At 38.2% G+C, this 57,671-nt stretch carries 56 protein-coding genes and 4 tRNA genes (2 of these 60 running past the window's edge); 34 read left to right on the forward strand and 26 right to left on the reverse strand.

What is annotated here, in order from left to right; genetic code table 11:
* Positions 1-668: the 3' portion of an LpxL/LpxP family acyltransferase gene (locus tag ACG9ZL_RS02255; RefSeq protein ID WP_336952188.1), read on the forward strand. It extends 268 nt beyond the left edge of the window; 668 of the gene's 936 nt are visible here — the last part of the coding sequence; its start codon lies beyond the left edge, outside the window; the stop codon is at positions 666-668.
* A gap of 196 nt (positions 669-864) precedes the next feature.
* The gene (locus tag ACG9ZL_RS02260) at positions 865-1,428 is read left to right on the forward strand and encodes a PM1805 family lipoprotein (RefSeq protein WP_336952189.1); all 564 of its coding nucleotides are present in this window, start codon (positions 865-867) and stop codon (positions 1,426-1,428) included.
* 37 nt (positions 1,429-1,465) lie between these two features.
* Here the strand turns inward: ACG9ZL_RS02260 and ACG9ZL_RS02265 are convergent, their stop codons facing one another.
* Together ACG9ZL_RS02265 and ACG9ZL_RS02270 are read right to left on the reverse strand one after the other, a co-directional pair.
* The gene (locus ACG9ZL_RS02265) at positions 1,466-1,783 is read right to left on the reverse strand and encodes a hypothetical protein (RefSeq protein ID WP_419327055.1); all 318 of its coding nucleotides are present in this window, start codon (positions 1,781-1,783) and stop codon (positions 1,466-1,468) included.
* Positions 1,784-2,114: 331 nt separating this feature from the next.
* Positions 2,115-3,233 (reverse strand): endonuclease/exonuclease/phosphatase family protein, encoded by a 1,119-nt coding sequence (locus ACG9ZL_RS02270; RefSeq protein ID WP_419358921.1) that lies wholly within the window; start codon positions 3,231-3,233, stop codon positions 2,115-2,117.
* A gap of 185 nt (positions 3,234-3,418) precedes the next feature.
* Here ACG9ZL_RS02270 and asd point away from each other — a divergent pair, with 185 nt between their 5' ends.
* The 5 genes from asd to truA all read left to right on the forward strand — a co-directional run bounded on the left by asd (position 3,419) and on the right by truA (position 9,374).
* Complete coding sequence (gene asd, locus ACG9ZL_RS02275; protein ID WP_056516877.1) at positions 3,419-4,537, forward strand: aspartate-semialdehyde dehydrogenase; 1,119 nt, start codon at positions 3,419-3,421, stop codon at positions 4,535-4,537.
* A gap of 162 nt (positions 4,538-4,699) precedes the next feature.
* Complete coding sequence (locus tag ACG9ZL_RS02280; RefSeq protein ID WP_419358922.1) at positions 4,700-6,205, forward strand: FimV/HubP-related protein; 1,506 nt, start codon at positions 4,700-4,702, stop codon at positions 6,203-6,205.
* A gap of 47 nt (positions 6,206-6,252) precedes the next feature.
* On the forward strand, positions 6,253-7,545 hold the full coding sequence (fimV, locus tag ACG9ZL_RS02285; RefSeq protein ID WP_419358923.1) for a T4P machinery localization factor FimV: 1,293 nt from the start codon (positions 6,253-6,255) through the stop codon (positions 7,543-7,545).
* A gap of 48 nt (positions 7,546-7,593) precedes the next feature.
* Positions 7,594-8,568, forward strand: coding sequence for an asparaginase domain-containing protein (locus tag ACG9ZL_RS02290; protein WP_419358925.1), 975 nt, complete (start codon positions 7,594-7,596; stop codon positions 8,566-8,568).
* Positions 8,569-8,576: 8 nt separating this feature from the next.
* The gene (gene truA, locus ACG9ZL_RS02295; RefSeq protein WP_105713977.1) at positions 8,577-9,374 is read left to right on the forward strand and encodes a tRNA pseudouridine(38-40) synthase TruA; all 798 of its coding nucleotides are present in this window, start codon (positions 8,577-8,579) and stop codon (positions 9,372-9,374) included.
* A gap of 88 nt (positions 9,375-9,462) precedes the next feature.
* Here the strand turns inward: truA and ACG9ZL_RS02300 are convergent, their stop codons facing one another.
* Entirely contained in the window at positions 9,463-10,473 is a 1,011-nt protein-coding gene (locus ACG9ZL_RS02300; protein WP_004718084.1) for an AraC family transcriptional regulator, read from the reverse strand.
* A 228-nt stretch (positions 10,474-10,701) separates the two neighbouring features.
* Between ACG9ZL_RS02300 and infA the strand changes: the two genes are divergently transcribed.
* Both infA and ACG9ZL_RS02310 read left to right on the forward strand, forming a co-directional pair.
* Positions 10,702-10,923 carry a translation initiation factor IF-1 gene (gene infA / locus ACG9ZL_RS02305; protein ID WP_004718087.1) on the forward strand — a complete coding sequence of 74 codons (222 nt, stop codon included), beginning with the start codon at positions 10,702-10,704 and terminating at the stop codon, positions 10,921-10,923.
* 360 nt (positions 10,924-11,283) lie between these two features.
* A complete protein-coding gene (locus ACG9ZL_RS02310; protein WP_419327050.1) occupies positions 11,284-11,685 on the forward strand; it encodes a hypothetical protein in 402 nt (133 codons plus the stop codon).
* A gap of 144 nt (positions 11,686-11,829) precedes the next feature.
* Here the strand turns inward: ACG9ZL_RS02310 and leuB are convergent, their stop codons facing one another.
* The 5 genes from leuB to ACG9ZL_RS02335 form a co-directional block, all read right to left on the reverse strand.
* Positions 11,830-12,909 carry a 3-isopropylmalate dehydrogenase gene (leuB, locus tag ACG9ZL_RS02315; protein WP_419358927.1) on the reverse strand — a complete coding sequence of 360 codons (1,080 nt, stop codon included), beginning with the start codon at positions 12,907-12,909 and terminating at the stop codon, positions 11,830-11,832.
* Positions 12,910-12,951: 42 nt separating this feature from the next.
* Complete coding sequence (locus ACG9ZL_RS02320; RefSeq protein ID WP_336952200.1) at positions 12,952-13,521, reverse strand: hypothetical protein; 570 nt, start codon at positions 13,519-13,521, stop codon at positions 12,952-12,954.
* Positions 13,522-13,626: 105 nt separating this feature from the next.
* Positions 13,627-14,277, reverse strand: coding sequence for a 3-isopropylmalate dehydratase small subunit (gene leuD / locus ACG9ZL_RS02325; protein ID WP_419358929.1), 651 nt, complete (start codon positions 14,275-14,277; stop codon positions 13,627-13,629).
* Between the two features lie 21 nt (positions 14,278-14,298).
* A complete protein-coding gene (gene leuC, locus ACG9ZL_RS02330) occupies positions 14,299-15,747 on the reverse strand; it encodes a 3-isopropylmalate dehydratase large subunit (RefSeq protein WP_419359055.1) in 1,449 nt (482 codons plus the stop codon).
* 258 nt (positions 15,748-16,005) lie between these two features.
* Positions 16,006-16,644, reverse strand: a complete 639-nt coding sequence (locus ACG9ZL_RS02335; protein ID WP_419358930.1) for a hypothetical protein — start codon at positions 16,642-16,644, stop codon at positions 16,006-16,008.
* 148 nt (positions 16,645-16,792) lie between these two features.
* Between ACG9ZL_RS02335 and ACG9ZL_RS02340 the strand changes: the two genes are divergently transcribed.
* Positions 16,793-17,041 carry a DUF2061 domain-containing protein gene (locus ACG9ZL_RS02340; protein WP_171066891.1) on the forward strand — a complete coding sequence of 83 codons (249 nt, stop codon included), beginning with the start codon at positions 16,793-16,795 and terminating at the stop codon, positions 17,039-17,041.
* Between the two features lie 28 nt (positions 17,042-17,069).
* On the opposite strand, the gene ACG9ZL_RS02345 is transcribed toward ACG9ZL_RS02340, so the two are convergent.
* On the reverse strand, positions 17,070-17,690 hold the full coding sequence (locus ACG9ZL_RS02345; RefSeq protein WP_419358932.1) for a UCP032817 domain-containing protein: 621 nt from the start codon (positions 17,688-17,690) through the stop codon (positions 17,070-17,072).
* A gap of 433 nt (positions 17,691-18,123) precedes the next feature.
* On the opposite strand from ACG9ZL_RS02345, the gene ACG9ZL_RS02350 reads away from it, so the two are divergent.
* On the forward strand, positions 18,124-18,981 hold the full coding sequence (locus ACG9ZL_RS02350) for a LysR family transcriptional regulator (protein ID WP_419358933.1): 858 nt from the start codon (positions 18,124-18,126) through the stop codon (positions 18,979-18,981).
* Between the two features lie 109 nt (positions 18,982-19,090).
* Here ACG9ZL_RS02350 and ACG9ZL_RS02355 read toward each other — a convergent pair whose 3' ends face one another.
* Complete coding sequence (locus ACG9ZL_RS02355; protein WP_336952204.1) at positions 19,091-19,333, reverse strand: DUF2789 domain-containing protein; 243 nt, start codon at positions 19,331-19,333, stop codon at positions 19,091-19,093.
* 177 nt (positions 19,334-19,510) lie between these two features.
* Positions 19,511-20,161 (reverse strand): HAD family hydrolase, encoded by a 651-nt coding sequence (locus tag ACG9ZL_RS02360; protein WP_419327047.1) that lies wholly within the window; start codon positions 20,159-20,161, stop codon positions 19,511-19,513.
* Between the two features lie 184 nt (positions 20,162-20,345).
* On the opposite strand from ACG9ZL_RS02360, the gene ACG9ZL_RS02365 reads away from it, so the two are divergent.
* The gene (locus ACG9ZL_RS02365; protein ID WP_336952205.1) at positions 20,346-20,849 is read left to right on the forward strand and encodes an RNA pyrophosphohydrolase; all 504 of its coding nucleotides are present in this window, start codon (positions 20,346-20,348) and stop codon (positions 20,847-20,849) included.
* A gap of 77 nt (positions 20,850-20,926) precedes the next feature.
* The gene (gene ptsP, locus ACG9ZL_RS02370) at positions 20,927-23,221 is read left to right on the forward strand and encodes a phosphoenolpyruvate--protein phosphotransferase (RefSeq protein WP_336952206.1); all 2,295 of its coding nucleotides are present in this window, start codon (positions 20,927-20,929) and stop codon (positions 23,219-23,221) included.
* Positions 23,222-23,252: 31 nt separating this feature from the next.
* On the opposite strand, the gene ACG9ZL_RS02375 is transcribed toward ptsP, so the two are convergent.
* Complete coding sequence (locus ACG9ZL_RS02375; RefSeq protein ID WP_004718115.1) at positions 23,253-23,441, reverse strand: DUF7230 family protein; 189 nt, start codon at positions 23,439-23,441, stop codon at positions 23,253-23,255.
* Between the two features lie 327 nt (positions 23,442-23,768).
* On the opposite strand from ACG9ZL_RS02375, the gene ACG9ZL_RS02380 reads away from it, so the two are divergent.
* On the forward strand, positions 23,769-24,794 hold the full coding sequence (locus tag ACG9ZL_RS02380) for an OmpA family protein (protein ID WP_336952208.1): 1,026 nt from the start codon (positions 23,769-23,771) through the stop codon (positions 24,792-24,794).
* A gap of 430 nt (positions 24,795-25,224) precedes the next feature.
* Positions 25,225-25,419: a hypothetical protein gene (locus ACG9ZL_RS02385; RefSeq protein WP_004718119.1), complete on the forward strand. Its 195-nt coding sequence runs from the start codon at positions 25,225-25,227 to the stop codon at positions 25,417-25,419.
* A 213-nt stretch (positions 25,420-25,632) separates the two neighbouring features.
* Here ACG9ZL_RS02385 and ACG9ZL_RS02390 read toward each other — a convergent pair whose 3' ends face one another.
* On the reverse strand, positions 25,633-27,291 hold the full coding sequence (locus tag ACG9ZL_RS02390; protein WP_419358935.1) for an acyl-CoA dehydrogenase family protein: 1,659 nt from the start codon (positions 27,289-27,291) through the stop codon (positions 25,633-25,635).
* 80 nt (positions 27,292-27,371) lie between these two features.
* On the opposite strand from ACG9ZL_RS02390, the gene ACG9ZL_RS02395 reads away from it, so the two are divergent.
* From ACG9ZL_RS02395 to ACG9ZL_RS02410, 4 genes are all read left to right on the forward strand, one after another.
* Positions 27,372-28,007 (forward strand): TetR/AcrR family transcriptional regulator, encoded by a 636-nt coding sequence (locus ACG9ZL_RS02395; RefSeq protein WP_336952211.1) that lies wholly within the window; start codon positions 27,372-27,374, stop codon positions 28,005-28,007.
* Positions 28,008-28,514: 507 nt separating this feature from the next.
* Complete coding sequence (locus ACG9ZL_RS02400; protein ID WP_004718136.1) at positions 28,515-30,035, forward strand: catalase; 1,521 nt, start codon at positions 28,515-28,517, stop codon at positions 30,033-30,035.
* Between the two features lie 102 nt (positions 30,036-30,137).
* Positions 30,138-30,584 carry a thiol-disulfide oxidoreductase DCC family protein gene (locus ACG9ZL_RS02405; RefSeq protein WP_336952213.1) on the forward strand — a complete coding sequence of 149 codons (447 nt, stop codon included), beginning with the start codon at positions 30,138-30,140 and terminating at the stop codon, positions 30,582-30,584.
* On the forward strand, positions 30,571-30,969 hold the full coding sequence (locus ACG9ZL_RS02410; protein WP_336952214.1) for a DoxX-like family protein: 399 nt from the start codon (positions 30,571-30,573) through the stop codon (positions 30,967-30,969). Before ACG9ZL_RS02405 ends, ACG9ZL_RS02410 begins: the two co-directional genes overlap by 14 nt.
* A gap of 2 nt (positions 30,970-30,971) precedes the next feature.
* Here the strand turns inward: ACG9ZL_RS02410 and ACG9ZL_RS02415 are convergent, their stop codons facing one another.
* From ACG9ZL_RS02415 to ACG9ZL_RS02430, 4 genes are all read right to left on the reverse strand, one after another.
* Complete coding sequence (locus ACG9ZL_RS02415) at positions 30,972-31,622, reverse strand: hypothetical protein (RefSeq protein ID WP_419358937.1); 651 nt, start codon at positions 31,620-31,622, stop codon at positions 30,972-30,974.
* Between the two features lie 64 nt (positions 31,623-31,686).
* Positions 31,687-32,214 (reverse strand): hypothetical protein, encoded by a 528-nt coding sequence (locus ACG9ZL_RS02420; RefSeq protein ID WP_419327043.1) that lies wholly within the window; start codon positions 32,212-32,214, stop codon positions 31,687-31,689.
* Positions 32,215-32,269: 55 nt separating this feature from the next.
* On the reverse strand, positions 32,270-33,400 hold the full coding sequence (locus ACG9ZL_RS02425) for an MBL fold metallo-hydrolase (RefSeq protein ID WP_336952217.1): 1,131 nt from the start codon (positions 33,398-33,400) through the stop codon (positions 32,270-32,272).
* A gap of 2 nt (positions 33,401-33,402) precedes the next feature.
* Positions 33,403-34,341, reverse strand: a complete 939-nt coding sequence (locus ACG9ZL_RS02430; protein ID WP_336952218.1) for a cation diffusion facilitator family transporter — start codon at positions 34,339-34,341, stop codon at positions 33,403-33,405.
* Positions 34,342-34,468: 127 nt separating this feature from the next.
* On the opposite strand from ACG9ZL_RS02430, the gene ACG9ZL_RS02435 reads away from it, so the two are divergent.
* The 3 genes from ACG9ZL_RS02435 to ACG9ZL_RS02445 all read left to right on the forward strand — a co-directional run bounded on the left by ACG9ZL_RS02435 (position 34,469) and on the right by ACG9ZL_RS02445 (position 37,187).
* Positions 34,469-34,927, forward strand: coding sequence for a GNAT family N-acetyltransferase (locus ACG9ZL_RS02435; protein ID WP_419358939.1), 459 nt, complete (start codon positions 34,469-34,471; stop codon positions 34,925-34,927).
* A gap of 558 nt (positions 34,928-35,485) precedes the next feature.
* Positions 35,486-36,394, forward strand: a complete 909-nt coding sequence (hcaR, locus tag ACG9ZL_RS02440; RefSeq protein ID WP_336952220.1) for a DNA-binding transcriptional regulator HcaR — start codon at positions 35,486-35,488, stop codon at positions 36,392-36,394.
* A 121-nt stretch (positions 36,395-36,515) separates the two neighbouring features.
* Positions 36,516-37,187 carry a DUF1345 domain-containing protein gene (locus tag ACG9ZL_RS02445; protein ID WP_336952221.1) on the forward strand — a complete coding sequence of 224 codons (672 nt, stop codon included), beginning with the start codon at positions 36,516-36,518 and terminating at the stop codon, positions 37,185-37,187.
* 137 nt (positions 37,188-37,324) lie between these two features.
* Here ACG9ZL_RS02445 and ACG9ZL_RS02450 read toward each other — a convergent pair whose 3' ends face one another.
* The 4 genes from ACG9ZL_RS02450 to ACG9ZL_RS02465 form a co-directional block, all read right to left on the reverse strand.
* Entirely contained in the window at positions 37,325-37,930 is a 606-nt protein-coding gene (locus tag ACG9ZL_RS02450) for a glutathione S-transferase family protein (RefSeq protein ID WP_419358941.1), read from the reverse strand.
* A 57-nt stretch (positions 37,931-37,987) separates the two neighbouring features.
* Positions 37,988-38,689: a helix-turn-helix transcriptional regulator gene (locus ACG9ZL_RS02455; protein ID WP_336952223.1), complete on the reverse strand. Its 702-nt coding sequence runs from the start codon at positions 38,687-38,689 to the stop codon at positions 37,988-37,990.
* A gap of 77 nt (positions 38,690-38,766) precedes the next feature.
* Positions 38,767-39,435, reverse strand: coding sequence for an HAD-IA family hydrolase (locus tag ACG9ZL_RS02460; RefSeq protein ID WP_336952224.1), 669 nt, complete (start codon positions 39,433-39,435; stop codon positions 38,767-38,769).
* 153 nt (positions 39,436-39,588) lie between these two features.
* The gene (locus ACG9ZL_RS02465) at positions 39,589-40,527 is read right to left on the reverse strand and encodes an RluA family pseudouridine synthase (protein ID WP_336952225.1); all 939 of its coding nucleotides are present in this window, start codon (positions 40,525-40,527) and stop codon (positions 39,589-39,591) included.
* Positions 40,528-41,295: 768 nt separating this feature from the next.
* Between ACG9ZL_RS02465 and ACG9ZL_RS02470 the strand changes: the two genes are divergently transcribed.
* From ACG9ZL_RS02470 to ACG9ZL_RS02500, 7 genes are all read left to right on the forward strand, one after another.
* Positions 41,296-44,715: an Rne/Rng family ribonuclease gene (locus ACG9ZL_RS02470; protein ID WP_419358943.1), complete on the forward strand. Its 3,420-nt coding sequence runs from the start codon at positions 41,296-41,298 to the stop codon at positions 44,713-44,715.
* 207 nt (positions 44,716-44,922) lie between these two features.
* On the forward strand, positions 44,923-46,764 hold the full coding sequence (locus ACG9ZL_RS02475; RefSeq protein WP_336952227.1) for a long-chain-acyl-CoA synthetase: 1,842 nt from the start codon (positions 44,923-44,925) through the stop codon (positions 46,762-46,764).
* A 194-nt stretch (positions 46,765-46,958) separates the two neighbouring features.
* Positions 46,959-47,034 (forward strand) — tRNA-Lys (locus ACG9ZL_RS02480).
* Between the two features lie 92 nt (positions 47,035-47,126).
* A tRNA-Lys gene (locus tag ACG9ZL_RS02485) sits at positions 47,127-47,202 on the forward strand.
* 93 nt (positions 47,203-47,295) lie between these two features.
* Positions 47,296-47,371: transfer RNA gene (locus ACG9ZL_RS02490), tRNA-Lys, on the forward strand.
* Positions 47,372-47,532: 161 nt separating this feature from the next.
* Positions 47,533-47,608: transfer RNA gene (locus ACG9ZL_RS02495), tRNA-Lys, on the forward strand.
* A gap of 788 nt (positions 47,609-48,396) precedes the next feature.
* Positions 48,397-48,591, forward strand: coding sequence for a hypothetical protein (locus tag ACG9ZL_RS02500; RefSeq protein ID WP_419358945.1), 195 nt, complete (start codon positions 48,397-48,399; stop codon positions 48,589-48,591).
* 341 nt (positions 48,592-48,932) lie between these two features.
* Here ACG9ZL_RS02500 and ACG9ZL_RS02505 read toward each other — a convergent pair whose 3' ends face one another.
* Complete coding sequence (locus ACG9ZL_RS02505; protein WP_336952229.1) at positions 48,933-49,604, reverse strand: hypothetical protein; 672 nt, start codon at positions 49,602-49,604, stop codon at positions 48,933-48,935.
* Between the two features lie 325 nt (positions 49,605-49,929).
* On the opposite strand from ACG9ZL_RS02505, the gene ACG9ZL_RS02510 reads away from it, so the two are divergent.
* Positions 49,930-50,190: a PspC domain-containing protein gene (locus ACG9ZL_RS02510; protein WP_004718168.1), complete on the forward strand. Its 261-nt coding sequence runs from the start codon at positions 49,930-49,932 to the stop codon at positions 50,188-50,190.
* 90 nt (positions 50,191-50,280) lie between these two features.
* Here the strand turns inward: ACG9ZL_RS02510 and ACG9ZL_RS02515 are convergent, their stop codons facing one another.
* Both ACG9ZL_RS02515 and ACG9ZL_RS02520 read right to left on the reverse strand, forming a co-directional pair.
* Positions 50,281-51,381: an HPP family protein gene (locus tag ACG9ZL_RS02515; protein ID WP_336952230.1), complete on the reverse strand. Its 1,101-nt coding sequence runs from the start codon at positions 51,379-51,381 to the stop codon at positions 50,281-50,283.
* Between the two features lie 122 nt (positions 51,382-51,503).
* On the reverse strand, positions 51,504-51,920 hold the full coding sequence (locus tag ACG9ZL_RS02520) for a lysozyme inhibitor LprI family protein (protein ID WP_419327036.1): 417 nt from the start codon (positions 51,918-51,920) through the stop codon (positions 51,504-51,506).
* Between the two features lie 24 nt (positions 51,921-51,944).
* On the opposite strand from ACG9ZL_RS02520, the gene ACG9ZL_RS02525 reads away from it, so the two are divergent.
* A complete protein-coding gene (locus ACG9ZL_RS02525; RefSeq protein ID WP_419327035.1) occupies positions 51,945-52,397 on the forward strand; it encodes a hypothetical protein in 453 nt (150 codons plus the stop codon).
* Here ACG9ZL_RS02525 and ACG9ZL_RS02530 read toward each other — a convergent pair.
* Positions 52,360-53,844: an FAD-binding oxidoreductase gene (locus tag ACG9ZL_RS02530; protein WP_419358947.1), complete on the reverse strand. Its 1,485-nt coding sequence runs from the start codon at positions 53,842-53,844 to the stop codon at positions 52,360-52,362. The two genes, ACG9ZL_RS02525 and ACG9ZL_RS02530, sit on opposite strands and share 38 nt — an antisense overlap.
* A gap of 154 nt (positions 53,845-53,998) precedes the next feature.
* On the opposite strand from ACG9ZL_RS02530, the gene ACG9ZL_RS02535 reads away from it, so the two are divergent.
* Positions 53,999-54,517, forward strand: a complete 519-nt coding sequence (locus tag ACG9ZL_RS02535; RefSeq protein WP_419358948.1) for an exonuclease — start codon at positions 53,999-54,001, stop codon at positions 54,515-54,517.
* Positions 54,518-54,573: 56 nt separating this feature from the next.
* On the opposite strand, the gene ACG9ZL_RS02540 is transcribed toward ACG9ZL_RS02535, so the two are convergent.
* Complete coding sequence (locus ACG9ZL_RS02540) at positions 54,574-55,884, reverse strand: tetratricopeptide repeat protein (protein WP_419358950.1); 1,311 nt, start codon at positions 55,882-55,884, stop codon at positions 54,574-54,576.
* Between the two features lie 415 nt (positions 55,885-56,299).
* Between ACG9ZL_RS02540 and ACG9ZL_RS02545 the strand changes: the two genes are divergently transcribed.
* On the forward strand, positions 56,300-56,692 hold the full coding sequence (locus ACG9ZL_RS02545) for a hypothetical protein (protein ID WP_166783054.1): 393 nt from the start codon (positions 56,300-56,302) through the stop codon (positions 56,690-56,692).
* 106 nt (positions 56,693-56,798) lie between these two features.
* Positions 56,799-57,671, forward strand: the 5' portion of a protein-coding gene (gene glyQ / locus ACG9ZL_RS02550; protein ID WP_004718182.1) for a glycine--tRNA ligase subunit alpha. 105 nt of this gene lie beyond the right edge of the window; 873 of the gene's 978 nt are visible here — the first part of the coding sequence; it begins with the start codon at positions 56,799-56,801; the stop codon falls past the right edge of the window.

The raw sequence follows: 57,671 nt of genomic DNA on the forward strand, positions 1-57,671 counted from the left end.
ATCAAATGGTCGGGGTCTTTGAAACCTTAAATGCATGGTACTCACCACAATGGTTTAAAAACCGTGTCAGTATTCAAGGTCTAGAGCATATCCGACAAGCCAAACAAAATGGTCAAGGCATACTGTTACTCGGCACTCATAGTACCATGCTTGATGCTGGTGGTTATTTATGTGCACAATTTTTTGAACCCGATGTCGTGTATCGCCCACAGAATAATCCTTTACTCGATATGCTGATTTATCGTTGTCGTGCAACGATTTATAAAGCGCAGATTGATCATGATGATATGCGTGGATTGATTCGCCATCTGAAAGAAGGTGATGCGATTTGGTATAGTCCAGATCAGGATTTTGGATTAAAACAAGGGGTGATGGCACCATTTTTTGGTACGCCCGCTGCAACGGTAACAGCACATCGACGTTTATTGAAAATATCAAAAGCTGTCGCGATCCCACTGTATTTCTATCGTGATGGTGATATAAAAGATCCAAAATACCATGTACTTATTGAACCTGCTGTTGATCCATTACCCAGTGAAGATGAAATGGATGATGCGATTCGTGTCAATAAAATCATTGAAAATCAACTACGGATCGCGCCGACACAATATATGTGGTTTCATCGTCGCTTTAAAACACGTCCCAAAGGCTATGAGAAAATTTATTAATTTTGAAAGCTTTCGTTTTTAACAATCAGGAGATATAAAAATATCTCCTTTTTTATTTTGGTCATCTAGCGTTTAAATACCATCGTTCATGGCGAACTGCGTCTAGTTACATATGCCCACTTTCTTGATTAAACAATGCGAATTAAGATTTATCAATAATAAGCTAAATACATTCAAATTTAAGGAAAATAAAACCATGAATATCATCAATAAAGTTCTTTTTTCATGTTTGATCAGTTCCAGTTTGATATTTACTGCATGCTCAGAGCAAAAAGCAGATATTGCCCAAAACAAAACCTCAGAAACTACGTCTAGGGTAACAACTCAAGGCAATTGGAAAAGCAAAGCGACTGAACTGAGTACAGCCAACGCAACAGAGATTACAACAGACTTGGCTCAACTTAATCAGATCATCAATCATGCAAATACTCAAGCACTTCAATTAAGAGCGGAGCTTCAATCAGCTGCTTCCCAACCTGAAAAGCGCCAGCAGATTTTACTCAAAGCCAATGATATACAAGCGAAAACTCAACAACAAATTATGGCATTAAATTTAAAAAGTAGTGAAGTACAAAGTCTACGCACACAGATGATTGATAATTTAATCACCAGCCAGAAAATGTATACGCTTTCAACAGCCTCAGATTTTAATCCAAATGCACCCAGTGATGAATTTAAGCAACTTGGTAAACGTTCAATAGCGCTTCAACAAAAAATTTCTGCTGAAATAGACGCCTTAAATCAACACTATGGAAAATAAAAACAATCTGGATCATAAGCGGGTTAAGTAGAAAGACCTAACCTTTCCATGCTCGAAAACGTGCCATCGCCCAAATCACATAAGGCCAAAAAATCATATTGACTATACTATGGATACTTTCCCAAATACGCCAATAGCCTCTACCAAAAATATCTGCGCGTGCATTAAAGATTTCAATTACAAATGCAAGCACAACTGTGGCGATAATCGCAAAATTTGATTTAAGTTGTCTTTTATGAATTGCAGCAACAATAAAATAAATGATTAAACCTGCATAGATAAATAAAGCATCACTACTTAAACCTGTAAAATGTTTAAGACTTGAAGCGAATTCTTGAACTTTTGCGAAAAACATAGCCACTCTTTTTTATTTTCAATCTTATCTGTTCTAAATTATATACCACAAATAAAGCATAACCCGAGTTCTGCATCCTGCAAAACTCGGGTTCATGAGGTTGTGCTTTCACATCTTATTCTTATTTTCTTGGTTATCCATTCCAACATCAAATCCTTGATGATTACTCCATCGACTTCGTCTTCCTTAGTGAGATTTTCCGTTCTCATTCCCTGTGTCGATAAGTAAAGATTAAAACGAATATGCTTTTCATGCTATCCGCTTAGGGCCTAAATCCATGTAAGTAATTGCTTACAAAAAATAGCCATTTTTTAATTTTTTTGTCAGACAATCAGGTTCCAACTTTATAACTTTGCGCAATTTCATCGGTTACCCGCTTTTCCTCTTTCTCTGCTTTTTCAATTCCTTCTTGAATCGCCTCTTGCGCTTCACGCTCATCCGCGTCTGTTTGCTCCAACTCTTCTTGAGTCTGCTCAAAAATACGCCCTGTTTGTAATACTACATAAATCGGAAAATGATCTGAACCCACATGAGGCAGCCGTTGCATATGCACTAAAGCAAAATCTGTACTATGAAATAAATGATCCAAAGACCATCTCAAAAACTTATAGTCAGCATGGAAAGTGTTGATATATCGACGCCCCACACGTGGGTCAAGCAAACCACTGATACGCTGAAATAAACGCGTTGTGCGTGACCAAGCAACATCGTTTAAATCACCCATAACAATACAGCTCTCATCCAAGTCTTTAATCTGATCCCCCACAATAAGCAATTCAGCATCACGTAAAGTCGAGTCTTTGGCTTCTGTTGGGCTTGGTGGTTTGGGATGTAAACAATACAGTTGCACTGCTTGCCCAGATGGTAAAATCACCGTGGTATGAATAGATGGAATTTCATCACTGAGAATGAATTTAACCTCTGTATTGACCAACTTGAGTTTGCTATACAAATGCATCCCATAGAGGTTGTCTAAAGGTATAGCCACACGATAAGGATAGTCTTTTTCAATTCGAGCTAGTTCATTTTGCCAAGTTTGATCAGTTTCAAGCGTCAAAACAATATCAGGCTGGTGCTGTTCAATTTGCTCAAGCAATAAATGATATTGATCATTCGGTGTCAGTACATTCGACACAATCACTGAAATTTGCTGATCAGGATTAAGCTGATCTTTCGTCACCTGTTTAACTTGTTTCTTCCAAACGAAGGTATAAGGCAAAACCATCTTTAATTGAAAAGCTAAGGCAGCAATCAATAAAAATAAAATCACCTCACGGATCAAGTCCCAGGGCGCTGTCCAAAACAACATCAATACCATTGCAATCAGACCAACAAATAATATCTGCAAGCGTGGAAAATCAGCACCTCTAAACCACCATTCATCACGAGGAATCAGTGACCAGAAACTTAGCCAAATCACAATCGACGCAAGTACTTCTATCCAAATCATATTTTGTCACTCTTATATTCTTAATTTTTGCATGATTCATAAATTAATATCAATTTTGCATGTATCATAAACAAGATATATTGCACAATATAGTGGTGTTTTCATTGTGTATGCTATTGCAGTTACACACCCTTTTGATACACTCAAACCCCCTTTTATTTTTTAACGCACCGAGGCAAAGTGGCATGAAAGTAGGTCTGGTCGGTTGGCGCGGGATGGTTGGTTCTGTCCTTATGCAACGTATGGTTGAAGAGAATGATTTTGCTCATTTTGAGCCATTCTATTTCTCTACCAGTAACGCAGGTGGTGAATCTCCTGCTTTTGGTGGTAAAACTGCTCCAGCACTTATGGAAGCGACGGACATTACCAGTCTGAAGCAAATGGATGTCATTATTACCTGTCAAGGTGGCGACTATACATCAGAAGTCTTTCCTCAGCTAAAGGCTGAAGGTTGGAAAGGCTATTGGATTGATGCAGCTTCTACATTACGTATGGATGATGAAGCAATTATTGTACTCGATCCAGTCAACTTAAATGTTATCAAAGACGGTTTGGTCAATGGTATTAAAACATTTGTTGGCGGTAACTGTACGGTTTCGTTAATGTTGATGGGCATGGGTTCACTCTTCCAACACAATTTGGTGGAATGGATGACGGCGATGACTTATCAAGCCGCTTCGGGTGCTGGCGCGCAAAACATGCGTGAGCTGATCACTGGTATGGGGTATTTATATAACAATACTCAAGACTTGTTAGATGATCCACGTTCTGCGATTTTAGATATCGACAGCAGAATTGCCGAATTACAACGTGGCGAAGCTTTCCCGAAAGCAAACTTCGGTGTGCCTTTAGCGGGTTCTTTGATCCCTTATATTGATAAGCAACTTGAAAGTGGTCAATCTAAAGAAGAGTGGAAAGGTCAAGTTGAAACCAACAAGATCTTAGGTAATGCTCAGATTGTTCCAATTGATGGTCACTGTGTACGTATTGGTGCAATGCGTTGTCACTCTCAAGCCTTAACATTGAAATTGAAAAAAGATGTTCCGCTTGATGAAATTGAGGACATGATTCGTCAGTCTAACCAATGGGCAAAAGTGGTTCCAAATACACGCGATGCGTCAATGACGGATCTTACCCCAGTAGCTGTGACTGGTACTCTATCTGTGCCAGTAGGTCGTTTACGTAAATTAAATATGGGTAAAGAGTATTTAGGCGCATTCACTGTTGGTGACCAATTACTTTGGGGTGCCGCTGAGCCTTTACGTCGTATGTTACGTATCTTAATCGACTATAAAAATGCTTAAAGTCACAAAAAACTTATAAACAATGAAAAAGCCGATCTATCTTGATCGGCTTTTTTATGTAACTATGTTTATGTAACTCTAATGTTAATATTTTACATATAGACTACAGCTAAATATTGTATTATGGGGATGCCTTGAACTTTGTCAGAACAATGGATAGAGATGACTGTATATAACAAATTAAAAATTGCCATTTTAGCCATCATGACGTCGCAAGCGGTGAGTGCGATTACAATAGACCCGATCCAAGTTCAATCAGGGTCTGGTGATCTGCTTTATGCTGAAATGAAGTTTAGTAATGCAAATTCAAATGAAAAAATAGAAGTCGGATTAGCCGATGCAGATGATATTCAAAATATTGGTATTTCAACGCAAGCACCTGGACATTTAAATTTTTATACTCGTCGTTCTGGAGATGGCACTGGGGTGATTGTGATTACCTCATCTCGCCCGATTGTTGAATCTGAATTAAATATATTATTAAAAGTCAAAGAAGGGAGTGCGACCCATATTCAGCAAGTCAAAGCCCCATTGACCCGTGGGCGTAGCAACATTCCTGCTCCAATGAGCAATGCTTTAGTCAAAGAAAAGCCTCTGACACCTCAAATCATCGTCAGCGAAAAGGATATTGCATTAAATTTACCAACCAGTACGCAATACCACGTGACAACACCAGAAGTCTTAACTCCACCAGCTATAGCAACCAAAGCAACGATGACAACGGATTCAGCTGGTACTTTGGCGATTAATGTGATTGCACCACCAGCACTCAAAACAGAACAAAAACCAACCACAGTTGCAACAAACACACCGCCTGCGGCTACAACCAATACTCCAAACCTTCGTCAAAGCAATCATCAAAGCAGTGCTCAGAATATGCCACAAACAACGGCGGTAACTGTACAGCAAGCGCCTCAACCTCCAGCCGAAAAAGCACCAGTGCCATCTGCAAAAGCTCAGACCCCACCCGCCAAATTAGACGAGCAAAAAGCAGAATCACAAAAGCCAAAAGATTCCAAAGCTGAGACCAAGCAAGCAAAACCGAATGAATCTCACGTAGAGAAATCGAAAGCAGAGTCACAAAAAGCGCTCAAACAAGAAAAGGCCAATAAAGCATTAGATAAACAACCTAAGCATATTGTTCAGGCCAATGAGTCACTGTGGAAAATTGCATCGCGGATTGCAGCAGAAACCAATCAAAGCGTTCCAGAAGTCATGCGACAAATTAAAGCAAATAATGCCAATGCCTTTATTCAAGGTGATGTAAACCGTATTCGTCGTGGTGCTGCGCTCAATCTTGCAGCAAGCTATCGTCAAATACCACAAAGCAAAAATAAAGTTGCAACGGCTGGACCTGAAATTGCCAAAAAGCAATCGGGTTCTGCCAAATATCGCTTAGATCAAGCAGAAATGAGTTTAGTCGCAGATAATGAACAACCCGCTGTTCAGAGTCAAGGAAAGCAAAATACACAGTTGAATCAGACCACTACTGAATTATCTACAAAAGTTATGACATCTCGTGAAAAAACGGTTAAATTACAGAAGAATGTGAACCAACTTGCAGCAGGTTTACAACAAAAGAATCAGCGAATTCAATTATTAAATGCTCAGCTTGCCCAATTGCAACAGCAATTAAAACAGCAGAATGCAAAGAAACCAAATAGTTAGGATATTCAAAAATATTGATTCATTGTGCTCAATGAAGGGGAAATAAAATGTTGTTGTATGTGATTCCATTTGTTCTACTTTTGGTCGTGGCCATCGTTTTAAAAAAACGAGAAGATGCCAATAAAGAAAATACCAGCACCAATAACAAAAAAAGTAATCATAAAAAGACATCGAAAAAAAATGTAGCGCGTACCGCACGTACCTCACAGAAACAACATACGACTGTTGTTGAAAATGAAGTTGTTGTTAAACAAGCAACAAAACCATTAAGCCCCGAATTAAAAAAGAATATTGAAAGACTAATTGAAGAGAAAAACTATTTCTCTGCTGAAGCAAAGATCAATCAAGTTTTAAACCAAGACAATGCTCAACATGAACTTTATCTTTATCTTTTAGATGTACATCTTGCACAAAAAGATGAATTTGCAGTGAACCAATTGATTAATCATATTCGTTCATTGGGCTTAGACGAAATCGTCATTCAAGCAGAAGAACGACAAAAAGCCAATCAAGCGGATCATCCGATTGAATCCATAGCTTTTGAGCCTTCAAGCCCTGTAGTACCTGAAATCAAAAATACAGCTGCCTTTGATGCCTTGATTGGAAATACAGAAACGATTTCACAACCAACAGTATCTGAAACTCAAAATCTTACCCATGTCGATGCGCTAGAATTTAACCACTCAACTGTCACTGAACAGAAAATTGATACAACTCAAGAACCCGTTGAGCCTTTAGAATTTAATTTAGATCCGGCTTCTCAAAAAGAAACAACACCAACAACTGAGTTTTCTTTCGAAACAGCACCACCTGCCCCAGAAGTCAAAACTGAAGCTGTCAAACCATTAGAATTCACGTTTACAGCAAATGAACCTACAGCAGTTCCAGTTGAAAAAGCGGCAGAAGTTGAAATCGCACCAGAATTCAAACTTGATTTTGCTGAATCGATTACGCCAGTAGCTACTGAAGAAAGCACACCAGTACGTGATTTTGAATTTAAACTCACGCCTACTGAACCAGAGACACAGCCCACTTTTAATTTTGATCTAGATCCGAAACCTGAAACAGTTGAGCAAGTGCATAGCACAGCAACACTTAGCCTTGAAACGCCTAGTGAAGCTGAAACCAGTCTGGCCATAGATGCAAACGACCCATTACTCAATTCATTCCCTGAGCTGGCTCAAGTGAATGAAGTTCAATTAAATTTAGACCTTGCTCAACAATATCTAAATTTGGGTGCATATGCTTCCGTTCGTGAGCTACTCTCACAAAATGAAGCAGCGTATACCGCTGAACAACGCCAACAATCACAAAATTTACTCAATCAAATAGCTTCTTAAATCTATTCGTCTTAAGATAAAGCAGTCATGAATGGCTGCTTTTTTATTATGAACAAAAAAATTGCTTTAATTTACATGGGTGGAACTTTTGGCTGTATTGGGGAGCCTTTAGCACCGATGCCTGATGCTGAGTTTATTCCACAACTCAAAAAGGTCTTAGCACCTCAGTTTAAAATTGAATGCTTCAAGGCACCCAGTATCAAAGACAGTAGTGCATGTACAGCCATTGACTGGCTTATGCTGATTCAACAAATACAAAGCCTACAACTCCAAAATTTCCAACACTTTGTCATTATTCATGGCACAGATACGCTCAGTTATGCTGCGGCGACCTTATCACGCTTTTTAGCTGAGTCCTGTCATGTCGTCCTTACTGGAAGCCAATATCCACTGCTCAATATTCAAGGGGACAATACTCGAGAATTCACCGATGCGCTGGATAATTTAAATACTGCACTGGATGCCGTCACTCGACTTCCTGTAGGCGTGTATTTGGCTTTCTACCATCAAGTGATTCATGCCAGAACCACATTAAAAGCCCATAGCACTGCTTTAGATGCGTTTAAAGGACTCAAAGCAGAACAACAAATAGCGGTAGATCATTCCATCCTTCAGGTACAACTTTCACATCTCGAAAAAGCCAAATCGCTGAATATCGTCAATTGGATGATGGTGCCGACTGAAATATTACAGTTTGAACGTAATCTGGAAATTTTCTCCAAACATGCTCCGCATTTTCTGATCATTCAAGCTTATGGGGTAGGTAATTTAGCCGTAAATGCGAGCATTATCCAAAAAATTAAAAGCTTGCAGGAAAATGGCTGTCAAGTCATTTTATCCACTCAAGTCCCTCTAGGCGGCATGGATCAGCGCTATGCGATTAGCCATTGGATCAAAGATTCAAAAATTTTAGTCAGTGATGCACTGAGCCAAGCAGATCTTTATGCCAAAATTGTTAAAATTTATTTACAATACCCCTCTTCGGAACAATGGCATGACCATTGGTATGATCATCCTGAATAGAGGTATTTATGCAACGTTTTGCAATTGGTATTGAGTTTTGTGGCATGCGATATAAAGGTTGGCAAACTCAACAGCCTGGCGTACGTAGTATTCAGGAAACCATGGAAAAGGTGCTCAGTAAAATTGCCGACGAGCCTATTATTTTACATGGTGCGGGTCGTACTGATGCGGGTGTCCATGCGACCAATATGGTGGCCCACTTCGACACCAATGCGATTCGGCCTATACGTGGTTGGTTAATGGGTTCAAATAGTCAATTGCCCAAAGACATTTCAATCCAATGGATTAAAGAAATGGATAACGATTTCCATGCACGCTTTAAGGCAAAGGCTCGTCGTTATCGTTATGTGGTCTATCAATCGGCAAACCGCCCTGCCTTATTACATAAACAAGTAACACATGCCTATTATCCACTCGATGTGGATAAAATGATTGAAGCGGCGCAAAAATTTCAAGGCACGCATAATTTTGAAAGCTTCCGCGCTGCTGCATGTCAGTCCAATCAGCCTGTACGTCATGTCAAACATTGTCGCTTAATTCGTCATGGCAACTATCTAGTATTGGATATTCAAGCAGATGGCTTCCTACACCATATGGTACGTAACATCATGGGTTGCTTACTTGAAATCGGTCAAGGTCTATATGAAGTGGATCATATTGATGAAATTTTTGCGGCACAAGATCGTAAAGCGGCAGGAATCACCGCACCACCAGATGGGCTTTATTTTATTCATGCAGATTACCCTGAACAATTTGAATTGCCTAAAATGCCTTTAGGGCCACATTGGTTAAATATGCCTGAATAATTTTTTGGGGCTGCATATAAAAAATCCTTCTCAATAGAAGGATTTTTTATATTAAAACTGTTCAGTTCGTTTCCCACAAGCATACGATTTAACGCTGCTTACGCTTTCTATATTCCACAGGCGTTTCATTGGTCCAGCGTTTAAATGCACGGTAAAAAGTACTTGGCTCAGAGAATCCAGTCAAATAAACAATACGCTCAACACTTTCAGTGGTATTGGCCAACAGTTTCTTGGCTAAGCGACAACGATAATCAGAAAGAATTTGCTGAAAACTGGTATTGGCTTCCGAAAGCTGTGTACGTAAACGACGTGGGGTAATGCTGAGTTGTGCAGCAACAGTTTCAAGGGTTGTTTCACCACTTTCCAAGGTTGAACCTATCGCACGGCGTACTTCACCCACCAAATCATAACGTGCAAGCTCTTGCAGTTTTTCAATTGCAAGTTGTTCATGCAATTGCAATAACTCAGGCTCCGCTTGCCACAATGGATATTCTAAAATGGAAGGATCAAAATAAAGACGTGTCTCTTTTTGTCCTAAACTGACAGGACAACCATAAACACGATAATACTCACCATCAGAAGCGCCATTGGCAAAATTAAAATCGATGTAAATCGGTTCAAATCGTCCTTCAGTGATAAATTTAAAGAAGCGTAAAATCCCTGAAATAGCACATTCTGAAAAATGACGATTGACGATGTTCTCACCCCAAGGCTGTTCACCATTGGTTAAATAACAACGCCCGTCATCATCAATGATCAATTTGGCATGAAATGCATCGCTAATTAAACGTTGATAAGCCAAAGCTCGCTTTAAACCTTCGCCAAAGTTTTCACTTGAAATAAACAGGTGTTCGATCACTTGCCCACGATACAGTGGCAAGTGCTCTCCGAGGTGTAAACCAATATCTGGATCATTACTGACTTCCTCCGCAGCGACCCAAAATGCAAATTGTGCATTCAATGGTGTTCGAGCATTTTGGTCGACCTGACCCAATGCTACCCCAGCCTTTGATAATATTTCTTCTGTCGGCAATCCTGCACGACGGATCGCTTGATAGCCTAATCGTAAAACAACCGAAGCATCAGTTAGCTGACTCACGCAGTGCCCTTCCTTGTATGTTATTCATTTATACTTAAAACATTTAATTTAGATTACAGTCGATTGACCAAACTGACAATATTTATCCGCTTTTTTTTGTAGAAATTGTTTAACAATATGTTCGCTTATTTTCAAGTCATCTACCGCCTTGTAATGCCGAATATTCTTGTCTTTCTGTAAAAAATTGCCTATAATTTGCGCCTTTCCAATTTGATCATCAGGTAGGCTATGGCCAATAAAGAGGAACTTATCGAGTTCGAAGGCGTTGTCACCGAAACGCTTCCTAATACTATGTTCCGTGTGCGTTTAGAAAACGGTCACGAAGTGATTGCTCACATTTCTGGTAAAATGCGTAAACACTATATTCGTATTTTAACAGGCGATAATGTAAAAGTTGAAATGACACCATATGACTTAACTAAAGGTCGTATTACATATCGTGCACGCTAAGTTTTAGTGTAAGCAAAAGCCACTTTTAGGTGGCTTTTTCATTATCCACAAAATTTACCCTCCTGCTTACGCTTTTTAGTCGTCTAGCAATTATATATCTGACACATTAAAATCTGTTTCATATACCTATTTATCACTTGTAATCCATTTACTTCAAAGTTGATAGCACTAATTTGTTCTAAATTTTTAATACAACTGATCTTTTCACAGCTTCATCAGTTCTGTCTGTTTGACTCTATTTGGTAAAATTTATACGACTTGGTTTGCCCTGCAACCGATCTACATACATATGCGTGTATATTTATTATACTGAATAGAGATCATTTCTAAATTAAGTTAACTATGGATCAGGTGAAGCTTATGAAAATATATGTATGCATGTTTTTGTTCGCCTCTATTGCACTTGTTGGATGTAACAGCTTAAACACTCGACCTGCAAATTTAGATGAATATTTACAACAATTCATTGGTAAAAGCAGTGCTGAGATTCAAAGCAATTTAAACTTTAAGGCGATGGGTTATCAGGTAAGCGATAAAATCCAAACCACTAATAACGCGTTAAGCTATACCATCCTTAGACCAATCAATATCCCCATGGCAGGAGGCAATGCGACTGTAGGGTCAAATGGGATGGGTATGCCAGTGATTCGTTATGATACTATGGGCACGCCAAGCTATGACATTAATTTCAATTGTAAAGTTACTTTTAAATTAAAAGATGGTGTTGCTGAATCTGTTGAGTATTTAGGTCGAGCCTGTTAGCTATTTTAAAGCGAATCTAATACCTATCGGTATAATGGTGAGAATATGGTTAGACTTTTATCAAAACTTATCAGAAGCTAAAATTTAAAATAAAAAACACAGCTTAAGCTGTGTTTTTTATTAGCAAGTATCTAAAACAAGTGCTTAAGCAATCACTGCAACGACAGCCTCACCCATTTCAGCCGTACCCACTTTACGCATACCATCAGACATAATATCACCAGTACGCAAGCCTTGGTCTAAAACTTGCCCTACAGCATCCTCAATGGCTTGTGCAGCCACTTCTTCACGAAAGGTGTAGCGTAGCATCATTGCCACAGAAAGAATGGTTGCAAGTGGATTGGCAACGTTTTGGCCTGCAATGTCAGGAGCAGAGCCATGACAAGGCTCATACATACCTTTGCCATTCTCATCTAAAGAGGCAGATGGAAGCATACCAATAGAGCCAGTTAGCATTGCTGCTTCATCGGAAAGAATGTCACCGAACAAGTTCCCAGTCACGATCACATCGAATTGTTTTGGCGCACGGACCAATTGCATTGCTGCATTGTCAACATACATATGTGAAAGTTGAATATTTGGATATTGCTGTTCTTTGAGTGCAGTCACTGTCTGCTTCCAAAGCTCAGTTACTTCAAGTACATTGGCTTTATCCACTGAACAGACTTTACCGCCACGTAAATTTGCCATTTCAAAAGCAACTTTTGCGATACGTTTAATTTCAGACTCTGAATAAACATCAGTGTTATAACCTTGCTTCTCACCATTTTCGAGTTCACGAATACCACGTGGTTGACCAAAGTAGATGCCCCCCGTCAGCTCGCGAACAATAAGGATATCTAATCCAGAAACAATTTCAGGTTTAAGACTAGACGCATCCGCCAATTGCGGATAAAGGATTGCAGGGCGTAAGTTAGCAAATAGATTTAATTCACTACGAATTTTCAATAAACCACGTTCTGGACGAATTGAACGTTCAATGTTATCCCATTTTGGACCGCCTACAGCACCTAGTAAAATTGCATCTGCTTTTTTCGCTTGTTCCGCTGTCACTGCTGGGTAAGGTTCGCCATGTGCATCAATTGCTGCCCCCCCTAACAAACCTTGTTCCCATGTTAAACCTAAATTAAATTTATCATTGACACGTGTCAGTACTTTTTCAGCAGCAGCAACGATCTCAGGACCGATACCATCACCTGCCAAAATCAAAATTTGTTTAGACATTTGTAGTTCCATTTATTTTTCAGTATCTATACTGATGTGAGATTAAATCTTCTGTTCAACAAATTCGCTCACGCCAGTCACCGCATTATGTGGACGACAAAAACGGCGAATTGTCCGTTTTTCTTGAATCATATCGACACATAGTGGCGTCGGTGAAGAAACATTCAGCAAACTTCCTGAACCCTGTGACCTTAAGCGATACATCTTAAATGTGTATTTTTGATTTGCTTTAAAATCATGAATAACATGGAAAATTTCAGCATGCTGTTTAGTGATTGGATAGAATCGAATCACCATCTCATATTGCTGAGGTGGAATCGTTAAATAAACACCATTTTGATCTAAAGGCTCACCCGTTAATTTGAGATAACCCTTTTGAATGGCACTACGATTGGCACGTTGTGCACGTTCATCCATGATAATCACATCATTTAAGCGCGCAAATTCACAATGTTCTGCACCTGAACAATAGACAGAAACTGAATTTTGGCTGACATGTTTATTTTCAGCTTGCTTGATACGCATTAAATCAACCATTTGAGTAGATTGACATGCACTAAGCATAAGGCTTATTAAACCTATTAAAACACTGCAACTCAAAAACTTAGTCATTGCTCAACCCCAACCCTCACTTCACTGAGTTAACATTCATTTTGTTATACTCGCATGTTAGCAAGAGTTAGGCATTCACGCTATGTGTAAAATGTTCGCTGAAAATTAACCTTGAATTTCAGCAAATACCCAAGGGCGTGATTGTTTAGTTTTTTCTTCATAAGCACGAATTTCATCCGCAGCCTGTAAAGTCAAACCAATATCATCCAAGCCATTCAATAAACAGTGTTTACGGAATGGATCGACTTCAAATTTAAAAGCTTCACCACTTGGAGTACGAACTTCTTGAGCTTCTAAATCAATGGTTAATTGATAGCCTTCCTGAGCAGTACATTCTTTAAATAATTGATCAACAACATGTTCAGGCAAAATCACTGGCAACATACCATTTTTAAAACTGTTATTGAAAAAGATATCCGCGTAGCTTGGTGCAATCACTGTACGAAAACCATACTCTTCCAATGCCCAAGGCGCATGTTCACGACTTGAACCGCAACCAAAATTGGCACGAGAAATTAATACAGATGCCGCTTGGTAACGTGGCTGATTCAAAATAAAATCAGGATTCTTCGGACGTTTAGAATTGTCTTGCCCCGGATAACCTTCATCTAAATAACGTAATTCATCAAATAAGTTATCCCCAAAACCAGTGCGTTTAATTGATTTTAAAAACTGTTTTGGAATGATTAAGTCGGTATCTACATTGGCACGGTCTAAAGGTGCAACAATACCCTGTTCAACGGTATAAGCTTTCATATCTTTGCTCCTTAAGCCTGATTAGAATGAACGTACATCAACAAAGTGACCTGCAATTGCTGCCGCAGCTGCCATTGCTGGACTCACAAGGTGAGTACGTCCACCATTGCCTTGGCGGCCTTCGAAGTTACGATTTGAAGTTGAAGCACAATGTTCACCTGGTTGTAACTTGTCAGCATTCATCGCCAAACACATTGAACAACCTGGCTCACGCCACTCAAAACCAGCTTCGATCAAGATTTTATCTAAACCTTCCGCTTCTGCTTGTTGTTTCACTAAACCAGAGCCAGGAACAACCATCGCCTGTTTAATACTTGACGCTACTTTTTTACCTTTCGCCACTTCTGCAGCAGCACGAATATCTTCAATACGTGAGTTGGTACAAGAACCAATGAATACTCGGTCTAATTGAATATCAGCCAACGCCTGACCCGCATTTAAGCCCATATATTGATAAGCACGTGTCCAATCATTACGCTGTACATCATCTTTAGCCTGCTCCAACGTTGGAACAGCTTGAGATACAGGAATCACCATCTCAGGAGAAGTCCCCCAAGACACTTGCGGTTCTATTTCTTCACCATTTAAAACGACGATCGTATCAAAGTATGCATCCTCATCAGAATGTAAAGTATTCCAATAAGCAACTGCTGCATCCCACTGCTGGCCTGTCGGTGCATAAGGACGATCTTTAACGTACTCAATCGTTTTATCATCTACTGCAACCATACCCACACGCGCGCCGCCTTCGATTGCCATATTGCAAACTGTCATACGTCCTTCAATCGACATATCACGGAATACCTGACCTCCAAATTCAATTGCATGCCCTGTACCGCCAGCAGTGCCGATTTTACCAATAATTGCTAAAACCACGTCTTTTGGAGTGACGCCTTGACCTAATATTCCGTCAACACGCACCAACATGTTTTTCATTTTCTTCTGTACTAAGCATTGTGTTGCCAATACATGTTCAACTTCCGATGTTCCGATCCCGTGTGCCAAACAACCGAATGCGCCATGTGTCGCTGTATGCGAGTCACCACATACCACCGTCATACCCGGTAAAGTTAAACCTTGTTCTGGCCCAACAACATGTGCAATACCTTGACGCACATCGTTAATATCAAACTGCACCACATTAAAGGTTTTACAGTTATCATCTAAGGTCTGAACTTGGATACGAGAAGTATCATCTTCAATCCCAGCAATCCCTTCTGAACGCTCTTTGCTTGATGTCGGAACATTATGGTCAGGTGTTGCAACGTTAGCACTTAAACGCCAAGGTTTACGCCCAGCAAGTTGTAAGCCTTCGAATGCTTGTGGAGAAGTCACTTCATGCAATAAATGGCGGTCGATATAAAGTAATGCTGAGCCATCATCACGTTGTGTTACAAGATGGTCATCCCACAATTTGTCATACAAAGTTTTTACTGATTCTGTTTTTGCTTTTTGGTTTTCGCCTGCCATGTCGAAATGCTCCACTGGACTGGGTAATTCTTTCATTCACTCAATTATAACCACGTTTTTACATAAATCTAATTTATCATTTTTATTAATTTAAAAACTTTTTGGAATTTATTAACTGAATTTTCATAGCATCTTTTAATAAGCTAATTTGTCTTAAATGATAAGCTGTATTCAAAAATACAAATCACACATCTTCTTTAAGAAGTTGAAAATTAATATTATTTTTCAAAATTCTCATATTAAAATAATATTTAGACCTTAAGAAAACTTATTTAAATCAATAATATACTCTTTCATTTTATAAAAATATTTTGTTTGGCTGACCTGTTGAGCTGATAACTCTTGGAACATTGGCATTTGCCACATTTTTCTTGATAAGTTTCTGTAATAGCTGTCTTTATTCATTTTCAAAGGATTTAAAAAATAGACTATGGCTAAAATGAAACAACTGAAAAGCAACATATCCCATAGCTGAATCTCAATGTCTAACCATAAATTCATTAGAATATTTCCTCCCACAAGCATCAGTACTATTGGAATAAACCATTTCTCCAAAAAATCTTTAAAATCGAATAACTGGGCAAAAGAATGCAGATGAGGATCGATATGCAGAATATTATTGCTTGTTTTCAAAGCCAAAAGCTTACAAAACTGCCTTTTTACATCAAAACAAAAAATTACTTCAATATCTTCATTTTCTTTAAAGACTAGGTCTGTAAAGCAGCCACTGACTTTTAAATCATCTATTTGTGCTTGAAAATACTGAACTTCAAACTCAGGTGTGCCAGACTTATAAGCATTCATATAAATATTCCAGCGCATTATTTTTGTATTAGAAATCTGAATATTGTGAATTTTTCCTGAAATTTGCTCTAAGCGAAAGCTTACCAAAGCCATATAAATTCTCTTTATTCTAGTAACTATAGAATTCTAACCACACTTCACTTTATTTCCATTCACAAATCCAATCAACATTAATCAAAAAAACCTTTTTACATTACAATTGATAATGATTATTATTTAACTATTGAATTAATAAGTGGTGATTCTCATGGCGAGTATCCAAAATTTCCTACAAAGCAATCAACGTGTTTTCAAAAAAACCTTAAGCTATTACATCATGCATATCACAGTAGCAATGCTGGTTGCTTATGCGGTGACTGGTAATTTTTGGATGGCTGTGACATTAAGCTTACTTGAACCAACCGTACAAGCATTTGCATTCTTTTTCCATGAAAAGGCTTGGAATAAACGAGACCAAAAAGCCGCTCAAAGTACTGAAATCAAAATCTAGATTATATGTTTTGCTGGGGCTGGAGGTGTTAATCACCACCGCCTCCTCCACAGCTGCTACAACTACTACAAGAGGAAGATGAATCAGAACTTGTACTATGTGAATGGCTCGAATCACTGGATGAACTTGAACAAGAGCTCGAAGAACATGACGATGTTGCAGAAGCCTGTGGAAAATCTGAAGTTGAACTCATCATTTGGCTATACATTGTCATCATAAACGGTAAGCTAAAAATTAAACCCCGCTCCCATCGAACATGGGCATCAACCTGAAAAATTCGAGGTAAGACCTGCGTGTTTTGTGGATTCAATCCATGTAAAGCACATGCCCCATGCCAAGTATTGAGCAATTGCTGTCTTTGAGCAGCTCGCTGTGATTCTGTTACTTGTAAAGCATGTGGTTTATGAATCAGTTTATAGCCTAAAAAACGTTGAGTCATCGACTGATAAAACTCATCAAATTCTTCAATTAATATATGCCATAACGCGTCCACTGAATGCGAAGGCATTGCATATGCTCCTCTACGCCACAAATGAATTGCCAAACAGTCTTTAAAACCTTCTTCAATCAAGGGATAGTAAGATTGTCGAATATTCGGATGTCTTTGTTTAAAAGCAAGCCAAATATTATTTGGGATTTTAAAACTCACCAAATCTCTCATTTTTCTTAAGCGATTTAACCGAAGCTTCAACCAAATTATGCTGAGAATAGCGACGATAATGATGGGGAAATAGATATTAAAAAAATATACACAAATTAAACCCAAACCAGAAAATATGAGTATCGTGATAAAAAATTGAAGCCAAGTTTTAGAGAAAGTATATCTAGTATAATGTTGAAAATAGTGAATGGCGGTGTTTGATGATTGATTCAAATAGCTTTCCTTTTGTTGTTTTTATCCGCAGACTATAAATGAGCTTTGCTCAAATTGTATAGCAAAAAGTTGTATTAAAATTTTTCCAACGCGTGAATGGAAGCAATCACTTTGTACAAAATAAAAAAAATTGAAAATTACTTTGATTAATTCTTAAAGTTTCTAAATAATGAATTACGCATAAAAATTCTTTATGGATGAAAATATTATGAATCTCGCTGCTTTTGAAGCTTTTGTCAAAGTTATGGAAACTGGTTCTATTTCTATGGCAGCAGAACATCTGTTTATTACTCAGCCAGCTGTCACCAAACGCATACATAGCTTAGAAAAATATTTCGGCGTCAAACTTTTTGAGTCCGCAGGTCGTGGAGTCCAAGCCACACATGCAGCGCATTCATTATTACCTAAAGTAAAAAACTGGTTAAATGAGTTGGGAGATATTCACCATACCTTAAGTCATGAGCAAGGCGAAGTTAGAGGAAAACTCAAGATTGGCACCAGTCACCATATTGGCTTACACCATTTACCACAACATTTAAAAAAATACGTACAGCACTTTCCTGAAGTTAAACTAGATGTACATTTTGTGGACTCTGAGCAAGCACATGAACAAGTGCTCGCTGGGGATTTAGAACTGGCATTTTTAACCCTTCCGCCACAAGGTGATGAGCGTTTGCGTTATATCACGATTTGGAATGACCCTTTAGTTTTCGTGGTTGCACCCTTCCATCCTTTGGCACAAAAAAAGAATCTTAAGCTTGAAGATCTGATTGAATACCCAAGCTTATTGCCAGCAGCACAGACTTATACCAGCCAAATCACATTGGCAGAATTTGAAAAGAAAGGTTTAAAGCCGAAAATCACCATGAGCAATAATCCACTTGAATCTATTCGTATGTTGGTTTCAATTGGTTTAGGCTGGTCTGTTTTACCTAAAACCTTATTAAATCAAGACTTACAACAACTTGATATTCGTTTCGAAATGAACCGCCAATTGGGTATGGTTTGGCATCCTGGGCGTACACAATCTAGAGCTGTACAGGAATTGATTGAGATGATGAAATAATCCCTGCAATAAAAACCCCTTATCTTGTGACTCAAGATAAGGGATTTACATATTACACAGGAATGATCTTACTAATTATTCCCTTATAAAATCTTCATTGCACAATTTTTTACTTTACTGAGTCCTCATGTAGAGACTCGTTTAACTGATCAACCACTAATGCCCATTCACCATCAGATTTAATTTTTTCAGCAAGAAACTGACGTTGTCCCTCACTCCAATAAGATGCTTCTGTAATTAATGTATCTGCATCCAACTGGTGATTTGCAATAAAACTTTGAATCGCCTCTTCGCTAGAATCCAAACCGAGTTGTTCAAATAAATTGGTCATTCTTGGACGTGTCTGGCTCATTATATAATCTCCGTCAGTTTTAAAAGTGCTCAAATCAACATAGCATTTTTATAATGAAAATGAAGTACAAAATCTTCATTTATAAAAATTTTTACAAAACTTAGCATTTTTAACAAAACCATGAACCTATAAAAAAAAGTGATCAACACTACTTTAAATCACAATAATGAATCTATCTCAAATCGACCAATCTTGGATATCCCACCCCTGTTCTTTGGCGAAGTGCTCAAGACGATCATCAGGATTTACTGCAATCGCATGATCAGCATATTCCAATAAAAAACGATCATTAATAGAATCTGAATAAGCCCATGATTCAGTGACAGTACGTCCATCGAGCCATTGATCTAAACGTGCCAATTTACCTTTTTGGTAACATGGGACATTAATCACTTTCCCTGTGTATCTCCCATCTTTTATTTCAGCATTGGTCGCAATAATTTCGCTGATACCAAATTCACGGAAAATAGGTGCTGTAATAAAATCTGAGGTTGCCGTAATACCAACCAACGCATGTCCTAAATCTTTATGTTTTTGAATCGCGGCAAAACCAGCTGGACGCATTTGTGGGCGGATCACTTTTTGCATAAACAACTGATGTAACTCAGTTAAATAAGTATTATCGTGTTGAGTAAGAAACTCAAAGACAAATTCATTATAAGCAATTGGATCAAGCTTGCCTGCTTTATAATCTTCATAAAACTGATCATTCATCACACGATGTCGGACTGGATCGACCAAGCCTTCATTGACTAAGAACTCTCCCCAAGAATGGTCAGAATCTGTATTTAATAAGGTGTGATCTAAGTCAAACAGCGCCAATTCCATGAAAATACTCGTTTAAACTGAAATTTAAGAAAAAAATTGTAAATCTATCACCGCTAGTCGATAGAAATTCGTTAAGATCATAGCAATTTTAAAACATTATTACTTTGACTTTATCGAGTTGGACAAAAGAGTGTATGTCCCCATATATAAAGTCAAATGAAATTAACAAATTTTAGGTAGCCAAATGATCGACTCAGAAGGTTTCCGACCCAACGTCGGGATCATTTTGGCAAACGATATTGGACAAGTTTTATGGGCAAAACGCATTGGACACAATGCTTGGCAATTTCCTCAAGGAGGTATCCAGTTTGGAGAGACTCCTGAGCAAGCTCTATTTAGAGAACTACGAGAAGAAGTTGGGCTCCTACCCGAACATGTCCAAATTATTGCCCAGACAGATGACTGGTTGCATTATCGTTTGCCGCTTCGATACATTCGCTCGGATTCCGATCCGATTTGTATTGGACAAAAGCAAAAATGGTTTTTACTGAAACTCACAGCTTCAACGAAACATATTCAGTTGAATCTCTCTGACCCGCCGGAGTTTGATCAATGGCAATGGGTTAGTTACTGGTATCCGCTTGGACAAGTGGTGAATTTTAAACGAGATGTATATCGTAAAGCGATGATGGAGTTATGTATGCGAATGCCGAAATATACAGCTGAAATTTCTTCAAAATATGAATGATTTTTCAAGGTAGTACTGTTATAAATAATACTGATGAAGTCGCTTTAAAACATAGCTTAAATTAGGAGCATACATCCATGTCGAACATGCAACTGGACACATTAAGACGTATTGTACAAGAGATCAATGCGTCAGTCAGTTTGCATGATTCCTTGGAAATCATGGTCAATCAAGTTTCCGAAGCCATGCATGTTGATGTTTGCTCTATTTACCTTTTAGATGAACGTAACCAGCGTTATGTACTCATGGCAACCAAAGGCTTAAATCAAGAATCTGTAGGGACAGTTTCCTTACAACTTGGCGAGGGTTTGGTTGGTTTAGTGGGACAACGTGAAGAGATTGTCAACTTAGACAATGCGTTTAAACACGAACGGTTTGCCTACTTCCCCGAAACAGGGGAAGAGATCTATAACTCGTTCCTTGGTGTTCCAGTCATGTATCGCCGCAAAGTGATGGGCGTGATGGTGGTTCAGAACACCGAACCTCAAGATTTTAGCGAGGCAGCAGAATCATTTCTGGTGACCTTATGTGCGCAACTCTCTGGGGTAATTGCCCATGCACATGCAGTGGGTAATATTGATGTTTTCCGAAAACCCAGCAATTCATCTAACTACAAGACCTTCCAAGGTTCATCTGGTGCAGGCGGTATTGCACTTGGCCGTGCCATCATCCTTTACCCTCCGGCAGATTTAGCTTCGGTACCAGACCGTGATGCCGATGATATCAGTGAAGAACTTAAGCTTTTAGACCAAGCCATTGCGTCTGTACGCAATGAAATTCAATCGCTTGATGACAAGATGCAAGATTCGCTCATGGCGGAGGAACGTGCTTTATTTAGCGTGTTCTTACGTATGTTGGATGAAAATGCCTTACCTGCTGAAATTAAAGAAATTATTCGAGATGGAAGCTGGGCGCAAGGTGCAGTTAAAAATGTGATTGAACGCCATGTTGCGCTTTTTGCGCAAATGGAAGATGACTATTTACGTGAACGTGTATCTGATTTAAAAGACCTTGGACGCCGAATCCTAGCTGCGTTACAAGAAGGCGATACTAGTCATAAAGAGATCACCTCTGAAAGTATTTTAATTGGGGATGAGATCAGTACGGCTGCTTTGGTTGAGCTCCCTGTAGATAAAATTGCTGCGATTGTGACCTCTGAAGGCGCTGCCAACTCACACATGGTGATTGTCGCGCGCGCGCTTGGTATTCCAACTGTCGTGGGTGTTACTGAACTGCCGGTAAATACGCTTGATGATGTCGAAATGATTGTCGATGCTTATCAAGGTCGGGTTTTTGTCAATCCACCACGTCGTTTACGTACACGTTATAAAGAGATCCAAAAAGAAGAAGAACAAATTGCCAAAGATTTAAAGCAATATGAAACCAAAGATGCCATTACCCCTGATGGTGTTGCAGTAAAGCTGTATGTAAATACCGGTCTCATGATTGATGTGGTACGCGGAGTTCAACGTGGTGCAAAAGGTGTAGGGCTTTATCGTTCTGAAATTCCATTTATGCTGCGTGAACGTTTCCCAGGCGAAGAAGAACAGCGTGCGATCTATCGTCAACAGCTCAGTCACTTTGCCAACAAACCTGTGGTGATGCGTACACTTGATATTGGTGCGGATAAAGACCTACCATATTTCCAAATTGAAGAAGAAAATTCAGCGTTGGGATGGCGTGGCATTCGTTTTACCCTTGATCACCCTGAAATCTTTTCCTCACAAATCCGAGCAATGTTAAAAGCCAGTATCGGCTTAAACAATCTGCATATTTTATTGCCAATGGTTACCAGTGTCAGTGAAGTAGAAGAAGCACTTTACTTACTGGAACGTGACTGGATTGCAGTTCAGGAAGAAGAACAAGTTAAATTTGCCAAACCTAAAATCGGCATTATGGTTGAAGTACCGAGTGTACTTTTACAAATTGGTGAATTTGCTGAATTGGTCGATTTCTTCTCAGTCGGTTCAAATGACTTAATACAATATTTATTGGCAGTTGATCGTAATAATCCACGCGTATCTAGTGTTTATTCACACTTCCATCCTTCTGTACTCCGTGCTTTAACACGGTTGGTTCAAGAATGTCATAAGTATGAAAAACCAATCAGTATTTGTGGAGAAATGGCGGGTGACCCACTCTCAGCCATTTTACTTATGGCAATGGGATTCAATACCTTGTCGATGAGTTCAAGTAATATTTTGCGTGTGCGTAAAGCGATTTGTCATGTATCAATGACAGATGCACAAAAGTTATTAGAAGAAGTAATAGCGATGAATAACCCACTCATGGTCAAGAGCTGGATGGAGTATTACTTTAAGCATCATGGTTTGGCCGATATGGTGAAATCGAATCGTTTGGTCAATATTTAATTATTTATTTTTATTAGATTTTTATAATTATTTAAGCAAAAATTGCAGTCCACAAAAAAGGCCGATAATCATCAGAATATCGACCTTTTTTGTGTTTATCATAACCCCGTTTTGCATTCTTTTTACGATCTACAAACACTTGGCTTTTGTTGACTTCATGCATGTGTTTGGCCACAAAGTTGTGAATCACAACCTCTGGCATTGCTTTTTTCTTTGCCATTTTCTTTACCTATTTTGCTGTATACCACTTGATCAGTGGGAATCTGATATTACGCTTTTTTGTGTAGAATACAAGTATTTGTATTGATCAAGTTTGTGACTATTTTCTATTGCACTCTTTTTAACTATTGCATCAAGGCAAATTTGCAGACTTATCTCAAATTGATTTTAATCATCAAAAGATCATTTTTAATTTAATTAAAATTTTACAAATCAGATTGAAAACTTCATGTAATTCATGAGTATTGTTATCTATAGTATTTAAAGAAATTTGAATATAAATATGCTCAATAAAATATAGGGTGATGAGTTAGAACTGGAGGATCATGTGTTCAATCAAAAGAAATTATCGAGTTTTCTACTATTATTGGTTATTCCTACACTTGGTTTAATCGCATGTAGTAAACCTGAGAAAGCAGAAGTCATAACAACTGAATCAAGTGCGAGTTCTGTACCATCTGAAACTGCGAAAACTGAATCTACAGAGAACACTTTTGATCTCTCCAAGATTCCAATTTCAAATATTACACTTGGTCAGTTTCCATATATTTCTTTGCCAAATGGTTATCAGTTTCACGAAGCAACGACCGTAAATTTTGAGAAAATACCATTTTGGACAGGTCAACATATCGAAAATATTGAAGGTCAATTATATAGTGCAGCCATTCAACAAAATGAAAATTATAAAGAAGGAAGTTTTTTAGAATTGCAACGTAATTTGGAAAATGTAATCCAGCAATTGGGTGGCAAACAAATTACACAGAGTAAAATTCCTCAACAAGAATTAGAAAATATCCCACAAAAATTCCAAGTCGATTATGTTGCAGGATTGGGAGATATTTTTAATAACCCGACACAGACCTTTGTGATACGTCAAGCCAATAAAAATATTTGGTTCCAATTGACACAGGCAGGGAATGGACATGCTGGCCTATTCGTCGCAGAAACTAAACCTGTTGAAATTACAGCTAAAGCATTAAATTCAGGCCAACTCAAAACAGCTTTGGATAAGGACAATAAAGTCAATATTGAGGTTAACTTTGCCACGGATCAAGCGAATATTTTGCCCGACTCTCAACCTCAAATTGAACAAGTCATTCAACTGCTAAAAAACAACCCTGAACTCAAATTGAGTATTAATGGTCATACAGATAATTCAGGTAATACCAAACATAATCAAACGCTTTCAGAACAACGTGCAAATGCTGTTGTTAAAGCTTTAACCAATAATACTGGAATTCAACAAAGCCGTTTAACAGCCAAAGGCTTGGGAGATACACACCCTATTGCGAATAATTCAACTGAAGACGGTAAAGCTTTAAATCGTAGAGTTGAGCTGATTAAATCTAATTAATTCTGTGAAATGCTGAGTTCAATGAACAAAGAAAACTCATTATAAATAAATGGGTTTTCTTTTAAAAATAGCTCACTCACTACATACACGATGTACTCAGTAAAACTCTATCTAGCAATCGTTTTACATCCACAGCTTGCATATCTAACATTTCAGCAACTCATCCATAAAACATACTATAAGGTGTTTTAATAAAAGCATCCGCTTGTAATCTACTGTTGATTCTTCCGCTCATAAACAAATTTTTATTAAAAGATAAAAACTGCGATAACAACAACTTATTTACTGAAATAAAAACTTAATTACAACAAATTTCAATAAAAAACATAAATATTAAATATTTTCAACAATATAAATTTGCCAAAACCCAAAAATGCATATATATTATATATACATTTTTTGGATTATCACCTTTGGGGATAAATACGTCATGGCTGAATTACCCAAAAAGACAAAGGTGAATAAAAAAGATGGGCAACTCTTAATTCGCATTAACAGTGCTGAGCGTGACCAGTTTTTACAACTTTGTGAAACGATGGATACCAGTGCAGCGCGTGAGTTAAGAAAATTTATCCGTAGTTTTATCAAAAAACATCAGCCAACGGATACTCAAACTAAGGAGTAACATGATGTCTAAGCAAGTTAAATCTTTAAAACAGAAAATCAAAGCACGTTTGGAAAAAATCTCCAAACACGAAGGTAAATTGAAAAAGCTCAAAAAAAAGCTTAAAAAACAAAAGTAATTTCGATTACACATCCCAAGCTTGAACTTTGATAAAAGTGGCTTAAAAAAAAGCGGCATTATTTACATAATGCCGCTTTTGCGTTTTCGAAGGGATTAAGCTAAAGCTCTATCTAACAAACGTTTTACATCCACAGCTTGTGCATCTAACATTCCGACCACGCGTCCATAAAACGCACTATAACGTGTTGCAATAAAAGCATCCGCAACAAAATCTGGTGCATATTGTTTCAGCAAAATAGCTTGTGCCAAGATAACCAAACGACTGACTAAGCTACGTGCCATAAATTGCAATTCATCTGCTTGTAAGCCATTAAATAATTTAAATAAAGATTGTAATTCATCTTGTAAAATTGGATCTTGAGATGCAACTTGTGCAAATGATTTAAATAAGACTTCAATTGATTCACGGTCACGTTGAATTGCACGTAATACATCCAAGCACATCACATTACCAGAGCCTTCCCAAATGGTGTTTACAGGGGCTTCTTTAAAAATACGTGCCATGATTCCTGTATCGACATAACCATTGCCACCGAAGACTTCCATCATCTCACCTGTCAACTCCACGGCACGCTTACACACCCAGAACTTTGCTGCTGGTGTCATGATTCGTCTCCATGCCAGAGATAATTCATCATCACTCTCATAGCAATGCGCAAGATGAAAACTCAATTGCATGGCTGCTTCTGTTTCCAAAGCTAAATCCGCCAATACCGCTTGCATCAACGGTTGTTCCGCCAAATGTTTACCAAAGGCTTTACGCTGACGGGTATAGGCAATACATTGCACCAAAGCCTGACGTAACATCGCACTTGAACCGACTGAACAGGTCAAACGTGTATAGTTTGCCATTTCAATAATCGTGGGAATCCCGCGCCCAGCTTCACCGATCATAATGCCCCAAGCATTTTTAAATTCAACTTCTGAGCTTGAATTACTGCGATTACCCACTTTATCTTTGAGTCGTTGTACTTGAACCGGATTTTTTGTCCCATCTTCTAGCCAACGTGGTACAAAAAAGCAGGCCAATCCATCTTGTTCAGTTTTTGCTACGACTAAATGTGCGTCACACATTGGTGCGGAAAAGAACCATTTATGTCCTGTCAGTAGATATGCTTGCCCACGTCCTGACTCAGCTACAGGAACAGCCCGTGTTTCATTGGCGCGCACATCTGACCCGCCCTGCTTTTCCGTCATCCCCATACCTAACCAAATTGATTTTTTCTGAGAAATCGGAATGTCACGTTCATCGTATTCAGTCGATAAGAGCTTTTCACCAACTTTTGCCCACAACTCAGGTTCATTTTGAATTAAGGGAATACTACCTAGCGTCATAGAATTAGGGCATAGATTGCCACACTCGACTTGTCCACTCAGGAAAAATCGAGCCGCCCAATCGACCCATTTTGAACTTGATTGTGGATGATTAAATGGATATGCGTGTGTGTCAAATTGTCGATTTAGCCGCATCCATTTATGCCATGCAGGATGAAACTCTAGAAAATCTTTACGGCGACCACGAGCATCAAAACTATGTAACTCAGGAGTATGTCGATTGGCCAAATCGGCATATTCATAATATTCAGTAGAACCCGCAATCTTTGAAAACTCAGTTAGGCATTGCTGATCCTGACTGCCATAACGTTGCAAAATTTCTTGTAAGACTTGATCTGTAGTCAATAAATTATAGTTTTGCAGTTCGTCAAACTGATTGCTGATTTCATGTGTTTGCCAATTCTCTGCTGTGTTCATCCTGAATTCCTGTCTTGTTGTTTTTACCAATTGCATTCAGTATAGAAGAAAATACCTTCAAGGATGTTCGGATTATTTTTATGGCTTTACCTGCAATCAATGTGCGTCGTAAACCCCGCCAATCAAGGGCACGTATCACGCAAGAAGCGTTGATGGAAAGTTTTGTTCGGCTTTTACATGAACATCCTGCCAATAAAATTACCATTCGTGAAATTACTGATCTTGCTGGTGTGGGTTTAGGGACGTTCTATGAGTATTTTTCTAAAAAAGAAGATTTGATTGCTTTAACCATTCACCAACATGTAAAAAGCAATGCAGAAGTCTTAAAAAGTTATGCACAAAGCGTGTATGACTTATCCACAAAATCAGATTTTCAAAGCTATTTACAGCAAATTATTCATTTTCAACTTGAGCAAATTCAAACACAACAATTTTTATGGGCCCAGTCTTTCTTATTAGAACGACAGGTTTCCAGTATTGAAACGTATCAAAAAAGTTATGCCATGATGGTAGAGATGTGGCAAAACATGCTGAAACCTTTTATTCAGGATGATGAAAAACTTAAACAAATGAGTCTAAATGTACAAAGAATTTGCTATGGTGTTGTCTCGCAGACATTGCTGATCGAACCTGAGTTTAAGGATTGGAAAGTTTTGGAGGCGGATATGGTTCAAATTATAAATAGCGTTATATGTATTAAAAAACAGATTTTCTAAAATTGAATGCAATCAATTTTCGCTCTGCAAAATATTCTCAAATGGATGAAGACAAGTTGGTTGTATCCAAGTCCATTTTCACCAAAAAACACAAGCTGTTGATTTTTTATTTTTTATATTTTAAACCATCATTATTATTGTAAATAAAAGCTGAATTATTATTTTACCTATCAGTACGCAGAGCTCTGCCCCATTAATCGCCAAAACAAATCAATAACAATATTTTTATCAATTTTACAAATATAAAAAATCACTCTAAAGTAAAGTTATCGCTTTAAAACGTTGATTGCTCTTCCTTGATCAACAATTTTTTTAAAGCAGATATAGGCCAGTAAGTTGTTTCTAAAAATAAATGACAAATCATTTATTTTTAGATCAATTAGATTTAACAATTGTGCACTATATTGGTTTTTCAATTACGGTTAATGTCATGTAATAGCGAATATTCTTTATCTATTCCATCTATTCAAAAATGAATACATGATTAATTAAAAATGGAGAAATAGAATGAGCCAAGACTCAAAAAAATGTCCTGTAACCCACCTGACAACGGCCTTTGGTGCACCTGTTGTAGACAACCAAAATAGTTTAACGGCAGGCGCACGTGGTCCTCTACTGGCACAAGATTTATGGTTAAACGAGAAACTGGCCAACTTTGTACGCGAGGTTATTCCTGAGCGCAGAATGCATGCAAAAGGTTCAGGTGCTTTTGGTACATTTACCGTAACTCACGATATTACTCAGTACACACGCGCTAAAATATTCTCACAAATTGGCAAACAAACGGAAATGTTTGCACGCTTCACCACTGTAGCTGGTGAACGTGGTGCAGCAGATGCAGAACGTGATATTCGAGGTTTTGCACTCAAGTTCTATACCGAAGAAGGTAACTGGGATCTCGTTGGAAACAATACTCCTGTCTTTTTCATGCGTGATCCGCGTAAATTCCCAGATTTAAATAAAGCCGTAAAACGCGACCCCAAAACCAATCTACGTAGTGCAACCAACAACTGGGATTTTTGGACGTTATTACCTGAAGCTTTGCATCAGGTGACGATTGTGATGTCTGATCGTGGTATTCCAAAAAGCTTCCGCCATATGCATGGTTTTGGTAGTCATACGTACAGCTTTATCAATGCAAACAATGAACGTTTTTGGGTCAAATTTCATTTCCGCACCCAACAAGGCATTGAAAATTTAACCGATGCTGAAGCGGAAGCGGTTGTTGCTAAAGATCGTGAAAGTAATCAACGTGATTTATTTGATTCGATTGAAAATGGTAACTTCCCAAAGTGGAAGCTTCAAATTCAAGTCATGCCTGAAACAGATGCAGAGAAAGTCCCTTATCATCCATTTGACCTTACCAAAGTTTGGCCTCATGCAGATTATCCACTGATTGATGTGGGTGAGTTTGAGCTGAATAAAAATCCTGAAAACTTCTTCCTTGATGTAGAACAATCAGCTTTTGCACCAAGCAATTTAGTTCCAGGTATTAGTGTTTCACCTGACCGTATGTTGCAAGCGCGATTATTTAACTATGCCGATGCTCAACGCTACCGTTTGGGCGTGAATTATCAACAAATTCCTGTCAATGCTGCACGTTGCCCTGTTCACTCTAATCACCGTGATGGTCAAGGCCGTGTCGATGCAAACTATGGCGGTTTACCACACTATGAACCGAACAGTTTCAGCCAATGGCAAGAACAAGCTCAGTTTAAAGAACCACCATTAAAAATCAGTGGTGATGCAGATTATTGGGATTTCCGCCAAGATGATTCGGATTATTTCAGCCAACCACGCGCTTTATTCAATTTAATGAATGATACGCAAAAACAAGCACTGTTTGATAATACGGCGGGTGCAATGGGTGATGCACTTGATTTTATTAAGTATCGTCATATCCGTAACTGTTATGCATGTGATCCAGCGTATGGTGAAGGCGTGGCAAAAGCCTTGGGCTTAACTGTTGCAGATGCACAAGCTGCACGGGATAGCGATCCTGGTAAAGGTCATCCTGGTTTTCAATAAGTCTAGTTCAATAAAAGTCATTCAATAGAAACCGCCTTCGGGCGGTTTTTTATTTTGTATAAATGCACTATATTGAAGAAACTCCCAATTGCGAGTAAAGCCATGCAACAGAAAATTGAAGCGCTAATTCAACAACATGACATCATTTTATTTGATGAAATCTGTGTGTTATGTAATGGCTGGGCAAAGTTTTTAATCAAATATGATACACAGGCACAATTTAAATTAACTTCGGTGCAATCACCTTTAGGACAAGACATCTTAAGACATTACCAAATGCCCACTGAGCAATTTGATAGCATGTTGGTGATTAAAAATGGGCAAGCCTATAGTGAATCCACTGCGTTTTTAAAAGTGATTGAAAGCTTAGGACCACCCTTTTCATATTTAAAAATGGGGTACGGGATACCTAAATTTATCCGAGATTTTCTATATTGCCGAATCGCTTTAAATCGCTATCGTTTATTTGGTACAACTGCACAGTGTTTACTGCCTTCATCTAAAAATAAAAAACATTTTTTGGAACATAGCATTGATGCAAAATTCTAAAGTACTTCAGAATGCCTTATTGACCATTCATATTTCACTGGCTGTATTATGGTTTTATCAAGGGCTCATCCCTAAAATTATATATAAAGTCATCGAAGAGCAACAATTTTGGCAATTTACAGGGATTCAATTGTTGCCCATTCCTAGACTTATTGAACTCTCAGGATTTGGAGAAATAATATTTGGTGGATTATTTCTTATTTTTAGACAATCAAAGCTTCTGCATTATTTAAATATCATCGCGATGCTGTTGTTTTTACTGGTTGTTGCGATCGTTTATCCACACTATTTTGCGCGGGGTTTTAATCCTTTCATCATGAATACCGCAATGGCCACACTGTCTATTGTCGCAATTCAACTTCTCAATGCTCAAAAAGCCGAATAAACTTACATTCGCATATTTGTACCAAACTGCTCTTTCCATCCTTTGGTTTCAGTCGCAATTTGCTTGGCAAGTTTGCTTTTCACTTCTTGAATTAAGCGCGCCCGTTCCTGTCCATGCACAAATCGACCTTTATAATCACTTTGCATGGTTTGAATATATTCACTCAATGCACGTTGTTGTTGCTTAGTTTTTGGAGCGGTATGCAAAAATTGAAGGTATTCCTCATCTGGGTTTGTGCTAAGCGGATCACCCAAAATATCTTCAACATATAGTACAGCACTGACTAATTCCACTTTACCCTTTGCATCCACAGTATAGGTTTGTTTGCGCACACCATAAGGATAGGTCCAGAGTCCCTGCCGATCACCCGAAGCCCAGTAGCTATAAAAAATAATCTTATTATCTTTAATCTCATAATCACCCAATTCAATCTGGTGAATACTACAGTCACCCGTGGTTGAATAAATTGTATGCGTGAGCAGCTTTTTATTATCTCGATATAATTCAATATCTTTTCGTAATAAATCAACATCATCTTGATTCATCCCTGTTTTCAACTCAAAATTATTTTGATTAATTTGTATATTTTGAGTCTCAGCAAAAGCTGTACAAGATAATGCCAGTAACATCAATAAAGTTTGGATTATTTTCATTATTCATCTCCCTTGATTTTTCAATCAGGAATCAACACTATTTTTTAGTCTGGGTAAATACCCCCTAATCCTGACACAGCTTTTGCAAAACTGGAAGTATTTCACCTGCCTGACTAAAGGGTTGTGTCTGACGATAATGCTCGACCTTTTTAACCAGTTTATAGTTTTTATCATCCTGACTTTTAAACTGCTCAAGTCGTGTAAATGTCCGATCCTTACACAGTACTTGATAATAATTAATCATGTATTGCCTTTTTGGGTTCACACTTTTAACCCAAGCTTGAATAAGTTGATTCCCATCAGATATTGTGGTGATACTTTCAAAAAATTGATTATTTGAATTTTGATGAATTAATTTCCATTCATCACCCGTTTCCAAGTCATATTTTTCATTGAGAGGTTTGATACTCTCTGTATCATCTGCTGCTGGACTATCTTCTTCGGCTGTTGCCATAGTCATCTGATCTCCATCAGCACAAGGCTTATCTGAAACACAATCAGCCCCAGCCGCTTGAGTTAGGTCTATAGATTTTGCAGCAACTGAGCTCATCACCAAGCAAAACAACAAAGTACTCGATAAGATTTTTATCATTTTTAGTGTTCTCAATTTTTTAGCGCTCTCAATTTTTATGGCTCAATAAGACTCACTACACCACCAATTTACGGCCTTCACGAATACAGTAGAATGGATTAATCATTTTTGATGAATTCTTCATAGCCTTTTGTAAATCCTGCTCAGGCTGTTCCCGCGCTTCATCCGTCAATTGGAAAGTACGGTAATGAATTGCCAAAGAACGCTTGGCTTGTAAATCTAAATGCGCCTGAAAAGCATCTTGTGGATTCATGTGCATATATTTCATTAGCGCTCTTGGTTCATACGCACCGATTGGCAATAACGCAATTCGCGGTGAACCTAACCGTTTTTGAATTTCTTTAAAATGCGGTGAATACCCCGTATCGCCAGCAAAGAAGAAATGACCATGTTGCGATACCACAGAAAAACCACCCCACAATGCAATATTCTGATCACGTAAACCACGACCCGAGCCATGCTGTGCTGGGGTATAAATAATTTTTAAGTTTTTAAACAATGCAGATTGCCACCAGTCCATCTCAATCACATGGAACTCTTTAGGCAAGTAACAGGCATTGCCCAAACCTGTATAGATTGGCATGGCAAACTTGTTGTGTAGCCATCTTAAAGAGGCTAAATCCATATGGTCATAGTGATTATGACTGAGTAAAACTGCATGAATCTCTGGCAATTGTTCTAAAGCAATTCCAGCAGGAATCACACGTTTTGGTCCACGCCCATGTTTCGGACTAACATAGTCGGCCCAAACAGGATCAGTTAAAAAGTTATAGGGACCAATTTGAACCAGTACAGTCGCATGACTCACAAACCAGATTTGCCAATCATGTTCATCAGCATCTGGTCGATTCTGAGGTAATACGCGTGTTGCCGCATAGAATTCTGATGATTCTTTTTGGGTATCCACATTCCAAGTATATGATTTTCGGGTACCCAGCCATTTCATCAAATCCCAACGGCTACGCCCTTGTGGTTTACGTACTTCATTAAAGAACCGTTCACCATTGTGCTGATTTGAACCAATCACACTAAATACAGGTTTATACCATGTATGTGACAGACAATTTTCAGTATCAATTCGATAATGCAATTGTTGAACTTGCTGAGATGGAACAGTCTTATTTTGCATTGTGTTGTCTTGTACCGTTGTATCTTCAAGACGTACCATTGGCTCTTGTTTCGACATGATTACTCTAAACGCCCTTTCATTCTTTCAAGCCATACTTGCTGTGTTTGTGGCTTCACGAATAATGCCACGATTTCGGGATGAATACTTTTAATCTTTGCTTCAATTCTGTTCACACAGACTTCGATATCATCTGAAGTTAAACTATCTTTAAACTCTAAGCTTAAAGAAGCAATCACTTGATGTGCGCCCATTTGTTCAGTCAATACGCCATTTGCTGAATGTACGGCAGGATCTTCTTGAGCAATTTTCAATACATTATGACGCAGTTTTGGATCTGCTGTTTCACCCATCAACAACCCTTTGGTTTCCCTTGCCAAAAGCAAGGCTGATATAGCCAAGACAACACCAATCAGTACCGAAGCCACACCATCTAAAACGGGTAAATTAAACTGCTGAGCACAAAATATTCCAAGCAATGCAATGATTAAGCCAATTAGAGCTGCTGAGTCTTCAAATAAAACAGTAAAGGTTGTCGGATCTTTACTGCGACGGAATGCTTCAAAATATCCCATCTGACCTTTGGTCTTTTTAAATGTTTTCAACGCAATAAACCATGAAGCTCCTTCACAAAGCAGCGCAAACCCGAGTACCACATAGTTGACCAATGGGGATTGTATAACTTCTGGATGACGAATATGTTGAATACCCTGATAAATTGAAACTACCGCACCTAAAGCAAAAACCAACAGTGCAACAATAAAGGCCCAAAAGTATAACTCTCTTCCATAACCGAAGGGATGATGATAATTTGCAGGCTGTTGTGATTTTTTTAAACCATACAGCAATAAGATTTCATTTAAAGTATCTACGACAGAATGGACTGCCTCACTGAGCATCGCTGAACTATTTGTAATATAGGCGGCAACAAACTTAACCAGAGCAATGGCTAAATTGCCCAAAAGTGCTGCATATACAACAATTTTGTTGGAATCTGACATTTATTGTCCTGTTTTTTATCATCAAATACATCAATTTGATTTTTATAGCTGTCCTGCTTCATATTAGCGAAACTATCTGTGATTTTTCTTTATTTTTTGTTGTTTTTCACAATTGAGTGAATCTTTTATGGAACCCAATTTAACCAATATTCTAAATACTCCGTCGCAGTCTCATCCACAATTATTGAAAATTTGGGAAGCTTCTGTGCGTGCGACTCATGACTTTTTAAATGAACAACATATTTTACAAATTAAAACACTCATCATTCAGCATCATTATTTTGATCATGTGCAGTTGTTTCATGTGGAACGTGAAGGTCAAATCGCTGGGTTTATGGGACTGGCTTATCAAAAGATTGAAATGTTATTTATTGACCCTAATTTTTTTGATCAAGGCATCGGTTCAATGCTCATTCAAAAAGCTTTTGAGTTAGGTGCACATGAAGTAGATGTCAACGAACAAAATATTCGTGCTTTGGAGTTTTATAAGAAACATAACTTCCAACAAATTGCGCGTTCAGAACTTGATGCTGAAGGTAATCCATTTCCAATTTTGCATTTAAAATTAAAGAAGCCATCCGTCTAAACGTTTTGAGATAAAGCGATATCAAAAACATCAGCATGAACGCTCTCATCAACTCTAGAATCTCTAGATACATAAAGCTGACTTTACCCAATCTCAAAGTCAATTTTATGAAATTCTCAGTATAATCATGTCTATAAGACAGATTGAAACAACTTAAACCAGTGCAATCAAACACTTTTCAAGTGTTCGTTCATATAAATTAGGATCGCTTTAGATTAATGGCGAGATATGGCCATTATGTAGATTAATGAAAGTCTTGATATCAATTCTTTCATTCCTGCAAGTACGCTTTTGACAAGCAAGAGCCATAGATAAATTGATTCAACTTTGTACAAATGATTGCTTCTAGGCTAGAGCTTAGAGAAATATTTTTTATTTTTATTAAGATATTTTATAGATTATTCACCTTGTTATTTTCTATATTAAAATAACAATGAATTTTAAAAGTTCATTTATTTTCTAAATACTATAATCATCTTCACCTGACAGTTGTTTATAGATTATACTATTATAAAATATTAGTAAGACATTTTTTGGATTATTCTTTGGACGCGTTATATGGAATTACGACATCTGAGATACTTCATTACTGTGGCTGAAGAACTAAACTTTAGCAAAGCAGCACTGAGACTTTATACGGCACAACCCTCACTCAGCCAACAGATCAAAGATCTTGAAGAAGATGTCGGTGTTCGACTGTTAAATCGGACAAAGCGTAAAGTTGAACTTACCGAAGAAGGCGCTGTTTTCCTTGAACAAGCACGCTTAACCTTAGCGCAAGCCGATAAGGCTGTTGCGATGGCCAGACAAGTTTCCAAAGCCAAACAGCAATTGTTAAGGATTGGGTTTGTGCCCGTTGCTGAAATGAAAATTTTCCCTTATGTATTGCCTAATTTAAGGGTACAAAATCCTGATCTCAAAATTGAGTTATTTAACTTAAATAACCTTGAACAAATACGTGCAATGAAAAAGGGTGAGCTAGATATCAGCTTTAGCAGACACAATTTTCATAATGAAGAATTTGAAAGTAAATTTGTGCTGCGTGAGCCGTTAATTGTTCTTTTACCCAAAGACCATCCTTTAGCAAAGCATGAACGTATCCCTGTTAAAGCATTAAATGCTATCGACTTTATTATCCCTGCCGAAGAACAATCCAGCACCTTACATAACACCATTTTAGAATTTGCCAAACACAATAATATTGAATTGAATATCGTCCAAAAAGCTGACAATATTTTACTGAATATCAACTCAGTTGGAGCGGGCTTAGGCTGTACAATTTTGCCGAGTTATATTGCGCCATTGACCACCAGTAACACCGTCATTCGACCTTTAGATATTGAACTGCCCTATCTAGACTTGTATGTGAGTTATCGAAAAAGTGCTGGCTCGGTTGCTATACAAAAGTTCATCGAATTATTAACCAAAGTATTTTATTTGGATATCAATCGCTTAGAGCAAGAATAAGAGCACTGCTCCAAAATTGACACAGCATTGTTTTTTAAATAGGACGGCTTAAACACATAAAACTTATGTCCATTTTTTTTACGCAAATACATCTCAATTTTTAACTTAGGCGGTGTCCATCATGATAGGACGTGCATTTCATCAATTTCGATCAGGTATACAGTCTCGCCCATACTTCTTTATTAGTTTTCTACTCACTGCAGTTGTATATATGGGGATGTCTTTTGGTACAGATTGGCAGTGGTCAACCAATTTGTTATTCAGTTGGAATATTGCCATTTTGATTTATCTCATCCTAACGATGAAAATGCTCTGGGCAACCAATCAAGCGCATATTTTAAAGCGTGCTCAACAGCAGGATGCTAGCAAATGGATCATTTTGCTGTTGGTTGTGCTCTCACTCATCATGTGCTTTATTGCCATTATTATTGAACTGGCACATTTGCCCGATGTGACTGGAATTAAAGCAGGACATATCGCTTTAGCGATTTTTACCATTATTTTTGCATGGTTATTTATGCATACCATTTTTGCTATTCATTACGCACATGACTTTTATTTGGCCGTAGAGAATCGACAGGATGGAGGATTGGACTTTCCGAAAACCCCTAAGCCAACCTATCCTGAATTTTTATATTTTAGTTATGTCATTGGTACTTCTGCACAAACTGCAGATGTATCTATCACTTCTCGCTCAATGCGAGTTTTAAATATTCTACATATCCTTTTGGCATATGGATTTAACACGACGATTTTGGCGATCTGTATTAATGTTGCTGCAGGTTTTATTTAACAGAAGTAAAAAATAGTGGGATTAACACCAAAATCCAATCTCCAAAGTTTTTTATAATTTTCTGCGCTTGAATATGACTAAAAACCTCAATACAAACCCAGTATGAGATCATGCTAAGTTTGCATCGTCTTGATGATTTAGTCGCTAAAAAGCACTTGATTATTTCTTAAGTTTTTTCTGCTTTTGATTGAATTAAGATACTTTTCAATTGCAGGATGGCTTTCAATCTCTGCCATCTTCAATTGCCAAAATAGCATGGAGCCAACAAACACATCGGCTACCGTAAATTGCTCACCACATAGATAAGGTTGAGCCTGTTCCAAGCCCTGAATTAAAGCCGTATAGCTGTCCTGAAAGTTTCCATAGCCAATATGCATTTTTTGTTCATCGGTAACCTCAACCTTTAATGCGCGATCCGTTGTGGCTGCATCCCACGGTCCAGCAGCAAAGAATAACCAACGGAAATACAAACCACGTTTTGGATCATCCAGCGCTGGTGCAAGCCCTTGATCAAAAAACTTATCTGCCAAATAGGCGCAAATTGCAGGCATTTCATAAATCACCACATCGCCATCGACTAAGGTGGGTACTTTGCCAAATGGGTTAATGTTTAGATAAGATTCCGACTTCATTTCAGTGTGATAAGCCAACTCAATTTTTTCAAATTCAGCCCCCAGCTCAATCAGTAGCCATTCAATAACAAGACCTCTAGACTGCGCGTTGCTATATAGTTTTAAGCCCATTTTTCCATTCCTTTATAGTGGTGTATTGAATATAAAGGGCGGCTGTGTCAGTTTTTGTCAGGAGCTTTTTAGCATGGATTTTTTTTGCAGCTCTTTTTGCCACCATGCCTGAAAAAGATGGCGCTTAAACTCTGGGTAAATGATTTCAGTCACATTTAATTTTTGTATACGATCTAAACGAAAATTTCGAAAATCTTCACGTAATTCACACCATGCAGCCAACAGCATTTTGTCATTGAAATATCCTAAAACAAAAGGCCAAAGCATACGGGTAGAAATATTTTGTTTTTCATCTAAATAATGCACTTCGATCTTGACCTGATATCGAATAGCTAGACGTACTTGTTCGACAATTTTTTCGTCAACCACAAGCCAATGGTTGATAGACCGAAGCATGGTTTCATCAATCAGCTCTTGTTTATTCTTGGGCAATACTGCATTAAGTTTGGCCAAAACTGAATGTGCAGCATTTTTCAATGCTGGATCTGGCACTGACCTTAACCAATGCAATGCCAAGAACACTGCTTCGACTTCTGTTTCATCCAAACTCATCGGAGGCAGTAAAAAGTTTTCTTTCAGCTGAAATCCTAAGCCCGCACTGCCCTCAATATTAACACCTTGGTCACGTAAACTTTCAATATCCCGATAAACACTTCGGACACTAATCTCCAAATGTTCTGCTAAGCATTGCGCGGTAATGGGATAACGCTGTTCACGTAAAAGTTGTAATAAAGTGAGTAATCGAATAGAGCGGCTCATGGTCAATTTTTTTATTATAACTCGTTGGTTTTATCTAAGTTTACGCTGAGAGCAATCTGCAAACAGCGTAAAAGCAACTAAGCAACTTCAGGTGCCTTAAGCTGTTGAGCTAAAAACTGATGTAAATGATCGACGTTATCCGCGATCGTCAGCGGATTAAAACGCTGTAATACATCAATCGCATGTACCCCATAACTCACCCCAACACGTGGCATAGCAATATTCTGTGCCATTTCTAAGTCATAAGATGTATCACCCACCATAATGGCTTGCTCCGCCTGAATTCCAGTATAATCTAAAATTTCAGCCAACATCAATGGATCGGGTTTGGATTTGGTTTCGCTGGCCGCACGGGTGATCTCAAATAAATTCTGACTCTGGGTCTGAGCCAAAACACGATCTAAACCACGACGGCTTTTTCCTGTTGCGACTGCCAATTTGATATTTTGATTTTTTAAATCATGCAACATTTCAGAAACGCCAGCGAACCACAAATCATCTTTGGAATGCTCAACATAATGATCACCATAGCATTTTAAAATTTCAGTATGTAACTCTGGAACTTGAGGAAATAACACTTGAGCAACTTCAGGCAACCCCAAACCAATAATACTTTTCGCAGCATCAGCTGTTAACGGCTGCTCAAATTCTTTTGCAGCCACCAACAAACTCGCCACAATTTGCCCAACTGAATCAAATAAAGTGCCATCCCAATCAAAAATGATAAGCTTTACAGGTTTTTGCATGAATTATTTCCAATATTTGCTCAGTGTACGCATGACTCATTTTTAAATCTTATACGCTTTACATGACAAGCTAACGCATTTTTAAACACAAAGGGAACTTTTCATATAACAAGTTCCCTTTGTGTAAAAGATAAACTGAGCAGCAAGATAGAATCAATCTTTCTTTTGTGCTCTTAATTGTGCAACCAAGCTTTGCATATCTTCCGGTAAAGGCGCTTCAATCACAGGATAACCTGGAATTTCTAATCGCATCGCATGTAAGCTTAATCTCCGAGCTTTTGGTCCACGATATTCTGTTTCATGACCGTACTTATCGTCACCCACCAAAGGATGACCAATACTTAAGCCATGCACACGAATTTGATGGGTACGACCCGACAATGGAGAAGCATAGACCAATGTTGCGTGCATAAAGCGCTCTGCCACTTTCCATTGTGTCTTAGATTCTTTACCTTCATCTGAAACACGTACACGACGTTCACCATTGGACAATTCATAGCGCAATAAAGGTTGATTAATCAACTGTTGGTCTAAGCTCACTTGACCTTTGACAATTGCAGCATAGGTTTTTTTAATTTTATGCTCACGCAACAAGTCTTGTAGCGTTTTCAAGGTGCTACGTTTTTTACTCACCATCACCAGACCTGAGGTATCACGGTCAATACGATGAATCAATTCCAAATATTTTTTACCTGTCGCCGCACGTAAGCCTTCAATTAAGCCGTATGCCACACCGCTTCCGCCATGTACTGCAATTCCAGAAGGTTTATTGATCACCAATAAACCTTCATCCTCATACACCACACGGCTAAGCAAGCTTTGAGCAACTTTATCGGATACAGGTACATCAGTTTCATCTTTTTGCTCAAAGCGAATAGGTGCAACACGGATTTGATCGCCAATTGCCAGCTTAGTTTCTGCTTTTATACGCTTTTTATTGACCCGCACTTGACCTTCACGAATTAAACGATAAATACGGCTTTTCGGCACACCTTTCAGGCGAGTAAATAAGAAATTATCGATGCGCTGGCCTTCTTGATGCTCGTCTACTTCAAACCAAGTTACATTTTGCCATTGTTGCGTAGAATTCATACAGTTAGGTGATCCAATAAAAAACTAAAATTTGATTAAAAACTGATCATTTAGACTATGCTTTTCATACAAAATAAGCATATAGCCCATAGGCAGATGATTCAAGGTTTGCTATAGTCAGCGCACGGATACCACCGTAAGTGAAATTTAGTGCCACCCTTTTTTAAAAATGAAAGCGTGACACATACGATAAAATTCACGACAGATGCGGAAAGGTCCCAAAAGAATATGCCGACGCCGAAGGCTTTATTATATCGGCAAAAAGACAAACTGTTGCGTTTAATTGTACTTAAAGTACAGAAATCAGTTTGTTTAAAAATATATGTCGCCAACCCAGACGTTGGTTTTTAAACATAAACTGATGCACATCAGGCAAGTCGCTGTAGAGTGTTATTCAGGACATAAGTGTTTGAGGCATTGGAACTGCACAATTTGTAAAGGTACGATGATAATTCCGTATCAAGACGCTCTCACAAAAGTTGAGATGCTCTTCGAGCAATGTGATAGTGAAAGACGAATCAAATCAGTCATCCAATGCACCACTTAAGTGCCAGTGAAAACCTCAAAACTTTAATCGTGCAAAGATTAAAGAAGTATTGCAGCATCAATACAGGCATCAAACCCAACCTTGCTCAAAACAAGTGGGTAAATTACTCAAATCATATTGGATGTATCCGTGATTTGGGCATTGATCCAATATTTTAGATGTTCGCTTCACTTAAAAAGATAGCGAGTTGTTGGTGTGAATCACTATTAGGTGTTACACCCATGAAACGTATGTTGATTAATGCAACACATGCCGAAGAAGTTCGCGTTGCACTCATCACTGGTCACCGTCTTTACGATTTCGATTTAGAAAACCGTACACGTGAACAAAAGAAAGCCAATATCTATAAAGGCCATGTCACTCGCGTAGAGCCTTCTCTAGAAGCTGTATTTGTAGAGTATGGAGCAGGTCGTCAAGGTTTCTTGTCGATGCGCGAAATTGCCAATACTTATTACAAGGCAGATCCTCGCCAAACTTCAAATATTCGTGAACTCATCACTGAAGGCACAGAACTTCTCGTTCAAGTTGAAAAAGAAGAGCGTGGCAACAAAGGCGCGGCACTTTCAACCTATATATCTCTTGCTGGTCGCTATTTAGTATTGATGCCGAACAATCCGAAAGGTGGTGGTATTAGCCGTCAAATTTCGGGTTCAGTTCGTGAAGAACTTAAAGAAATGTTGGCGTCATTAAATACCCCACGTGGTATGAGCGTGATTGTTCGTACAGCAGGGATTGGGCGTTCACAAGAAGAACTTCAACTTGACCTTCAACATTTGCTAGATCTTTGGGCTCAAATCCAAGGTACTGCAAACTCTGGTCCATCACCAATGCTTGTTCATCAAGAAGCGGGTGTTGTGACACGTGCTATCCGTGACTATTTACGTGATGATGTTGCAGAAATTTTAATTGACTCAGAGCAAGCCTATAACGAAGCCTATAACTTTGTTAAAGCGGTTATGCCAAATCAATTGGATAAGTTAAAAACCTATACTTTAAATGAACCGTTATTTGCGCATTTTGGTATTGAAAGTCAAATTCAAACAGCTTATGAACGTGAAGTTAAACTTCCTTCAGGCGGTTCAATTGTGATCGACCAAACTGAAGCACTTGTTTCAATTGACATCAACTCAGCGAAATCAACACGTGGGCATGATGTAGAAGAAACTGCACTCAGTACCAATTTAGAGGCAGCGGAAGAAATTGCTCGCCAATTACGTTTACGTGATATTGGTGGTTTGGTTGTGATCGACTTTATCGATATGACCAAAGAACGCAACCAACGTATGGTTGAGGCCAAACTTCGTGAAGCGACGCAAAGTGATCGTGCCCGTATCCAGTTCGGTCAATTATCTCGTTTCGGTTTAATGGAAATGAGCCGTCAACGTTTACGCCCATCTCTTGAAGAAGCTACTGGTTATGTATGCCCTCGCTGTCATGGCACAGGCATGGTGCGTGATTTACGCTCACTTTCTCTTTCAATTATGCGTAAAGTTGAAGAGATAGCATTACGTGAACGTCAAGGTGAGGTTCAAGTTGAAGTGCCTGTTGAAATTGCAGCATTCTTGTTGAATGAAAAGCGTCACAGTCTGGTTTACTTAGAACAAACGTCAAATGTTCGTGTGACTGTATTGCCACATCCACATTTAGAAACTCCACATTACGAAATCTCATATAACCCTGAAGGTTTTGCGCCAACAAGCTATGAGCGTACTGAAGCTACACGTTCAAGCGAAAAAGAATTGGGCTATGAGTCATCTGAGTGGCATTTGGAAGAAGAGCAAACGCAACACAATACTGCACCGGCTCAAGCGCAAAACAATAAGCAAAATAGAAAACAACAACCTGCTCAACCACAAAAAGTTCAACAAACGGTTCAAGCACAAGTTGCTCAACCAGCTTCAAGCCCATGTGCTTGGTTAGAAAATCTGTTTGTCCAAAAGCAAGCGGCAACAGTTGACCAATCACGTTCTGCAAACAATGCAGCTGCGGCAATTGAACAAATGATTAATGGCGGTGCTATAAGCCGTGGTCAATTTGGTCAAGTGAATAATAATGTTGCTCCAACAGCGATTGAAGCTCAGGTTATTCCTGAAACCAATGCTTATCTTTCACATGCACCTGTTCAAAAACAAGAACCGCGTGAATATGAAAAACAGGGCGAGAAAGAAGAAAGAGCGCCGCGTAACAACAACAATAAAAACAAAAATCGTAACAAGCATAAAGAGCCACGTGAACAAAATACTGATCAACATCAAGTGATTGAAGAAGTGGTTCAGGTGCCTCGTCAAGAGCAACGCCAAGAACAGCGTCAGGAACAACGTGATCAACGTCGTCAGCAAAAGCAGCCACGTCAACAGCATGATCAAAATGCTGAAGCAACCCCTGCTGAACAAGCGGTTCCACGTCGTGATCGTAACCATCAGCAACGTCCAAACCGCCCAAATCGTCATCGCGATAGCAGCGTGTTTAATGATGAGCAACAACAAGCGCCAAATAACAATGCGCCAGTAGAGCATAATCAAACTCAAGAGCAACAACCTAAAGTTGAACTCATTGACACACCGAAGCATGCAGCTCTTGAAACAGCTTTAGTGGTCAATCTTGATCAAGCTCAAAGTGAAATTGTGGCATTAAACCCGCAACAAGTTGCTGCGCCAGCAAGCAACAAACCGAAGCGCCATGATCGCAATGAAAAAGCTGAAACTGTTGCTAAAGCACCTCGCACTGTAGACGCTCAACCAACTATTGCGCCTGCTGTAGAAAGTCAGACCGTAACTACTGAAGCAAAAACACCTGCAGCAGAGGTTCGAGTAGAACAGCCTGTGCAACGTGCCAGCAATGACCCGCGTCAAAAACGCCGTCAACAACGTGATGCTGCTCAAGCAAAAGCAACAACCCCTAAAATCGCACCATCTCAAGTACCGACATTAAATCAGTACACAGTGGGAACTTTGATTCGTCATGTTTATGGTGATGACTGTGCGGTATTGATTGAACAGTTTGGATTAATTCCAACATTCAATCGTGCATTGGTTAAGTTTACTGAAGAATATTCAGCGACCTTAACTGTGGAAGAAAAGACCGATGTACAAACCAAGCAGCCTGTAACACGTGATGTTGCTATCTCTAAAGCAGCGCCAGAAGCACAACCTGCTGATGTCTTAGACTTAACGCCACCAAAGCCTGAGAATGATCGCCGTGTAGCGAATGATCCTCGTGAACGTCGTCGTTTAGCAAAACAAGCAGCTGTACAAGCAAAGCAAGAGCATCAAGCTGAACTTGAGCAACAACCAGAAGAAGTGGAAACTGAGACTCAAGCAAGCCCAGTTGAAGCAGCACCTGTGGTTACTCAAAAAGAAGAAGTGCAAGCTGAAACACCCGTAGAAACTACAATTGAAACAGCGCCTGCGGAAGTTGAAGTGGTCAAAGAAGCCCCAGCTAAGCCAGTTGAAAAAGCAATTGTTGCAACTGAAAAGGCGAAAAAGCCACAACAATCACTTGCTTTAGATACGACTGCTGAAGTTGGCATAGATGAAGATGCCCAAAAGGCAGACAATGTGGCAACAGATGAAAAACCGGCCCGTCCTCGTCGCCCTCGTGGCCGTCCGCCAAAAAAAGCGACACCACCAGCGGATGAGTAATGTGTAAAAATTTGCTTAAAATGTAGCGATTAAAGAGAACCTAGTCATTTCGATGGCTAGGTTTTTTTGCTATTTTGAAGAGATTATCAGGACATTTGTCAGATTAGGTTGATTGCACTAGTCTTATACGATTAAAAAGACAAATGTAATGTGAGTCGATGATACTCTAAAAATTGTATTGGATTACGAAAAATAAATAGGATTGATATGAGTCAAACAACACAGGCCGATCTCATCGGATTTACTGATGTCGCAGAGCGCTTACCACAGCTCATCAATAAGCTTCCCAATATCCTGACTGGACTTAAACAAGCTTATATCAGAACACCCAATACGCCTGCTGGGCTAGGTCTTGCTTTTGAACGTGCTGTAAAACGCAATCCTTATGGTGATGCGTTATTATTTGAAGATCAACGCTATAGTTATAAAGAGCTGAATAACTGGGCCAATCAAATTGCACACTTTTATCTTTCTATTGGCATAAAAAAAGGCGATGCGATCACGGTGATGATCGAAAATCGTCCTGAACTGATTGCGACCGTGATTGCACTGGCAAAAATTGGCGTAACAACAGCTTTAGTCAATACCTCACAAACAGGTAAAGTGTTGACACATAGTATCAACTTGGTCAATCCTGTTGCGGTGATCGTCGGTGAAGAATGCCGTGCTGCGGTAGATGAGATTCGTCAAGACTTAAACATTGCTCTAGACCGTCTACATTGGTTTGCAGATCAAAATACAATGCAAGAACCAGGTACAGCACCTCAAGGCTTTATCAATCTCGCTGAAAAAATTCAACAATTTCCAAAATTCAATCCTTCGACTACACAAAGTGTCAAAGGGAAAGATGGCTTGTTTTATATCTATACCTCTGGCACAACCGGTTTACCTAAAGCTGTGGTATTTACCAACAGTCGTTGGACATTGGCCTACGGAACATATGGTCATGTCTTAAACTTAGGTGAAGATGACGTGATGTACTGCACTTTACCGCTTTACCATGCAACAGGTATGGTAGTGTGCTGGTGTGGTGCAATTGCAGGCGGTTCAGCTTTGGCAATCCGTCGTAAATTCTCTACCTCTGCATTCTGGTCTGATGTCAAAAAGTTTAATGCGTCGGCAATTGGTTATGTCGGTGAACTTTGCCGCTACCTCATGGATGCACCTGCTTCAGAACTTGATCATACGCACCGTGTCACTAAAATGATCGGTAATGGTATGCGTCCAAATATTTGGGGCAAATTTAAAGAACGCTTTGGTATCGAAGAAATTTTAGAACTTTATGCCTCTAGTGAAGGAAATGTAGGCTTCAGTAATGTTTTTAATTTTAACAATACTGTTGGCTTCTCACCTACACCTTATGCCATCGTCCAGTTTGATAAAGAAAAAAATGAAGCCATTCGCGACAGTCATGGTATATGTCAAAAAGTCAAAAAAGGTGAAGTAGGCTTATTGATTGGTAAAATCACCAAGCGTTCCCCTTTTGATGGCTATACAGATCCTGAAAAGAACAAGTCAGTGATCATGAAAGATGTCTTTAAAAAGGGCGATTCTTACTTTATTACTGGTGACTTGGTTCGTGATATTGGTTTCCGACACGCTCAATTTGTCGATCGCCTTGGTGATACTTTCCGCTGGAAAGGTGAAAATGTTTCGACCACTGAAGTTGAAAATATTTGTAGTGAATATCCTAAAATTACAGAAGCTGTAGTTTACGGCGTTGAAATTCCAAATACCAATGGTCGAGCAGGTATGGCTGCCATTACTTTACATGATGGGGAAGAACTGACTGAACAGGATTTAAGCCAGCTTGCAGCCGAGTTTAAAAAGAACTTGCCAGCCTATGCAGTTCCAGTATTTTTACGTATCCAACAAATTGTAGAAACGACGGGTACATTTAAATATCAGAAAAATAAATTAAAGGAACAATCCTTTAATCCTGAAAAAACCTCTGATCGTATATTGGTATTACTGCCAAGTGCCAATGCCTATTGCGATGTCACTCCAGAGGTTTTTGCCAATATTGAAGCTTATAAATACCGTTTCTAAACTAAAAGCCCTGATTTCAGGGCTTTTTTAGTTCATTTTGTGTTATTTATAACCGAACGTTGCAAACTTTCTTAATTTTTACTTGCGCTCTATCAATATCTTGCTAAAATACGCTCCATCAAAACAAAGTGGTGTTTAAAAACTTTTTAGTTTTCTTGCACTACATATTCAAGCCTAGCTTGGATGAAGGTTCAGGGTCGTTAGCTCAGCTGGTAGAGCAGCGGACTTTTAATCCGTTGGTCCCGCGTTCGAATCGCGGACGACCCACCACTTAATTGTTTTGACCTGTAAATGGATAGCGATAGAAAATTTTCAATTTTCACAAATATCGAGTAAAGCACTGCTTTACACGTCCTCACTCAGGGTCGTTAGCTCAGCTGGTAGAGCAGCGGACTTTTAATCCGTTGGTCCCGCGTTCGAATCGCGGACGACCCACCATCTTTATGTTTTAACCTGTAAATCGATACCGATAGAAAATTCTCGATTTTCACTAATGTCGGGTAAAGCATCGCGCTTTACACATCTCCCTCAGGGTCGTTAGCTCAGCTGGTAGAGCAGCGGACTTTTAATCCGTTGGTCCCGCGTTCGAATCGCGGACGACCCACCATTCTTTCTTAGGGCTTCTTTCTGTACGGTTAAAGTACTACAATAGAAACGAAACCTGCAAATATTCCGACCAAAACCAAACATCTGCATTAGATGCTTCGCCACCCTCGAAAATTTTGCTTCATCATTTGTTCTCGTTTAACTATGGCTTAGACACGTTCAGGGTTGTTAGCTCAGTTGGTAGAGCAGTAGACTCTTAATCTATTGGTCGTGGGTTCGAACCCCACACAACCCACCAGATTTTTAACAAACTTATCCTCATTAAAATAAGTCCACTTAAATTTTTTACAACAGCACGATGTCATCAAATTTATTGTTTTATCATTCAATCAATACTAAAAATTAATACTCAAAAATATAAACTTAAATTTGAGTCAACTGATTCAACTATAAATAGCCAAACCTACAATCGTAATCAAATGACACAACCCAACCAGATCGTAAATCAATCACGTATATTAGCGTGACACAGATTTTCAAGAATTGCCTGAATCTTACTATTTTCCATAGATGTTATGGACATAAGGAATCTATCCCATAAATAAAAAAGTATAACCAATCTGAGAATTGGGTTAAATTTTATATTCAGTATCAGGCCCTAAGTTTTTTTAAATTAGGGCTAAAAGAGACTGAATAGTGTAGTAGTTACTCCATCGCAAAGAAATCAAAATTATTTATGAAATCACCTTAAAATTTCAAATCAAGATCATCTAATATTTTGAAAAAATTAAGGCCAGAATAACCATGAACAAATTAAAGAAAAAGTATCCCAAGCCTGTATTTGTTCAATATTCAATATCGATATATACATCTGCTTGAATATCACTTGAATTGAGTAAAACAATGGGTTAAAAACCAATCAACAATCTGTAGTTGAAAAATGACGTTTAAATAAAAAGAATTTTTACGAAAAGTAAATCAATATGATTAAACCAATAATTTTATCGGTAATACTGACAACAATGGTAACCCATTCTGCTGTGTCCACAGAAATGGAACATGCAGCGGGTCTTAGCTTAAGTGGTTATGCCGCACTCGCAACAGACTACGTTTCCGTGGTCTAACCAATCTAATGATCCTACGCTACAAGGAAGCTTTGTACTGTCACATGACTCGGATTTATACGGTGGAATCTTTACTGCCGATACAAACTTCGGTGATTCAGCATCACTACATTTTGAATTTACCTCATATATTGACTATAACACGGCATTAAATTGATCTAAACAAATTAAACCTCTACTAGATTTGAGCTATAACCCATTTAACTACCTAGGTTGGTCAGATTGAGCATGGCATGAGTTTTCAGCACGTTTAACATTTGATAACGTATTTTGGGGTAAAGATAGTCTCTTAACCCATATTAATTATAGTAATGACTAAATTGAATTTATAGGTCATGCATAGAACTTAACCTTAGGCTATTCAGTACCATTGGCTGAAACAGGTTTTGGTCTGACATCAAGTATTGGTTATTCTATCATTCTAGATAAAGGCTCATTGTTTGATCTTATTTTTGATTGTTTAGCTTTTCAATTATCAATTATTTAACTACTAATATTTTAATTATCAAATTTCTTTAACACATAGGCTTTTGTTGGTGCGGTATGGTGTTGACTAAAATAGAGCCGATTTTCTTCAGTTCCATTAATAATTTTATCAATATCCATCACCAAATCATTTTGTTCATCCACTTTATAATAGAACTGGATCCCTTCAATTCGGTTAATCACGATTTCATGATTTAGCTCATCATAGATCCAAGTATTTTTTTGATAAGCACGATTCGATTTTATATCATTATTTTCGTATGTTATTTTCCCCATATAAACAAAGGTGCGATGTGCAGTGCCGTCTGGAAGTAAGTTAATAATAAACTCTGCACTGCCTTTATCACATTTGGCGAATGGATCTTCACAGCTCATTTGTACATGATAACGCCCCACAAATGCCTCAGCTTTTGTAGGAAGTTCCCCACTTTGCTGATCTTGACTCTGCATATCTACTACAGCAGGTAGAGTTGCTTGACCCGCAAGGTCTGTTAGTTTTTTTCCTTCGCTTGAATGAGCATGTTGCGGTGTTTCTTGTAACGCAAGCTCACTCGATGAATTTTGTGTGTCAGATGTACCTTGTTGTTTATCATTTGATTTTGAGGAATCACAAGCACTCAGTACTGTACAAATACTGATACCTAGAATTCGAAAAAAATTTACTTTATGAAAAGTTAAATACATAAATCCAAATAACCCAATTGCACAGCACCAGCAACATCAAATATTAACCTACGTATATATTATTGTGTTACACCAGTTCTCGAAATCTTAATGATGTATTTTTTACAAAAGTATAAAAAACGTATTTGTCTCAACCACCCACTACAGAGGTTTGGACACTTTTTACATTATTTTTAATGATTTAAGTGGCCCTGTTACACAGTCTTAACAATTTTAATCGGTGATTCACTTGAAGAATCAAACAGAAACGCCACTATTTAATAATATAAATTCATTTTTAAATTTTTAATCATGAATGATGATGAATTATTTTAAGGAGATTTAAATGGCCAATTCTGGTTTATATCGTTCAAGCCGTCACAATATGATCGCCGGTGTAATGGGCGGTATTGCTGAACGTTTTGGTTGGAATGTAACATTGCTGCGAATTATTTTCGTGATCGTTTCATGTTTGAGCGCAGCTTTTCCAGGTATTCTGGTGTATTTGGTGCTTTGGTTAATTATGCCCAAACAAAAATTGCAGCTAAATGAACCGCAAAGCTATGAGCGCCCTGTACGAACTATTTATGAAGAGAAGACCCATTAATTGAATTTGATTTAAAGGTATTACCCTTTTCAGCTACAACAGTTCCCCCAAACTGCTGTAGCTTTTTTTATATCGCATCTTTTTATAGTATCATTGTGCATTATTTAGTTGTTGCTGCAATGCTGCGATCATATCTGCGCGACTAATGATCCCGACCATTTTTTGATGATCAACTACAGGGATATAATTAAAAGAGCGTTCAACGAAATAAGGCACCAAGTCTTGAATTGGTTGCATCGGCTGTACAGTGACCACTTGTCGATTCATAATTTGTTTGACCAAATTTTCCCAAGGGGCACGAGCATCAGCAGCGCGTTTAAACCATTCTACAATTTCATACAATGCCAATGTACCAACCAACTCCCGATCAGTATTGATCACTGGCAAACTCATCAAATTCACACGTTTAAACTTATCTAAAGCTTGATGAATATCATCTTGCTCATCTAGGCTCATGACATCTTTGCTCATAATATCTTGGCAAAGGTATTGATGTACTGCCCTTGCATTGGCCTTTTCTTGTGCTTCTAAAATGATTTTTTGTAAGTCATACTCACTAATATCTAAAAGCTGTGTCTGTTGTTCTAACACATCTTGAATATCTTGCGGTTGAATGGTGACTTTCTGTGTCGGCGTTGGATCCTTAGAACGTGTATTGAGCTGTGCAACTTGTGGATATTGCTTTCCCAACATACGATTAAAAATGATCGCAATCACCAGCAGCAAGACTGAATTGAGTAATACTGGGTAAAAGATAAATTGATAACCCAACTGATGAATAGAAGCGCCACCCAACACGGCAGTAATCGCCACCGCACCACTTGGCGGATGCAATGAATCTGTACTCATCATCAAGAAGATCGACAATGCAACAGCAACACTAAATGCCTCGGTTGGATTGGAAATAAAGATGGTACAAGTCACGCCGACTAAACCTGCGATGGTATTCCCCACCACCATATTCCAGGGTTGTGATAAAGGGCTTGCGGGTACAGCAAAGAGCAATACCGAGGACGCGCCCATCGGTGCGATATACCATGCATTAAATCCACCGAGTACATACCAACTGACCAATGATGACACTGCTAATCCAAGCAGTGCACCAACACCACAGACTAAACGATCTTTTAGCGGTAAAACTTTAAAATTGGGTTTTAAGGTATTTAACCATTCAAGTTGCGTATGAAACACGACAGTCCTGCGCTTTAACACGTTTTAAAGTGTGAATTATACGATGTTGTGATTATAAGATATATTTATTATCTATCTTAAATGGATAAATTTTCCAAGGATATTTCTCATCCACTGATTTTTCACTGAGCATATTCAGTCAATTGATCAAGTCTTTTCCCATATTCTTGCATTGGACAAAACTCATACATGGGTGAACCAATATAGCTTCCAGCATTTTGGCACTCCTGATCAACATAAGCTTTCCATAAGCGTTGTGATTTCATGATATCGTTATAACGTTCTTGCTGATGGTCTATCTGGCTCTGTTTTTTGATCTGATCGAGAACTTTGACAATTTCCTTTTCATAATATGCCCTACTCTGATTACTACACGATTCAACCACAGCATTGTTGATGTTTCCTAAAGCCAGTTTTTCGATAGTTTGTTCAACACATTGGTTATATACATCGGGTGAAGCAACACTCTGTTCTGCATAAGCCGATATTGAACAAATAGTTGTAGATAAAATCATCATGATTATGCATGCTTTTATCATATTTATTCCTTTATTGTTTTGATCATGACTCAATATAGCAATAAATCGATTTTAAAGGCTTTGTTTTTAGCACCCAGTCTGAGCTTAATCCTATTGGTCGCGTTTTTCCTTTTTATGAATCATCAATATGATATACAGTCTCTACTCACAATATTTGGTATTAGCTTAATCGTTTATCTGATTTATTGCGTTATAGTCATTCCAGTTGCTTATGTCATTTCACTTTGGCTTGCACATCAGTATTGGCTTAATTTTTTCAGTATTTTCGTCGGTTCACTATTGATGTGGTTAATTGTCAACATCATTGGCTATCTTGTTTTTACTGGATCATTGCCTACACCACTATGGAAACTATTGAGCGATTGGTTTTTTTATGCAATTTCTGTATTTGCAGGGTGCTGTTATTGGGGTTTATTAAAAGTATTTTCCAGACCATCATTCACGACTCACGATAATGTAGATAGAACTGATTACTAAAAATCTCCTCTGGATCATATTTTTTCTTCAAACTAAAAAAAGCATCCGTTTGCGGATAGGCTAAACGCATCTTGTCGCGACTCACATGTAAGCGATAAGGCAAATAAAATGTGCCTTGATTTTTAAGTGTAATATCAACCAATTGCTGAGTCAGTTGTTGCATATCCTGCTCTTGTTGTGCAGTCTTCTTTTGATTAAACAGAAACACCAAGCCAAAAACATCCTCTCGGGCATAATTCATAAATGCATCATGATCATGTTCAACTTCACGAATCGTGATATTGAGTAGATCCACTTTTTTAGTTTTTAAAACGGGCTTGAGATCTTGAATAAACTGAGCCAAGTGCTGCTTTGGAATAAAATATTCATGCAATAGATCGGTTGAATGGATATCTTTATTTTCAATCAAGGCGGCATCTTCACTGAGAATTTCATTACGACTAAATGTCGCATAAGGCGATACTGAATTCAGACTACTTTCTAGATCCCAACGTAGCCGTTTGCCGTATTCACTATCAACAGAACCACGAAACACAATTCGCTTGGTTTCAGCATTTTTACTTTGTTGTTGTGATAATGCCAAAGGTTTTTTATCAATTTTTTCAAAATAGTTTAAGGTTGCCTGCTGTAAAAAATGTTTATCTGAAATACGTAAACGACCATAAGCAAATTGTACATTTGGATTATTACTGACAATCTTTTGGTACGCCTTTACATAGTCTTCAGGTAAAACTGAAATTGATTGAAATGTTAAAGCAACATTATCAACAACTTTTAATTTTACATCGAGAATAATGCCAAATAATCCATAGCCACCAATCACCAATTTAAATAGTTCAGGATGTTTTGTACGACTACATTTTACAATTTCTCCCTGGGCATTCATCAAGGTAAATGACTCAACACTGGATGAAACTGGGGGTGAATTCTTTTGCCAACCATGTCCATTGACACTGATCGAGCCGCCAATTGAGAAATTACTAAACGCTTGCATCACTGCAATTGATTTGCCATAGCGGTCTAGATACCGAAGTGCCTCTTCCCACGTTGCACCCGAGCCAATCGTGAGAATATTACTCTTCTCATCAAAGCTCATGTGGTTATAAGGCAACATATTCAGTGCAATACCATCAGGGTAAATGGTGTGCCCGCCCATACTGTGCTTAGCTCCTGCAATCGAGACTTTTAGATGATGTTCAGCTGCATATTTAAGTAAAGTTTTAAGCTGTCGTTGAATCACTTCGGGTGTACTTTCTACATCCACAATTTTATGCACTTTTGTCAAATTAAGATGACTGGCATCATCCCGATAACCTGTAGGAATATGCTCAATTCCCTGTTGCTCATTGATTTTTGTTTTAAAAAGATGAATTGCAGGAATAGAAATAACTGCCAATACAATAAGGAGAAGGCTTAGCCAAAGTTTGTTTTTCTGTATTTTTTGCATAAGGGATGATTTAAAAATGTTTTTAAATTTATTCAATAATTTATAAGCTATAAATATTAAAAAAGCAAAATACCGATAAAGTTTGTCAGCGATTAAAATCATCATTTATAATGACTTCCACCATAAAAACAATATCTTAAAATAAGGAAAATATATGGCTTATATTATGGTGGACATCGAAGCAGATGGTCCAATTCCCGGTGATTACTCAATGATTGCGCTAGGTGCAGTGTTGGTCGAAGATCACTTACATCAACAATTCTACGGTTTACTTAAACCAATTTCCGAGAATTATATTCCTCAAGCGCTCGCAGTTTCAGGCTTTAGTCGTGAAGATACCCTAAGCTTTAACAATCCTGAGCATGTTATGAAAGACTTTGCCAAGTGGGTGAGCAAAGTCAGTAAAGATCGCCCTATTTTTATTAGCGATAATAATGGTTTTGACTGGAGGTTTGTCTGTTGGTACTTTCATCATTTTACTGGCAGTAATCCGTTTGGATTTAGTTCACAAAATTTAGGCAGTTTGTATAAAGGACTGGTCAAAGATAGCTTTCAAAGTTTTAAGCATTTACGCAAAACAGCACATACCCATAACCCTGTTGACGATGCCAAAGGCAATGCTGAGGCTTTATTGGCATTGAAAAAGGATTATGGATTGAACATTAAGTTTTAGATATAGCTCAGATTAGTGAGCCATGACTCAAGACTAATCTTTGCTAAAGAAAGTTTTTAATACATTCGCTGCATTAATCGCAAATCTTCAGGTTTTGGAATCTCACCTGTTTGTCCTAAAGCATGATATTTTTTAGTTAAATCTTCACGAACTAACTTCGCTTTTTCAGGATTTTTAGCAATGCCTTTGATTCCATTTTCCAAACGATCTAAAAAGTAGATACCCACTAATATATTGTCCTGTTCATAATATTTTTGATACAACTCCATCGCTCTTTTTGGATCTGCCTTGATCAAATTCCCTTGCTCATAATAGAGTGGTAGGTTCAACTGTGCGCGTTCATGCCCTGCTTCAGCTGCTTTTGCCAACCACTCCATTGAAAGTTGAGGATTGTAAATTTTCCACTGCTCCTGAGCATATAATTCTGACAAAGTAAAATAAGCAGATTTTGGGTCTTGATCATGCTTTGCGTTTTCAGTTTCTTCAAATAACTCTATTTCATAAGTCAGATCTTCAAACTTTTTATCCGTTTTTAATAATCTTACAATTGCCTGTTGTGCTGGAATGTTATTTTCATCTGCTCGGGTCGCAATTTTGTAATAATTCATAGCTTCACCCAAATGTGCTTTTAAATAAGGCTTTTGTTCTGCCATTTGTCCCATCATAAAACCGACAAAACCACCTGCATCAAATTGTAACGAATAGATACGCCAAGCTTTTTTCCAATATTTTAAAGCCTTTGCTTCATTCACCTCTGTGCCTATACCATACGCATAGGCATAACTTAAATATGCCCATATTGGAGTTGGATAATCATCATTATCCCCCATGTGTTTTTCGATGGTATGAAATATACGAACTGCTGTTTCTTTTCTATCTGGATCAGCACAATGCTGATTAAGCACAGGGTAGAAAATATAGGCTTCTGAATTTCTCTTTCCAACTGCATCAAGCAGCAACTCAAAAGCCTGTTGTTGATCAATAGCAACTTTATCGCCGTAATATAATTTTTGTGCTTTAACCATTAGGTTATAGGCTTCTAATTCTTCAGGCTCTACTTCAGATACATCTTTTTGGGTCGGTTTCATCTGCTTTTTCTGTTCTTCTGAGAGCCCCAATTGACCAAATAAAGTCTCTAAAGTTTGATTAATCATTTTTGCATTTGGATAACCATCTATGGGTGATTGAACATACAACTCCCACAATACTTTTTGATCAAATCCTTTATTTATTTGATAAAACTCTTTAAAAATAGGCGCTGTTTGTGGGGCGAAACAAGGGGCTTCTTCTATATTTACTGCATAACTTGATGTTGTAGATATAAAACCTAAAGTCGCTATGCTCATAAAATAATTGAATTTTTTCATATTAAGATTGCTCATTTTGATATAAAAATTAAATTTATAAATTTTTAAAAAAGTATTTTTCAAATTATATATAAAATAATTCAATTAGTTAATTTTATTTTAAAACAAATTATTCAATATTTTGACAAGAACCGCTAGCATTGAAAAACCCTGCAGTTTGAAAATTAAGTTTTGATTGGTCTTTTCTAATTTTGCTACAGCCCAATAATGATCTTGTGCATTTTATCATCCTCTAAATTCGCCCCTATGATTTCTAAATAATTCATTTACTTAACATTGAATGAAGCGTTGTGACATCGTCATGATGAACTTCCGACATTCAGCTTTTGAAGCGCCCTCTACCTTTACAAAGTTCATGAATATAAATTTTTTATGTTAATATCAAACATATAATTTAACTTATTTAATTTTACCAATGAACAAAATAATCCATTTCATCATTTTAACTTCTTCTTTTTACCTTGCTGCATGTAGTACATCAAATGAACCTGTAATTTTAGAAACAAAGCAAATTGCAATGACGGGCGAACCATCAAGCACACTTGAACTTACGCTGATTAAAAAAGATAAAATCTGCATCTTAAAAGCAAAAACCACTTCTAAAAATATACCAACAATAGAAAAAGATTGGGCTTTTTTTAGGGATGATCTCATTTTAATATCTGAAAATTCAAGCTCGGAACCCGTAATCAATAGTGATGCTCCAGATGCAAAAATTGAAGAGCACATTGAGGAAATGAAAATAAGAAAAGAGGCCAAAGAAATGAAAAGTTTTATCTCAAAAGAAAATCTGAAAAAATGCACATAAGTTGATCTGCGATAAGAATCAATATTTATAGACTAACCTTTGCCACACCTCCCCAAAATCCTTATACTTAGAACCAATTTTTTCTAATACTTATAGTGGATGCTGCATGAGTCGCGCCATATCGCATATTGATACATTCCAAGGCTTAATTCTTGCCTTACAAAACTACTGGGCTGAACAAGGTTGTGTGGTGTTACAGCCTTACGATATGGAAATGGGCGCAGGGACATTTCACACTGCAACATTCTTACGTGCGCTTGGGCCAGAAACATGGAACGCAGCATACGTTCAACCCTCACGTCGTCCTAAAGACGGTCGTTATGGCGAAAACCCAAACCGTTTACAACACTACTATCAATTCCAAGTGGTGCTTAAACCGAACCCTGACAATATCCAACAACTGTATCTAGACTCTTTAGAAGCGATTGGTATTGACACGCTTACACATGACATTCGTTTTGTAGAAGACAACTGGGAATCTCCAACATTGGGCGCTTGGGGCTTAGGTTGGGAAGTGTGGTTAAACGGTATGGAAGTGACTCAGTTTACTTACTTCCAACAAGTCGGTGGGGTTGAATGCTACCCAGTCACAGGTGAAATCACTTACGGTCTTGAACGTCTGGCAATGTACTTACAAGGCGTCGATTCAGTTTATGATTTGGTTTGGACCAAAGGTCAATTTGGTACAGTCACCTACGGTGATGTGTTCCATCAAAATGAAGTAGAGCAATCAACTTATAACTTTGAATATGCCAACGTTGAAAAAATGTTTGAACTCTTCGATTTTTATGAAGCTGAAGCAACCCGTTTAATGGAAGCGGAACTCCCACTTCCAGCATATGAGCAAGTCATCAAAGCATCACACAGCTTTAACTTACTCGATGCACGTGGTGCTATTTCTGTCACTGAGCGTCAACGTTATATTTTACGTGTGCGTACTTTGGCACGCTCTATTGCACAAAGCTATGTGGCTGCTCGT

This window comes from Acinetobacter legionensis (genome assembly GCF_048551735.1).
Classification (GTDB): domain Bacteria; phylum Pseudomonadota; class Gammaproteobacteria; order Pseudomonadales; family Moraxellaceae; genus Acinetobacter.

Bases quoted from the DNA above. Each gene is read 5' to 3' on its own strand.
- ACG9ZL_RS02260 (WP_336952189.1), top strand. From the start codon at position 865: ATGAATATCATCAATAAAGTTCTTTTTTCATGTTTGATCAGTTCCAGT.
- ACG9ZL_RS02265 (WP_419327055.1), bottom strand. From the start codon at position 1,783: ATGTTTTTCGCAAAAGTTCAAGAATTCGCTTCAAGTCTTAAACATTTT.
- ACG9ZL_RS02270 (WP_419358921.1), bottom strand. From the start codon at position 3,233: ATGATTTGGATAGAAGTACTTGCGTCGATTGTGATTTGGCTAAGTTTC.
- asd (WP_056516877.1), top strand. From the start codon at position 3,419: ATGAAAGTAGGTCTGGTCGGTTGGCGCGGGATGGTTGGTTCTGTCCTT.
- ACG9ZL_RS02280 (WP_419358922.1), top strand. From the start codon at position 4,700: ATGACTGTATATAACAAATTAAAAATTGCCATTTTAGCCATCATGACG.
- fimV (WP_419358923.1), top strand. From the start codon at position 6,253: ATGTTGTTGTATGTGATTCCATTTGTTCTACTTTTGGTCGTGGCCATC.
- ACG9ZL_RS02290 (WP_419358925.1), top strand. From the start codon at position 7,594: ATGAACAAAAAAATTGCTTTAATTTACATGGGTGGAACTTTTGGCTGT.
- truA (WP_105713977.1), top strand. From the start codon at position 8,577: ATGCAACGTTTTGCAATTGGTATTGAGTTTTGTGGCATGCGATATAAA.
- infA (WP_004718087.1), top strand. From the start codon at position 10,702: ATGGCCAATAAAGAGGAACTTATCGAGTTCGAAGGCGTTGTCACCGAA.
- ACG9ZL_RS02310 (WP_419327050.1), top strand. From the start codon at position 11,284: ATGAAAATATATGTATGCATGTTTTTGTTCGCCTCTATTGCACTTGTT.
- leuB (WP_419358927.1), bottom strand. From the start codon at position 12,909: ATGTCTAAACAAATTTTGATTTTGGCAGGTGATGGTATCGGTCCTGAG.
- ACG9ZL_RS02320 (WP_336952200.1), bottom strand. From the start codon at position 13,521: ATGACTAAGTTTTTGAGTTGCAGTGTTTTAATAGGTTTAATAAGCCTT.
- leuD (WP_419358929.1), bottom strand. From the start codon at position 14,277: ATGAAAGCTTATACCGTTGAACAGGGTATTGTTGCACCTTTAGACCGT.
- leuC (WP_419359055.1), bottom strand. From the start codon at position 15,747: ATGGCAGGCGAAAACCAAAAAGCAAAAACAGAATCAGTAAAAACTTTG.
- ACG9ZL_RS02335 (WP_419358930.1), bottom strand. From the start codon at position 16,644: ATGGCTTTGGTAAGCTTTCGCTTAGAGCAAATTTCAGGAAAAATTCAC.
- ACG9ZL_RS02350 (WP_419358933.1), top strand. From the start codon at position 18,124: ATGAATCTCGCTGCTTTTGAAGCTTTTGTCAAAGTTATGGAAACTGGT.
- ACG9ZL_RS02355 (WP_336952204.1), bottom strand. From the start codon at position 19,333: ATGAGCCAGACACGTCCAAGAATGACCAATTTATTTGAACAACTCGGT.
- ACG9ZL_RS02360 (WP_419327047.1), bottom strand. From the start codon at position 20,161: ATGGAATTGGCGCTGTTTGACTTAGATCACACCTTATTAAATACAGAT.
- ACG9ZL_RS02365 (WP_336952205.1), top strand. From the start codon at position 20,346: ATGATCGACTCAGAAGGTTTCCGACCCAACGTCGGGATCATTTTGGCA.
- ptsP (WP_336952206.1), top strand. From the start codon at position 20,927: ATGTCGAACATGCAACTGGACACATTAAGACGTATTGTACAAGAGATC.
- ACG9ZL_RS02375 (WP_004718115.1), bottom strand. From the start codon at position 23,441: ATGGCAAAGAAAAAAGCAATGCCAGAGGTTGTGATTCACAACTTTGTG.
- ACG9ZL_RS02385 (WP_004718119.1), top strand. From the start codon at position 25,225: ATGGCTGAATTACCCAAAAAGACAAAGGTGAATAAAAAAGATGGGCAA.
- ACG9ZL_RS02390 (WP_419358935.1), bottom strand. From the start codon at position 27,291: ATGAACACAGCAGAGAATTGGCAAACACATGAAATCAGCAATCAGTTT.
- ACG9ZL_RS02395 (WP_336952211.1), top strand. From the start codon at position 27,372: ATGGCTTTACCTGCAATCAATGTGCGTCGTAAACCCCGCCAATCAAGG.
- ACG9ZL_RS02400 (WP_004718136.1), top strand. From the start codon at position 28,515: ATGAGCCAAGACTCAAAAAAATGTCCTGTAACCCACCTGACAACGGCC.
- ACG9ZL_RS02405 (WP_336952213.1), top strand. From the start codon at position 30,138: ATGCAACAGAAAATTGAAGCGCTAATTCAACAACATGACATCATTTTA.
- ACG9ZL_RS02410 (WP_336952214.1), top strand. From the start codon at position 30,571: ATGCAAAATTCTAAAGTACTTCAGAATGCCTTATTGACCATTCATATT.
- ACG9ZL_RS02415 (WP_419358937.1), bottom strand. From the start codon at position 31,622: ATGAAAATAATCCAAACTTTATTGATGTTACTGGCATTATCTTGTACA.
- ACG9ZL_RS02420 (WP_419327043.1), bottom strand. From the start codon at position 32,214: ATGATAAAAATCTTATCGAGTACTTTGTTGTTTTGCTTGGTGATGAGC.
- ACG9ZL_RS02425 (WP_336952217.1), bottom strand. From the start codon at position 33,400: ATGTCGAAACAAGAGCCAATGGTACGTCTTGAAGATACAACGGTACAA.
- ACG9ZL_RS02430 (WP_336952218.1), bottom strand. From the start codon at position 34,341: ATGTCAGATTCCAACAAAATTGTTGTATATGCAGCACTTTTGGGCAAT.
- ACG9ZL_RS02435 (WP_419358939.1), top strand. From the start codon at position 34,469: ATGGAACCCAATTTAACCAATATTCTAAATACTCCGTCGCAGTCTCAT.
- hcaR (WP_336952220.1), top strand. From the start codon at position 35,486: ATGGAATTACGACATCTGAGATACTTCATTACTGTGGCTGAAGAACTA.
- ACG9ZL_RS02445 (WP_336952221.1), top strand. From the start codon at position 36,516: ATGATAGGACGTGCATTTCATCAATTTCGATCAGGTATACAGTCTCGC.
- ACG9ZL_RS02450 (WP_419358941.1), bottom strand. From the start codon at position 37,930: ATGGGCTTAAAACTATATAGCAACGCGCAGTCTAGAGGTCTTGTTATT.
- ACG9ZL_RS02455 (WP_336952223.1), bottom strand. From the start codon at position 38,689: ATGAGCCGCTCTATTCGATTACTCACTTTATTACAACTTTTACGTGAA.
- ACG9ZL_RS02460 (WP_336952224.1), bottom strand. From the start codon at position 39,435: ATGCAAAAACCTGTAAAGCTTATCATTTTTGATTGGGATGGCACTTTA.
- ACG9ZL_RS02465 (WP_336952225.1), bottom strand. From the start codon at position 40,527: ATGAATTCTACGCAACAATGGCAAAATGTAACTTGGTTTGAAGTAGAC.
- ACG9ZL_RS02470 (WP_419358943.1), top strand. From the start codon at position 41,296: ATGAAACGTATGTTGATTAATGCAACACATGCCGAAGAAGTTCGCGTT.
- ACG9ZL_RS02475 (WP_336952227.1), top strand. From the start codon at position 44,923: ATGAGTCAAACAACACAGGCCGATCTCATCGGATTTACTGATGTCGCA.
- ACG9ZL_RS02500 (WP_419358945.1), top strand. From the start codon at position 48,397: ATGCCGCACTCGCAACAGACTACGTTTCCGTGGTCTAACCAATCTAAT.
- ACG9ZL_RS02505 (WP_336952229.1), bottom strand. From the start codon at position 49,604: ATGTATTTAACTTTTCATAAAGTAAATTTTTTTCGAATTCTAGGTATC.
- ACG9ZL_RS02510 (WP_004718168.1), top strand. From the start codon at position 49,930: ATGGCCAATTCTGGTTTATATCGTTCAAGCCGTCACAATATGATCGCC.
- ACG9ZL_RS02520 (WP_419327036.1), bottom strand. From the start codon at position 51,920: ATGATAAAAGCATGCATAATCATGATGATTTTATCTACAACTATTTGT.
- ACG9ZL_RS02525 (WP_419327035.1), top strand. From the start codon at position 51,945: ATGACTCAATATAGCAATAAATCGATTTTAAAGGCTTTGTTTTTAGCA.
- ACG9ZL_RS02530 (WP_419358947.1), bottom strand. From the start codon at position 53,844: ATGCAAAAAATACAGAAAAACAAACTTTGGCTAAGCCTTCTCCTTATT.
- ACG9ZL_RS02535 (WP_419358948.1), top strand. From the start codon at position 53,999: ATGGCTTATATTATGGTGGACATCGAAGCAGATGGTCCAATTCCCGGT.
- ACG9ZL_RS02540 (WP_419358950.1), bottom strand. From the start codon at position 55,884: ATGAAAAAATTCAATTATTTTATGAGCATAGCGACTTTAGGTTTTATA.
- ACG9ZL_RS02545 (WP_166783054.1), top strand. From the start codon at position 56,300: ATGAACAAAATAATCCATTTCATCATTTTAACTTCTTCTTTTTACCTT.